We start from the raw sequence: 57671 nt of genomic DNA, 5'->3' as shown, positions 1-57671 counted from the left end.
GTCCCCGAGTCCCTGAAGGGCAAGACGCTCATCAGCCTGGACCTCGGCTCCATGGTCGCCGGCGCCAAGTTCCGCGGCGAGTTCGAAGAGCGCCTTAAGGCTGTGCTGGATGAAATCAAGCAATCTGAGGGCGAAATCATCACCTTCATCGATGAGTTGCACACCATCGTCGGCGCCGGCGCTACCGGCGAAGGCTCCATGGATGCTGGCAACATGATTAAGCCCATGCTGGCCCGCGGTGAGTTGCGCCTCGTCGGTGCAACCACGTTGGATGAGTACCGCAAGTACATCGAAAAGGACGCCGCCCTCGAGCGCCGTTTCCAGCAGGTCTACGCCGCAGAGCCGTCCGTGGAAGACACCATCGGTATCCTGCGCGGGCTCAAGGAGCGCTACGAGGTGCACCACGGCGTGCGCATCATGGACTCCGCCTTGGTGTCTGCAGCGGAGCTATCGAACCGCTACATCACCAACCGCTTCCTGCCGGACAAGGCCATCGACCTAGTCGATGAGGCTGGCTCCCGTCTGCGCATGGAAATCGACTCCTCGCCGCAGGAAATCGATGAGCTCGAGCGCATCGTTCGCCGCATGGAGATCGAGGAGCTCGCGCTGAAGAAGGAATCCGACGCCGCCTCCAAGGACCGCCTGGCCGCCCTGCAGGGCGAGCTCGCGGACCAGCGCGAAAAACTCGGCGAGCTCAAGGCGCGCTGGGCCAACGAGAAGAAGGCCATCGATGACGTGCAGGATATTAAGGAGGAGCTCGACGATCTTCGCCGCCAAGCAGAAATTGCCGAGCGCGACGGCGACCTCGCCCTAGCCTCCGAGATCAACTACGGCAAGATACCGCCGCTGGAAAAGGACCTGGCAGCAGCCGAGGAAAAGGCTGCCGCCCAGCGCAATACCATGCTGGATGAGGAGGTTAGCCCGGACACTATCGCGGAGGTCGTTTCCGCGTGGACCGGCATTCCCGCCGGCAAGATGCTGCAGGGTGAGACCGAGAAGCTGTTGAATATGGAATCGGTATTGGGCGAGCGGGTCGTCGGCCAGCGCGAGGCCGTGACTGCCGTCTCCGATGCCGTGCGTCGCTCCCGCGCGGGCGTGGCTGACCCCAACCGCCCGACCGGTTCCTTCCTCTTCCTCGGCCCCACCGGCGTGGGTAAGACGGAGCTGGCCAAGGCGCTGGCGGACTTCCTCTTCGACGATGAATCCGCCATGGTGCGCATCGATATGTCCGAATACGGCGAGAAGCACTCCGTCTCCCGGCTCGTCGGTGCCCCTCCGGGATACGTCGGCCACGAGGCCGGCGGCCAGCTCACCGAGGCCGTGCGGCGTCGGCCTTATACGCTCGTGCTTTTCGACGAAGTGGAAAAGGCCCACCCCGACGTCTTCGACGTCCTCCTCCAGGTCCTGGATGAGGGGCGGCTTACCGATGGCCAGGGGCGCACCGTTGACTTCCGCAATACCGTCATCATCCTAACGTCCAACCTGGGCGCCGGCGGTACGAAGGACGAGACCATGGAGGCCGTGAAGCGTGCCTTCAAGCCGGAGTTCATCAACCGCCTCGATGATGTGGTGATGTTCGAGCCGTTGTCGGAGGAGCTGCTGCGCGGCATCGTGGACATCCAGCTGCGCGGTCTTACCGAGCGCCTGGAGGCCCGCCGCCTGACGCTGCAGGTATCCGATTCCGCCAAGTCCTGGTTGGCCGACCGCGGCTATGACCCCGCCTACGGTGCCCGCCCGCTGCGCCGGACCATTCAGCAAGCTATCGGTGACAAGCTGGCGAAGAAGCTATTGGCTGGCGAAATTGCCGATGGCGATACCGTCCACGTCGACGTCGCCGATGGCGGCGCGGAGCTAGACATCTCCGCTCGCTAAAATATCGGGGCGAAAAATAATGCTCATGCCTTTAGACTGGAAGGCATGAGCATTTTAGTTTCCCCGCAGGAACTCAAAGAATCCATCTACCACGGCGATCGTTTCACCCTCCTCGGCACCCACTGGCAGCCCAAGACGGGCCAAAGCTTCATCGACTTTGCATCCCAGCACATCCCCACCGCGCTTTTCGGCGATACCGGCGCGGCCTTCGTCGGCCTTCCCGGCTCGCGCAATGGCCGCAACCCGCTTCCCGATGAAGACAAGCTGCAAGCCTGGATCCGTTCTTGGGGCCTGCAGGAAGACCGCCCCGTGGTGGTCTATGACGAGGGCCGCGGGCTGTTCGCCGGCCGCGCGTGGTGGACGCTGCGCTGGGCAGGCCTGACGGATGTGCGCATCCTCGATGGTGGCCTGGAAAATTGGCTCGAGCACGGTTACCAAACCTTGACCGGCCCGGGCAATATTGCGGTCGGCTCGACGTTCGAGGTCACTCCCGGCCAGCTACCTACCGCCACGATTGATGACGTCCGCAAGCATGATGGCGTGCTTATCGATACGCGCTCCAGCAACCGCTTTGCCGGTCGCCGCGAAAACCTAGATTTGAAGGCAGGCCACATCCCCGGTGCGGTCAATATTCCCGAGCGCCTCTTCCACAACGATGGGGTGCGCACGTTGAAGTCTCCGGATGAAATCCGTGAGGTGCTGGCCGCGGCTGGGCTGACCCAGGAAAACACCAAGGACGCAATCATCTACTCCGGTTCGGGCAACCACTCCGCGCTGGCCCTCGCGGCGATGGAAGACGCCGGATTCACCGGCCTGCGCCACTACATCGGCGGCTGGTCGCAGTGGTCTGCAGACCCGACCAACCCGGTGGAACGCGGGGATAGGACTTCGGTTAACGATTAATCCCAATTAATCGCTCCGACTCCGACTGGTACCGGCACCGTGGGGTGCCGGTACCTATTATTATCGGGAGATGATGGCTTCTTTATTCCTGATTTTCGCGCTCGTACTCGGCATCGCCGGTGGCTTTTTGCTGTACTACGACCGCACGCAGCGCGCCACCGATGCCCAGCGAGACACCGCATCCCAGCAGGACACCGATTTCCACCACGACACGGATACACAGCGGCAGGACACCGCTGCAGACGATTCCGATAATTCGGCGGCGGAACAATCTCAAGGCGAGAAGCCCCAACACAACGGGAAAGACCGGGACGCCCAAGGAGACCAGGACACCTGGGCAGAATTGGGCACTCGGGAAGACCAGGGCGCGCCCTTCCGCGCAGCTACCAACACGGACGACACTGACCATGCTGACGGCAGTGACCAGGATGCCGAAGGCACCCCAGACACCGAAGGCACTGCGGACACCGAAGGCGCCCCAGACACCGATGCGGTCGCAGAACCTGAAGATGAAGCCGGTGCTGAATCCTCCTCCAGTTTCGCGGCAAAGTACTCGCCGTCCCCCGATATTGAATCCGATTCTTCCTCCGCTACCTCTTCAGGGCGTCACCATCGCACTGCAGACGATGCGCACCGCAGCGCCAGCGACACCCGCCGTGCCAGCGAGTCCGAAGCTCTTTCGGAAAATGATGTCGTAAAGGGCAACACAACCGACGCCACAACCGCAGGCCCTGCATCCGGTGCAGACGGTGCCGGCAGGGCCAGCAGCAACGGCAGTATCGACAGCAACGACAGCAACGACACTGACGGCACTAACGAGAGCGTCGACAGTGCTCACACCGCAGGCAACACTGAAAAGGTGTCGGAAACTGATCCGGATTTTGCCCCAGCTTCTGGCGCAGGCTCTGGCATTCATCCTGCTGCGGGCTCAGCTGAAGATACGGAATCGGATGCGGATGCCTCCTCCGACGAGGCGGGCCAGAAGGGAACTGAAGAGCAACCGGAAGCTCACGCGAAGCCTAAACCTGTGGGAAGGCCGCGGCCGCTTATCCCTGGCACCATTCGCCGGGAGCGCAAGAATTGGGCGGAAACCCGGGGCTTTGAGTACATGAAGTCGGACCAGTACCTTGTCGATGAATGGACGAGGGGAGTCGCCTCCTCTGGCGCCGCGCCGAAAGACATCGTCGCCGGCAACGTGTACGGCCACGAAATGCTGCTGATGGATATCGACGGCGTCAATGTGATGGCGATGAGGACGGGGGCGGCATCGGATGTGGTCATTGATTTCCAGCGCTTCGACAGCCAAGAGCCCGAGATGTCGGAGGACCTGCTTTTGGCCATGAACATCGAGGGGTTTGAGGTATATTCCTCCGATCGCGGCGTGACGGAGCGGATGGTGGACGAGCGCGTGCGCATCGCGCTGCAGCGCATGCCGCAGGTGGTGTCGGCGCTGTGGCTGGAGACCGAGTGGGTTTTGGCACAAACCACCAAGCATTCGCGTACCGCGGATTGGGAAGCAATGCTCCCGCCGCTAGCTTTGCTTGCCGATGCCGCCCGCGTCCTCCCACCCCGCTCCTCCTCCGTGCACACCATTCACCTCGAGGACCTAGACCCAGCCAGGGAAATCCCCGCCGCGCCTGTGGTTGAAGCAGTGGGAGGCACAACGTCGGTGGGACAGCCGGAGTTTTCCCGGCCGGTCATCCAAAGGCCGGAGGAACCATTGGATATGCCGTCGCGCACGTACTCCGAGACCCGCGGCCCGGTTGAGCACACGGCGATCGGGGCGGACGAGGTCGATGCCATTGCCGATGGCAATGAGCGCCCCACCCCCGATTCAGGCGCCGCCCGCCTGCCGCGCCGGCAATTCGGGGAGGCTTCCATCTTCGGTGACACTTTTGGCAGCGCTTTTGGCGGCTCTTTCAGCGGCGGCCTCGGCGATGCCTCCCCAGGCCCGGGCAAAGACGCGGCGAAAGATATGACCAAAGACGCGGCCAAGAACGCGGCCAAAGACGCGGCCGAAGGTTCAGCCGAAGGCTCGTCCACGGGCCCATCCAGAGATTCTTCTCGAGGTAGTTCCAGAAACGCCAGTGGCCCAGCCGCTGCACGCGATAAAGACTGCCAGGACGAGTCGGGGCCGCGGCAGGGGGAGTAGCCTAGAATGTTGCGTTGGCCCACATAGCCAGGACTTTCCTCATATGCCGAAGAAAACTCTAAAGAAGGAGCAATGCGATGACTGAAGTGCACCTGCAAGAAGACAAGAAGAAGCGTCTCGCGGAACTGGTCAAGGAGCTTGCCGTTGTGCACGGCAAGGTGACTTTGTCCTCGGGCAAAGAGGCCGATTACTACGTTGATTTGCGCCGCGCGACCTTGCACCACGAAGCCTCCCGCCTCATCGGTTCCTTGCTCCGCGAGCTCACCGCTGATTGGGATTTTGCGGCCGTGGGAGGGCTCACCCTCGGCGCGGATCCGGTTGCCACCTCCATCATGCATGCCGATGGCCGCGATATCGACGCCTTCGTCGTGCGCAAGGAAGCCAAAAAGCACGGCATGCAGCGCCGTATCGAGGGCGCGGATGTGGCTGGAAAGAAGGTGCTGGTCGTCGAGGACACCACCACGACCGGCAACTCGCCGCTCACGGCAGTCGCCGCATTGCGCGAGGCCGGGGCAGAAGTAGTAGGCGTGGCTACCGTCGTTGACCGCGCTACCGGCGCCGAGGATGTCATCTCGGCCGAGGGCCTTGAGTACCGTTCCCTGCTTGGCTTGGGTGACCTTGGACTCGCGTAACGAGATGGAGCAGGACGCACAGACTGGGCACGACGCGCAGACTGGGCAGGGTGTGCGCGGCGAGAGTACTGCTCAACCAGAGCAGCAGGAGCAGCAGGAGCAGCGAGAACAGCGAGAGCAGCCCGAGGAGGCGAAGGGTCCGACCGAATGGAATGAGGGCCGGCACGGCGTGGGGCCCTGGGAAGGGCCCTGGCCGGAAGGGCCGGAGGCGGACAAATACGATCCGGAGCTGCTGCGTGAGGGCGACCGTCGCAATGTCGTCGACGCGTATCGGTATTGGCGGAGGGAGGCGATTAAGGGGGACATCGATAAGCGGCGGCACAGCCTGCATATCGCCATTGAGAACTTTGAAAATGACGCCAATATCGGCACCGTCGTGCGCACCGCCAACGCCTTTGCCGTCGATACCGTCCACATTGTGGGGCGGCGCCGGTGGAACCGCCGCGGCGCCATGGTGACGGATAGGTATCAGCATCTGCGGCATCATGAGAGCGTCGATAAACTTATTGCCTGGGCGTCTGAGGAAGACCTCACGGTCGTGGCCATTGATAACACCCCCGGTTGCGTGCCCCTCGAAACGGCCGAGCTACCGGAACGCGCCCTGCTGCTATTCGGACAAGAAGGCCCCGGAGTAAGCGCCGCTGCGCAAGACGCCGCCCTGATGACCTGCTCCATCGCGCAATTTGGCTCCACGCGGTCCATCAACGCTGGCGTGGCCGCGGGCATCGCCATGCATGCCTGGATCCGGCAGCACGCCGATCTGAACAATTCCTGGTAAGAGATCGTTACACTAACTGTAATAAACCTTGCTACTGGAGTGATAAAGAAAACGTGGAAGAAAAGTGGGCCCACCGCGCCGAACTCGCGGAAACCGCCATCGATGAGCGCCATGCGCATTCCGTATGGGGCCTGCCGCGAACCAACCTCGCCATCGTCAGCTGGCCGCCCACCACGAAAGAAAAGCTCCTCGTGCACTGGCATTACTGGTGGCAAGCGCACTACCTCGACTGCCTCGTCGATGCCGCGGAGCGGAAGAACACCAAGGTCCTCCGCCAGCGCATCCTTGATACCACGCGCGGGATTCGCGTCCGGAACCTGACGCAGCTGACCAAGAATAAGTACTTCGATGACAAGGCCTGGCTCGCGCTTGCTTTCGGGCGTGTGGGCGAGGTGAAGAAGATGAAACCGCCCAAGGCGTTGGCATCTTTGCAGCGCAATATCACCGAGGGGCTCGATGATTCGCTGGGGATATTGCCGTGGCGCGATGGCGAGAACTTCATGAATGTGCCTGCCAACGGTCCTGGTGCCATCATGCTGGCGCGGATGGGAGAAATCACCGCGGCTCGCCGCATCGTTGACTGGGTCTACGACAATTTGGTCAATGAAGATGGCTTCATCATGGACGGCGTGCGCATGCGCATGGACGGCCCCGAGATCGTCAAACAAGTCCACCCGTACTGCCAGGGCGTGATGCTCGGGGCATGCCTGGAGATTGTGTTGGCGATGCGGGAGGAGTCGAGCATCGGCAAGCTGGAGCAGATCGACAGCGTTTACGAGGCCGAACTGGCTTCCGAGATGATGAGCTACATCATCAAGATCCGTGGCCTGGTGCAGGCTATTGCCTCCGGGATGGCGACTCCCTCCGGCGTCGTGGATTGGGAGACCGGTGATGGTGACGGCGGCCTGTTTAAGGGCATCCTGATGCGCTATCTTGCCGATGTCGCCGTGCGCCTGCCCGGGGATTCGCCCGCCAACCGGGCTACCAAGAAGCTGGCGACCCGGATGGTCGTGGCGTCTGCCGAATCCGTGTGGGAGCACCGGCTCGAGGTTGATGGCCTGCCAATTTTTGGCTCTGACTGGACTGCCGATGCCCGGCTTCCCCACAACTACGGCTTCGGGCACACGACCGTGAGTGAAAAGATGGGCATCATTCGCGTGGATGAGCGCGACCTATCCGTGCAGCTGTCTGGCTGGATGCTCTTGGAGGCGTGCGCCCGGGTGGCGCGGGACCTGCACGAAAATTCAGGCCGCGATTAACCGCGCTATTGCTCCTCTCTGTGGGTGATCTTCTCTGTGAGGTTTGCCGAGTGGAACGCCGCAGTGTTGAGAGGCGGATTGTAAACACAGGAAATGTCACAGAAATTTTACGGCGGGATTCCGGAAATGTGGGCATAATTGGCTGTTGGAACGTGTTTGACCGCAATCCCAGTTAAGGATGGAATTTCATGCCAATTGCAACCCCCGAGGCGTATAACCAGATGCTGGACACCGCGAAGCAGAACGGCTTCGCGTTCCCGGCCATCAACTGCACCTCATCTGAAACGATCAACGCAGCACTGAAGGGCTTTGCCGAGGCAGAGTCTGACGGCATCATCCAATTCTCCACCGGTGGCGCAGAGTTCGGCTCTGGCCTCGCGGTCAAGAACAAGGTTAACGGTGCTCTGGCGCTAGCCGCTTTCGCACACGAGGCTGCGAAGCACTACGGCGTTAATATCGCCTTGCACACCGACCACTGCCAGAAGGAAGTTCTGGACGATTACGTTCGTCCGCTGATGGCTATTTCTCAGGAGCGCGTTGACCGCGGTGAGAACCCGCTCTTCCAGTCCCACATGTGGGACGGCTCTGCTATTCCGATCGATGAAAACTTGGTCATCGCCCAGGAGCTTCTGGAAAAGGCGAAGAAGGCACACATCATTCTCGAGGCAGAGATTGGTGTCGTTGGCGGCGAAGAAGACGGTGTCGAGGCTAAGGCCGGCGATAACCTGTACACGACTCCGGAAGACTTTGAAAAGACCATCGATGCCCTGGGCACCGGCGAGAAGGGCCGCTACTTGTTGGCCGCTACCTTCGGTAACGTGCACGGCGTCTACAAGCCGGGCAACGTGAAGCTGCGCCCCGAGGTCCTGCTGGAGGGCCAGAAGGTTGCGCAGAAGAAGCTCGGCCTGAGCGAGGGCGAGCACGCCTTTGACTTCGTCTTCCACGGCGGCTCCGGCTCCGAGAAGGAGAAGATTGAAGAGGCGCTGCGCTACGGCGTCATCAAGATGAACGTGGACACCGATACCCAGTACGCGTTTACCAACCCAGTGGCCCGCCACATGATGGAAAACTACGACGGCGTGTTCAAGATTGACGGCGAGGTAGGAAACAAGAAGGTCTACGACCCACGCTCTTACCTGAAGAAGGCAGAGCAGGGTATGTCCGAGCGAGTCATCGAGGCATGCCAGGACCTCCACTCCGTGGGCAAGACCACCGCCAAGTAGGCCCGACCCTAAACTAGGCCCATACTGAGCCGACGCCGAACGCGTGATTGCAGTGCGATTGCCGTGCGATCGCGCAGCAGGCACGACGAAGTAGCCGCTTCTCCCCTCTGTGGGAGGCGGCTTTTCCTATTTCTGGGCCTATCCCTGGACCTATCTCTTAGTCTGACTGTGGGGCGCGAGCATGTGGCGGGGCCTTTGCCGGAGATGAGCCAGTCAAGCTATGCCAGCCAGGGCAGTCAGGTAAGCCAGATCAGTCAGATAAGCCAGATTGGGAAGAGTAGGCAGAAAGGGAGGCTGGCCAGGCCGCGTGGAGACGACAGGCTCAGCGATCCCGGTGGACTAGGCGGACCAGATGGACTGGATGGACTGGATGGGTGAGGGCTAGGCGGAACTCCTCGTTGGGCGTGGTGAATGGGCGGGCGAGGGGATAAACCGCGGGTTACCGCTCCACGGCGGGATCCAGGCGATGCGGCCCTCGATGCGGACCATGCGCCCGCGGGCGGTGGGGCGGGAATCATCATCTTGATTCACCGCATTGTGATGGGCACAGAGCGTTACGAGGTTTTCTTGGTTCGTGGGACCGCCGGCGGCCCAGGCGGTGAGGTGGTGGACTTGGGCGTCATCGGCAGGCGTGGAGCAGCCGGGCCACGCGCAGATGGGATGCTCCGCGCGGGCTAGCATGCGTTGCTTCCAGCTGGCCATGCGCTCGGTGCGATACAGGTTTACCGCGCCGTGCTCGGGGTGGACCAAGCTGACGTAACCGCGCTGGGCGAGGGTGCGGGCCACGAGCTGGGCGCCGGACATGCGTGCGCCGTTGGAAAGCTGAAGCATGATGTCATCACCCTGGCTAGCAGTGATGCGATCTAGTTGGTCAAGGGTGATGATCACGTTGGTGTGCACCGCGGGGAGTGCGCCGGGATTGCCCTCGAGGATTACCTGCTTGGCTGCGGCGAGCGGGTTTTCCTTATCCACGGAGGCGAGAACGCCTTTGATATCTGCGATATCGGTGGGATCTGCGGTGATGGAGATGGTGTGGGGACCATCGGGGCGTCGGGTATAGCGCACGCCGTGGGAGGGACGCTTGGCGGGGTTGAGCTGTTTGAGGCGCTTCTTTGCGATCGCCGGAATCAGGTGGGCTTCTGCGCGGCAGAGCTCCAGGCGGAGATCCCAACTGCGGTTGGTGTCTTTAACGCGGTGGGCGAAAGACTCGATGCTTTCAAGCACTGCGAGGTCGTGGCCGCGGGAACGGGCGGCCTCGCAGGCGAGGCGTTGCTTGCGGCTATTGGAGGTGCGGCCGAAATACGTGTGTTGGAGGCGGGCGAGTTGCGCGGCGAGGAGCTGGCTGGCGCCGGCCTCGATGAGCTCTTGTTCGGAGCATCCCTGAAACTCGGCGACGAGGTCCACACCGCGACGGCAAAGTTGTAAAAATTCTGTGTTCACGGCTCCTGACCGTAAAAGCGGCACGGGTACACAGCAATGGATGTGCAAGGCGAAACGGCAAATCTGTGGAATTCTCGCGCTGCGGGGGTCGCTGGGGCGCGCAATTAGCGCGTTATCCACAACCTGGCGCGGGCCGGGATGCGGACGCACGGGGGCGGTGGTAGAGGGAGGTCTTCTATGCTGGAGGTCATGTCGGAAGCGAAACAAAGAGTCTCAACGAGGCAAATGCTGCGGGTGGTGGACCGCTCAGTAGTATCGCGCCTGCAACGCATCCGTTCGCGCTTCGTTTATATAATCCAGGCCACCGTGGGTGCCGCATTGGCGTATTGGGTGGCAAGCTCCGTCGTTGGGCATCCGCAGCCGTTCTTCGCGCCCATCTCGGCCGTCATCATCCTGGGGCTTTCGGGCGGGGACAGGATGAAAAGGGCGGTGGAGATGTCGCTGGGCGGCATCGTCGGCGTGGCCTTGGGTGATCTGCTCTTCCAAGTGGTGGGGCAGGGCCCGTTCCAGATCCTGTTCATCGTGGGAGCGGGCCTGGTGGTGGGGTCCTTTATTACGAAATCGCCGCTGGTATCCAACCAGATTGTCTTTGGATCCATCCTTATTGCCACGATTTTTCCGCCCACCGAGGGGCCGGGTGGCCTGCACCGGGCCATCGACGCGATGATTGGTTCCGGCATTGGGCTTATCACGATCGCGCTTATCCCTAATTCGCCGTTGAAGGAGGCTCGGCGCGAGGTGTCGAAGGTGCTGAGGATTGCCTCGAGCATTCTTAACGACGTCACGCATGGCATCCGCGATACCAATCCCGAGATCATTCGCGACGCCCGCGATGCGGTGCGCGGCACGCAAAATGACGTGAATACGCTGTTGAGCGCGGCGCAATCGGGCAGGGAGGCATCGGAAGTATCGCCGCTTTTGTGGACCTCGCGCAGGAATATTCGGTCCCTGGAGCGCATCCTCTTGCCGGTAGATAACGCGGTGCGCGGGGTGCGGGTGCTTTCGCGCCGCGCGCTTGTGCTTACCGAAGACGGCGATACCGTGTCCGATAAGCAGCTAGAGCTCCTAGAAGAACTATCAGAAATTATCCTCGCGGTGGGAGAACTCTACGGCCGCCAAAAGCGGGATCACGATGAGGCGATAGAGATACCCGAGCTGGTGCAGCGGCTGCGCTACGTGGGCGGCCAAGCGGGCATGGATCTTATCGAAGAAGATGCGACGCTTTCCGCATATACGATCCTCGCGCAGACGAGGTCCATCGTGGTGGACATGCTCATGGTGTGCGGGCTTTCGCGCGAGTCTGCCGTCGCGCACCTGGTTCCTACCTCTTCGCATCCGGCATTCCCGCCGGAGGTGTGGGGGCGCGATGATAAACCGAGTGATAAGCAGAAGGGGCAGGACTAGCAGGACCCCTCCCCGCATATCCGCCGAGCGGGGCGCTTGCCGAGTTGCGCGAGCTGAGTCAACCGAGGGCCGAGTCAGCGGAGACGGGGTGAGCTGGCTGAACCGGCGTGAGCTGCGAAGGAGGCTAGGGGCGCACGACTTGGAGGTCGCGCAGGTGGCGGTAGAAGGTGACGCGGGTGAGGGGGCGTTTGTGGGGGATGGCATCGACAAGCACGCGCAGCTGGGGGCCGCCCGCCTGGACGGCGCGGCCGGTGTGGACGGAGTCTGGGTCGAGGCGGCCGGGCTTGCGCAGCAGGGAGCGCAGGCGACCTTCGGGCTCGACTGGAGAGGTTGCGCGGGCCGCCAGGATGCCCGGGGCGTCGGTCATGGGGACCAGCCGCGCGCCGAAAGTGCGGCGGCCGGAGGCAGCGAGGGTAGCGTCATCGATGATGATTTCACCGGTAAGCGGGCCATTGGACCAATCCGAGATGGTTGCCGAGCCGGCGACGGCCTGTCCAGAATCGTTGCGGATGAGCGGCACCGGGCGAACCGGGGCGGTGCGGGCGAGCTCGAGGGCCTCCTGCGGCGCGGCGGGCAGGCCCCAATTGGCGGCGGCGGCCGACTCGCCCGTGGGGATGAACGCGACCTCGGCCCACAGGTTATCGGCGCGCATAAGCCGAGTGATGACGGCGTTCAGCGCCGAATCCGAGCCCGCGACGACGACGCGCAGGCGGTCCTCTAAGTAAGGCTCCTGCGGGGCGGCGGCAGGGGCGCCGAGGTGGCGGACATCGGGCTGCGCGGCGATATCGTCAAGCGAAGGCGTGGGGTCGTGGGGGAGGAGGTTGGTGGCGGCGGCATCGACAAGCGCGAGCTCCTTGCGGGAAGGAACGGCCGAAAGATCATAGGCCTCTGCGGGCAAATCAACGTCGGGGGCGCCGCAGCGGAGGAACAAAAAACGCATGCACAACATGCTACGTGGGCTATTGCGGCCAGAAAAGTGTAAGGTAAATGCGTATTTTGGCTTCAATAATGAGGAAGTGACTTAAAAGATGGCAGCGATCGTCATTGTCGGCGCCCAATGGGGCGACGAAGGCAAGGGCAAGGCTACCGATATCCTCGGCGGGAAAGTTGACTACGTAGTCAAGCCGAACGGCGGCAATAACGCCGGGCACACCGTCGTGGTCGGCGGTGAAAAATACGAGCTAAAGCTCTTGCCCGCTGGGATTCTTTCTGAAAATGCCATTCCCGTGCTGGGCAATGGTGTGGTGATTAACCTCGAGGCGCTCTTTGATGAGATTGATGGCCTGGAAGCGCGTGGGGCGAATGCCTCCCGCCTGAAGATTTCCGCGAACGCGCACCTCGTGGCTCCGTACCACCAGACTCTCGACCGCGTGCAGGAGCGTTTCCTGGGCAAGCGCGCCATCGGTACCACCGGCCGCGGCATCGGGCCGACCTATGCCGATAAGGTCGCGCGCATTGGCATCCGCGTGCAGGATGTTTTCGACGAGTCCATCCTGCGCCAGAAGGTCGAGTCCGCGCTGGAGATTAAGAACCAGATGCTGGTGAAGATGTACAACCGCAAGGCCATCGAGGCCGAGCAGATTGTGGAGTACTTCCTGAGCTACCGCGAGCGCCTGCGCCCCATGGTCATCGACGCCGAGCTCGAGCTGAACCAAGCGCTTGCTGATGGCCACAATGTACTCATGGAGGGCGGCCAGGCCACCATGTTGGACGTTGACCACGGCACCTACCCGTTCGTAACTTCCTCGAACCCGACTGCGGGTGGGGCATCGGTTGGCTCTGGCATTGGGCCGACGCGGATTAAGACCTCGTTGGGTATTATCAAGGCCTATACCACCCGCGTGGGTGCCGGCCCGTTCCCCACCGAGCTGTTTGATAAGTGGGGCGAGTACCTGCAGACCACCGGCGGTGAGGTCGGCGTGAACACCGGCCGCACACGCCGCTGCGGTTGGTACGATTCCGTGATTGCTCGCTACGCCACGCGAGTAAACGGGTTTACGGATTACTTCTTGACCAAGCTCGATGTGCTGACCGGCATCGGGGAGATTCCTATCTGCGTGGCTTATGACGTCGATGGCAAGCGTTACGACGAGATGCCCATTACCCAGTCTGAGTTCCACCACGCCGAGCCCATCTTTGAGACCATGCCCGCGTGGGAAGAAGACATTACGGGCTGCTCGACCTTTGAAGAGCTCCCCCAAAAGGCGCAAGACTACGTGCTGCGCTTGGAAGAGCTATCCGGCTGCCGCATCTCCTACATCGGCGTCGGTCCCGGCCGCGACCAGACCATTGTGCGCCACGATGTCATGGAGGATCAGTAGGCAGAGGCGTTACGTCGCTGCCGTGAGCGCGTGCCTGGCTAGGCCCGCGCCGGGCCACGACAAAGTAAAGGGCGAAGTACCAGGTTGAGGTACTTCGCCCTTTTTTGATCCTCGGCAGGTGTCGAGCTTGCTCGTGGTTTTTAGTACGAGGCGGTCAGATTGTCGTAGCCGTTGATCTTGAGCGCGTTGAGCACGCGGTCTACGGCTGCCTGATCGGTATCCGGGTTATAGGTTTCCAGGAAAATTAGGTGCGCGGTGTGGTTGTCCTGGAAATTGATGTTCAGAAACTCGTGACCAAGCTCCTGCGTAGCAAGTGCGAGCTCGCGCTGCACAGCCAATTTGCCGCTCTGCAGATTCGGCGTGGATTGCTCCTCGTCGGCGCCGTTGATGATGTCTTCTTTGTCGCCGGTGATGCGGCCCTTATCGGCGTGGGCGCCCGGCTCGGGGGACTGGTCCGTGGTGGATTGTTCCGCTTCGGCCGTGTGGTGCACGTCCGGCTCAGCGAGCTGGTCCTGAGCATCGACCGGGCCGATGCTGCCTGCTAGGGGCAGCACTGCAGCCACGGCGCTTGCAATAAATGAAGTAATAGACATTTTCGGTCCTTTCTAAAAGGTAAATTTTATTGAACCGATGGAAATATTAGCACCGTGTAAGAAGGTTAACTACACGTAAAAATCGTTGTTGACATTTCCATTAAATAGATAATTAGCTGTTGCTAAATTGATTAAATGGCAGGAAGTTCCTATGGTTATCTGGCCTGCGTTGGTCTTAGCGAAAACGTGATTTCAGACATTTCCGGATTATTAAGTGAAATGTAATATATCTCGAGCATGGGTGTCGCCTCGGCCCTATTGGTGTGGAGAAAGTGAACATTCAGGGTTTTGTTCATAGAGCTGCCGAGTTTCCCGAAGGGGAATGGAGGGCGGAGTTTTTATCGCGCGCTAGAAAAGGACTAGAAAAGATGCACGACGCCTTCACAGGGTGCAAATTTAAGTGGTGTTGTCCACGTTTAACTGTGATCTGAAGAACTTTTTTGAACTTTTCTTAATTGAGTACAGTTTTCTTGACTGGACATTAGAAGAAAAACATATGCAACTGCGCGTTAGCCGGAGCCATAAGGACGCGAACATATGGTCGCACTTGAAGAACTGGCCAAACTTGAGTCTTGGGGCCGCTTTTAAGTGGCGGGTTTCACAAAATGGGGGGGTGTTCCTATATAGTTTGTCAATTCCGTGGGTGAGTTTGTTGGGGGTGTGAAGGGTTTCTGCTTTTCCTTGTGGATGTTGTTTTCGGGCACGGTGAGGAGCCGATTGGGCTTGCTGTGCAATCGGCTTGAGGTGAGGGTCTGTTGGTTCTAGGCTGCTGCGGCCTCCTGGACTGTGGAGATGTCTCGGTAGAGCTCGCCGTTTCGCATCATGGCGAAGAGAACGTTGAGGCGCCGGCGTGCGAGTGCGACGACTGCGGCGTTGTGTCTTTTGCCTTCTTTGCGTTTTCGTTCATAGAATTGCCGGGAACGCTCGTGGAATCTGATCGATGCAAAAGACGATTGCCATAGGGCGTTCTTTAATTTTTTGTTGCCAGCCCGGTTAGGCGAATTCGACATGATAGACGTTCCTGACTGATTCGTCCGCGGTGATAGCCCTGCATAGGATGCTAGGTGCGCTGCATCGGGGAAGTCGGACATATCGCCAACAGTCATGAGGATCTGCGCTGCACTACGCGGGCCGATACCAGGCATGGATAAAAGAATCTCGGTCTGCGGAATGTCCTGAATCAGCTTGAGTACCTGCGCTTCGATTTCTTTACGATGCTCGAGTTTGGCTAGTGCATCTGTGGCGGACATTGCTACGCCAAGTTCGGCGTATTCTGCGCCGGCAATGGATACGGTCTGTTCGTGGATGGCAGCAAGCATGGCATCGATGACAGGCTCAGGATTGCGTGCCCTGTGTTTGCGTGCAAAGGCTTTCAGGCGTGTTCTACCGATGCGTCGAATCTTGGTGGGGCCACCGTATTTTGCAAGTAGGTGGAGGATCCACTTTCGGTGAATCATCTGTCCGCGCAGGACATGTTCGAATGCAGGATAGGTTCCTACGAGCGCGGATCGCATCTGGTTAATCAGGCGTGTGTAGGCCCGGGCGAGGTCTTCGTCGATACCGTTGAGAACTTTCAGCTGGATAAAGACGTCCTCAACGCGGTCGACACTGCGCAAGGAATCTGGAAGGTTAAGACCGGCATGGGCGATAACGTAGGCGTCGCGTACATCGGTCTTGGAGTTGCCGACGTGGATGCGAGAAAGCTGTCGCATCGCAAGTCCTGGTAGATAGCGAACGTCGACGCCCATGTCTTGGGCGACTGCGACGGTTAACCGGCCGATGTTGTTGGGTTGATCGACAATGACAAGGACCGAGGCGTCGTCAGCGAGGAATTGGCCAAAGAGCTTGCGTAGCGAGCCTTCATGCTGGTTGATGCGTTTGGACAGGACTTGCCTGCCTTGGGGATCGAGGGCGCAGGCGTGGTGGAAGTATTTGCCGACGTCCACGCCAATGACGAAGTCATAGGCCATGGGTGTATGCCTCCTAGCGATGAATTAGAAGTTGGATTATTTGAGCTTCATCGCTGGGTTGGTCGGACATACTTCACGCTGGCATCCACATTACTGTGAGACCTCATACCACCTGGGCTGGGTCAGGTTCCTATTAGCAGTCTGGAGTATGTCACTGTCTTCGGCGGCATCACCCCCCGGATCATTGTCAGACAGGGACGAAAATAAGCCATACCGAAGCCAGCGACTAGTTCCACTGTCCTTTCAGACGGAGGGAACGGAAATAAACATAACCCGCCCAATCGGGTGGACAGGCTATGAATCTTCGGCGCCCTGAGGTGGAACTGCTAACAACGTAATGGGCAATCGGGGATGTCCCCTGGTGTTTCGGGTCATTTTATTCCGGAGAGTGATGAACTGGCACCCAGGGTTAACGGTGTAAATAGGGTTTTTAAATGTTCTCCAAGCCTACATTTATCTATCAGATAATAATAATTAACCCGCCAACTTCATTTTCGAACAAAGGTCTATTTGGGCCGGGTTGTCTTTTTTGTTAAGCCTCTTATTGGAAGGCATCTATTGACCGCAAAGTTGTTGATTTGCCATGCTAATAAGACTTGTCTTATGCGCTATCGGTGCCCTTATTGGTACTCTGCCAAAGGAGCAATTAAAGGCTCCTCACTGATTTTATGAACCAGTGTTGCCTACTTTGTGTTCAAGATTTCATGAGTGATGTCTGTACAGCTGAAAGGCAAGCTGTCCAGATAAAAGTTGTAAGAATACGTCCTTTTTAAGGGGAAAAGATGAGCGGAGTGTTAGGTCTATCTCGGAAGAGATGGTCCGTCTTAACCGCGGTGCTTGCTGCAATTGCGGTTATTGCGGCAATGGTCACCGTTCCGGGAGTGAAGGCGGAGGCTGCTGAGCCTACCGATTTTACGCCCAATAGTACATTGGGCAACGAACTTAAGAAGGAGGAAAAGGATCCACAGCATTTCGCCGCGGACTACTCCTGGGGTTTGCTTGTTTGGGCGGGAGAGCCAGCAGGGCCCGGCTTTAACAATGGTGGAAACAAAAATAATGATGTGGGCTGGGCGTGGTGTATTGAACCGCACGCTAAAACCCCTCTCAATACGTTCGAAGCGTATAAGAAGAAGAACGCTACGAAACTTGAGTTCGATGAGAGGTATCACGACGCCGTCATTAATCTCGGACGGAAGATGGAAGCTGCAGCTGTCCGAGGGGATAAAAAATCGGCTGCTAACTATTACGTCTACCTGTTGATGTTCCTCAATTCGTCTCAGAACCCAAAGTATCTACCTTTTAAAACGATTGTAGGGAATAGCAAAGACTATTTCCCAGGGTTTACTGGATCGCACGAAGATTTTACGGCGCTTACGGGTTATAAAATTGAGGGAACCGAAGCTATGCCGCAGCTTGTAAAAGACTCGACGGTGGAGATAGCAAAGCAGCCTGCAGATGCATTTATTACTGTTGTGCATCCGAACAACAAGCGCAATTCAAAGGCACAGTCTGTCATTCCGGTAGACCAGCCTGGTCTGCCTGATGAGCCTGACAATGGTGGTAGCTCCGAAGAGCCCACGACCTCTTCTGAGGAGAATCCTTCGGACGAGACCACTCCGGAAAACCCTGGCGGGGAGACTTCTCCGAACGAAACGACTGAGAATCCTGAGCCGTCTGATTCTGAAGAGACCACTCCGAAGGACACCACCTCCGAGACGACTCCGGATAAGACGACTGATGTAGTACCTAATCCAGAACCGACTCCTACTACTAGCGAGCAGCAGAAGGATCTTGAGCCCAAGATTGAAACGGAAGCTTCCATCAAGGACGGCAACCGTGTGGAAAAGGGTGCCACGGTTATTGACACTGTGACGTATGAGGATCTTGTTCCGGGTAAGCACTACACCCTGAAGGCGAAACTGATCTCCAAGGCCGATGGCAAGACCGTACTGGGTGAAAGCTCTACGGAGCTTGTTCCGGATGAGTCTGCTGGCAAGAAGGACGTTGAGATTGTCGTTAACGACAAGGCAGATCCTGCTGTGGACTCAGCGGTTGCCTTCGAGAAGCTCGTATCTACCGAGGTAGATAAGGACGGTAAGGACACCTCTAACTCAACTGATGAGAACACGATCGCTACTCACGAAAATATCAACGATGAGAAGCAGACCGTCAACACTGAGTGGAAGCCGGAGATTCATACCAATGCTGACTTTGACAACGCTACTCAGGTAAAGGCTGGCGTTACTGTCAAGGACACCGTCGAGTACACCGACCTGGTGCCGGGTAAGGAATACACCCTGAAGGCAGAGCTGCGAAACAAGGCAGTGAATGACAAGGGTGAGCACGAGGTCGTTGGCAAGGGCGAAGCTACCTTCACCCCGGATAAGTCTGCTGGTGAGCAGGTAGTTGACATCAAGGTCAAGGACGATGTTGAGGGAGTCATTAAGGCTGCCGTCGCATTCGAGGATCTGTACTCCAAGCAGGTCGATGAGAACGGTAAGGAAACTCCGAGCTCTGATGAGGAGAAGATTGCCGAGCACCGCGACATCGAGGATGAAGCTCAGACCGTAACCTCTAAAATGAAGCCATCCATCGGCACCAAGGCTGAGAAGGCTGAGGGCGATGAGATTAAGTCTGGCACTGTCATCACCGATAAGGTCGAGTACCAGGACCTGGTCCCTGGCAAGGAATACACTCTGAATGCTGAGCTGCGTTCCAAGGTGAAGGATGAGAACGGCGACTACGCGGTAATTGGCCACGGTGAGAAGACTTTCGTACCTTCCGCTTCCAAGGGCAGCGAGGAAGTCGAGATCACTGTTGATGAAGGTGTTACCGAGACTGTTGATGAGGCAGTTGCTTTTGAGTACCTGACCTCTACCGCAGTGAACAAGGACGGCGAGGATTCCAACACTGGTAAGAAGAATGACATCGCCGACCACACCGACATCAACGATAAGGATCAGACTGTAAAGTCTGAGAAGCCTTCTGAGACTACTACCTCGCAGACCACCACCACTACCGAGGAGGTTCCGGGTAAGCCTGGTGATGGTGGCGAGGGTGAGACCTCTGCACCTTCTTCTGAGGATTCTTCTACCCCGAAGACCAGTGAGACCTGTGAGTCTGAGGAGCCGGGCGACTCGGAGAGCGAGAAGCCTTCCGAGTCTGAGGAACCGTCTTCGTCTGAGTCCAGCGAGCCTTCTGAGTCCGAGTCTGTAGAGACCACGTCCTCTGAAGCTTCCGAGACCTCTGAGTCTGATAAGCCTTCGGATTGCGAGTCGACGACTCCGAGCAAGCCGGATGAGCCAGGCGAGCCTACTGATGGCAACGACGAGAAGACCCCGAAGGTTTCCACTAATGCTGACTTCGAGGGCGACCTGCGCGAGGTTGTTGCTGGTGCCAAGGTTGTCGACCAGGTTTCCTACGAGGGTCTGGTTCCGAACAAGGAATACACTTTGGATGCCCAGCTGATTTCCAAGGAAGACCGTAAGACCGTTCTGGGCGAGACCAAGGGCCACAAGTTCACTCCGAAGAGCGCTAATGGCACTGAGGCTGTCACTATCGTTGTCAATGAGGATGTAACTGAGCCGGTTGAGGCTGCGGTTGCTTTCGAGACGTTGACTTCCACCGAGGTGGATAAGCACGGTGAGAATAAGCCGACCGATGAGGACAACCCGAACCACGTTGGTGAGCACAAGGACATCAATGATGATGACCAGACTGTGACCTCCGAGGGCTCTGAGAAGACTCCGAAGATCATCACTAACGCTGACTTCGAAGAGGGCTCCCACGCTGTTATTGCTGGTGCCAAGATTGTCGATGAGATTACCTATGAGGGCTTGGTTCCGGGTAAGGAATACACCTTGAATGCTGAGCTAATTAACAAGCAGGACGGTATGACTGTTCTGGGTACTGGGCACAAGACCTTTACTCCGGAGAAGTCAGCAGGCAGTGTCGAGGTGGAGATCACTGTTGATGACGATGTGACGGAGCCGGTTGAGGCTGCGGTTGCCTTTGAGGAGCTTACTTCCACTGAGGTCAATGACATGGGCGAAGAGACTCCGGATGTTGAGCAGCCGAATGAGATTGCTGAGCACAAGGACATCGACGATGCAGACCAGACTGTGATTTCCCACGGGGACGAGGACACGACTTCGCCTGAGGACGAGCCGTGGATTTCCACCAACGCTGATTTTGCTCACGGTTCGCATGAGGTTGTTGCCGGTGCTGAGGTTGTTGATGAGGTTACCTATGAGGGTTTGGTTCCGGGTAAGGAATACACCTTGAACGCTGAGTTGATTAGCAAGGCTGATGGCGCAACTGTTCTGGGCGCTGGTGCCAAGACCTTTACTCCGGAGAAGTCTGCAGGCAGCGTTGAGGTGGAGATCACCGTTAACGATGATGTGACGGAGCCGGTTGAGGCTGCGGTTGCTTTTGAGACGTTGACCTCCATCCAGGTTGATAAGAACGGTGAGGAGACTCCGAGTGTTGAGCAGCCGAATGAGATTGCTGAGCATAAGGACATCACTGACGAGGATCAGACGGTAACGTCCAAGGATTCTGAGACCCCAGGCAAGCCGTCTAAGGGCAAGATTCCATGGTGGGCAATCCTGATTCCGGGCATCGGCTTGGGCAAGATCATCCATGACCGTCACCACAACCATGACCATTCCACGGAGCAATCAAAGGAGCAGCCGAAGGAGCACCCGAAGGATCAGTCGGAAGAGCACTCCAAGAAGCAGGACTCCGAGGGACAGGGTGAGCACAATGCTCCGGAAAGCAATGGTGAGGATAAGCCCGGTGATACTGGTCAGCACGCTGGTAAAGAGCACCACGGCTCCGAAGCTAACGGCCACGTGCCAGGTCAGACCGGTAACCCGCTGCCATCCGATGCCGGACGTGCAGAAATTAAGTCCGTGCCATCTGGTGCTACCCAGCTCGAGGCGGGCATGCAGAGCTACATTCAGTAGCCTGCGCACACTGGACAGCTAATGGGCAATAGCGCCTAGACGTAACACGATAAGTCCCCTTCAGGGTGTAACTGAACACACTGGAGGGGACTTTCTATCTGATGTGAACAACAAAAGTGACAATTAAAAGGAGTCGGGGCAATGTCTGAGGAGACCGGCCGCAAAGAACCCATGAGCTGGGGCAAGATTATCGGATTTATCGTCTTGGTAGTAGCCGTAATTCTGGTGCTAATCCAGTTGGCGCTGTATTTAACCAGCGATAAGGAGGGGGATGAGGGTGATGTGGGGGCATCGGCAAGCGCGTCTGTGAGCGCACCGGCAGACAAAGATGCAGGTGCTGCGGACAAGCCCGATGCCTTCGTCGATGATTCGGGCGCGCAGGAGCACGAATTCGAGCCGGCCCCGGGCGAATTCCACGGCTTCGAAGGTATGTCTGTGGGCATCGACGGCGATTTCGCCGCCGTGGACCCGGTGCAGGTGACGGACCAGGGCGTGCTGCTGCCGCCGCACGATGTCTCCCGCCTGGGTTGGTACTCCGCCTCGGCGGTGCCTGGCGATGCCGGCAACATCGGCTCCAGTGTCATCACCGGCCACGTGAACTACCAGGGCCAAGGCACAGGCTATGCGGAGAAATTCACCCGGCTGCAGGAAAACCAGGAATTTACCGTGGTCATCGATGGTGAGGAGCGCACCTTTCGCGTGACGGAAAAGCCGTACCGCCTGCCTAAGGGCGCGGATTTCCCGGACGTGGTCAATGACGCGGACGGGGCGAACCGCCTGGTGCTTATCACCTGCGGCGGCCAGTTCGTCGGTGGTGCGTTGGGCTATGAGGACAACATTATTACCGTGGCAGAGCCTGTCGATGCCCCGGTCCCACCGGAACAGGCGCAGGCATAGCTTGTAGCCCTGTGGCTTAGAAGCGCCCGGCTCGAGGAAGATTTTCCCGGGCCGGGCGCTTGCGTTTGTGCACTTCACGCATGTGCGTCCAGGCTGCGGCGGGCATCTATGAAATAATTTGGGGAAGTATCTGCTGCTAGGAGCGGAATCAAAGGAGCAAAGTCATGGATATTCCAGGCAAAATCGCCGGTCATATCGGCACGCCGCTGACGGGCAATGCCACGAAGGTATTGCTGCTCGGCGCGGGCGAGTTGGGAAAGCAGCTGGCTATTTCCTTCCAGTCCCTGGGCCTTGAGGTGCACGCGGTGGATAAGTACCAGGGGGCGCCGGCGCACCAGGTCGCGCACTATAGCTATGTCGCGGATATTACTGACGCCGCGCAGGTATCGGAATTGGTGCAGCAGATTCAGCCGCACTACGTGGTGCCGGAGGTGGAAATCGTCGCGGTGGAGGCCCTGGAGCAGGTCGAGCAGTCTAGCGACGCCGTCGTCGTGCCCACGGCGCGCGCATGCGCCCTTACCCAGGACCGCGAGCGGGTGCGCGCGGTGGCAGAAGATATTGGCCTGCCGACCTCGGCCTACCGCTTTGCCACCTCGGTAGAGGAGCTGGAAGAGGCGGCAACGGAGCTGGGGTTTCCGTGCATCGTTAAGCCGGACGTATCTACCTCTGGCAAGGGCCACATGCTGGCGCGGGATGTGGAAGACGTGCGCGAGGCGTGGGAGACGGTGCGCCGCGTGTCCTCGGATTCGCAGCGCGTGGTGGCGGAGCGCTTCGTGGATTTCGACCTCGAGGTCACGCTGCTGGCCATCCGGTCCATCGATCCGGCCACGGGCAAGCTGGCCACGTGGTTTAGCGAGCCCATTGGCCACCGCCACGAGAAGGGCGATTTGATTGAGGAGTGGCAGCCCACCGGCATGAGCGAGATTGCGCTGGAGAACGCGCGCTCGGTTGCGGCGCGCATTTCCAATGAGCTGGGCGGGCGCGGCGTGTACGGCGTGGAGCTTTTCGTCGCCGGCGATGATGTTTACTTTTCTTCGGTCTCCCCGCGGCCTTCGGACACGGCGATGCTTACCGCCTATACGCAGCGTTTTCCCAGTTCGACCTGCACGCCCGCGCCATTTTGGGCTATCCCATCGATGCCACGTTGATAACCCCGGGCGCCAGCATGTTCTTGCACGCGCAGGAGCCGCTTGCCGATGTCGCCTTTACCGGCATTGCCTCCGCCCTCCACTACGCCGAGACGGACGTGAAGCTCTTTGGCAAGCCCGATGCCTATAAGGGCCGGCGCATGGGGCTTGTGACCACGACGGCGGAAACGGTGGAAGAGGCACGCGACCGCGCCGCGTTGGCGGCGCACAAGGTGAGCGTGACCTCCACGCCTGGCCTGCTCGCGCAGGGCGGTGCGCGCGGCATCGACCCGCAGGCGGAAAACGTGCCCGATATCGAGGTCGTTGAATACGAGGGCGGGGTCGAGCTCGACCCCAAGCTGACCTCAGGCGTAGACGATACCGACTAGCCCCGCGCCGCGCGGTGCCCGTCCGCCCCGCGCCGCGCGGTGCCCGTCCGCCCCGCGCGGCAGCGTCGGCCAGCCCCGAGCGCCGACCAGCCTTGCACGGCAGCGCCGGCCGGCCCCCGCTCGGCGCGGCGCTGGTTAGCGCTGCGGGCCGGCGTGCTTGACCATCTCGTCCCACTCGACGATCTTGATGCGCTCGCGGCCGTGGGGCTCGCCGGCGGCCTGCTCGGCGGAGTTGAGGCGGTGCCAGCCGGCCCAAGTGGTCACGGCGATATCGCGGGATTCTAGAAGATCCAGGATGTCTTGCGGATCGCGCTTGGTCGCCGGCTCTAAGTCGCCGGACTTGTAGTCCGCCAGCAGCATGGTGGTGGTGTCCTTGGCATCGGATTTGGTATTGCCAATAAGCCCCACCGGGCCGCGCTTGATCCAGCCGGTGGTGTAGAGGCCGGGCAGCTTTTCGCCGTCGACATTGGCAAGCACGTGGCCGCCGTCATTGGGCATGGTTGCGGTGGTTTCGTTGAAGGGGATGCCGTCAACGGACTGCGGGTGGTAGCCCACCGCGCGGTAAACCGCCTGCACGGGCCACTCGGTGAACTTGCCGGTACCGCTCACGGAGCCATCGCCATTGAGCTGGGTGCGTTCGGTTTTGATGGCGGTGACGTGGCCGGCATCGCCAAGCACCTCTACTGGGGACTCGAAGAAGTGGATGTAGAGCTTGTGCGGGGCATCGCCAGGCTCGCGCATGGCGTAGGACTCCAGGGTCTGGCAGACCAGGTCGGTGGACTTGGCGGCGCGGCGGGCCTCCTCGGAAGCCTCGTCGTACTCGATGTCCTCCGGGCTGACGATGACCTCGATGGTGGGGGACTCATCGAGCTCCTTGAGCTCCTTCGGCGTGTACTTGGCCTGCGCCGGGCCGCGGCGGCCAAAGACGTGGACCTCCTTGGCGCGGTTTTCCTTCAGGGAAGAGTAGACGTTGTCTGGGATCTCCGTCACCAGCAGCTCGTCGGCAGTCTTGGCTAGAATGCGGGACACGTCGAGCGAGACATTGCCCACGCCCACGACGGCGACGGACTCCGCGGACAGGTCCCAGTCGCGCTCGAAGTTGGGGTTGCCGTCATAAAAGCCCACGAATTCGCCGGCACCGTAGTTGCCCTCGAGATCCTCGCCGGGGATGCCCATTTCCTTATCGGCGGTGGCGCCGGTGGCGAAGATGATGGCGTCGTAGTAATCGCGCATCTCCGTGACGGTGATGTCCTTGCCCACTTCGATATTGCCCAGGAAGCGGATTTCTTCCTTCTCCATGATGTTGTGCAGCGACTGCACGATGCCCTTAATGCGCGGGTGATCCGGGGCAACGCCGTAGCGAATCAAACCAAAGGGCGCGGGCATCTTTTCAAAGAGATCGATCTGCACGTCCACATCGGATTTTACGAGGAGGTCAGAGGCGTAAATGCCGGCCGGTCCGGAGCCGACGACGGCGACACGCACTGGGCTAGTCATCTGTTTAGGGTGTCCTTTCTTTAGGTTTTCTCACATTCTACGCGGTGGCAATGTATTAATTGTCACGGTGCTCACAACCCCTAGTTTAGGAGGGCGCCGGGGCGCGGAAAAGCGGCTGATTCACGTACAGTGGAGACGTCACCACGTGCTAGTAACTGTGATGTACGGCATAATGTTACGGCGCGTGTTCCCAGAGTTCCCCGTGACGGCAAAGGAAAGGTAATCCGCATGTCTGCATCCCAGTCCACAGTGTTAAGCTCCATCGGCCGCGGCTTCGATGGCCTCGATATTCCCGCCTTGGCGGATAGCCTTGGCGCTGAATTGCTCCGCTTAGAAGATTTCGACCCCACCGTGGCGGATGTTTTGGCCAACGCGCCCACCGCCACTGCCGATGCCCTCCTGGTCCAAGGCACCGGTGAGATCTCCTTCGATGCGGAGGTCGCCGCCGCGTTGGGCTTACCGCTGGTCATTATCTCCGGCGCCCCTGAGCGCGCGGCGGAGCTGGCGCAGCGCAAGGCCGAGTCCCTTGGAGCCACAGTGGCCGGCGTTTTCACCGATCTGGAGGCCGTGCCAGGTGCGTTGAAGGCCGCCGAGGAGACCGCGCCCGTCATGTCCGCGGACCTCTTCCAGAAGCAGCTCATCGACCAGGCCCGTTCCACCGGCTCCCACATCGTCCTGCCTGAGGGCGATGATGATCGCATCCTTGAAGCCGCTGATGCGCTGCTGCGCGATGAGGTTGCCCGGCTGACCATCTTGGGTAAGGAATCCGATATCCAGGCCCGCGCCAAGGAGCTGGGGCTGGATATTTCGGGCGCCGATATCATTGACCACCTGGAATCGCCGCTTGCAGAGGAATTCGCCGCGGACTTCGCGGAGCTGCGCAAGAAGAAGGGCGTGACCCTGGAGCAGGCCCGCGACACCATGCAGGACATCTCCTACTTTGGCACCATGATGGTGCACAAGGGGCTTGCCGATGGCATGGTATCCGGCGCCGCCCACACCACCGCCCACACCATTAAGCCGTCCTTCCAGATCATTAAGACCAAGCCGAATGCCTCGGTGGTCTCTTCCATCTTCCTGATGGTCATGCGCGGGCGCCTGTGGGCCTTCGGCGACTGCGCCGTGAACCCGAACCCAACCGCGGAACAGCTGGGCGAAATCGCCGTGGTGTCCGCGCAGACCGCGTCCCAGTTCGGCATCGACCCGCGTGTGGCCATGCTGTCCTACTCCACCGGCGCTTCCGGCACCGGCCCGGATGTCGAGCGCGCCATCGCGGCCGTCGAGGCCGCCAAGAAGCTGGACTCCTCGGTGAAGGTCGATGGCCCGTTGCAGTTCGACGCTGCGTGCGATCCTGGCGTTGCCGCAAAGAAGATGCCGGATTCCGATGTCGCCGGTAAGGCCAATGTCTTCGTCTTCCCCGATCTGGATGCCGGCAATATTGGCTACAAGACCGCGCAGCGCACCGGTGGCGCCTTGGCCGTCGGCCCCATCCTGCAGGGCCTGAACAAGCCGGTCAACGATCTATCCCGCGGCGCCACTGTTCCGGACATCATCAATACCGTTGCCATTACCGCTATCCAGGCTGGAGAGAAATAAATGTCATACGTACTGGTCCTTAACTCGGGATCCTCGTCCATCAAGTTTCAGCTGGTGGACCCAACCGCTACTGCCACCGATGATCCACTCGTCTCTGGCCTGGTGGAACAGGTTGGCGAGCCGAGCGGCGCCATTACCATCAAGGTCGGCGGGGAAAAGGTCACCGAGGAACTGGAAGTTCCCGATCACTCCTTTGGCCTAAAGCGCGCCTTTGACCTGATGGATGATCATCAGGTGGGAACGAAGGACGTCGATATCATCGCCGTGGGACACCGCGTCGTGCACGGCGGCCGCCTCTTCTCGGAACCGCAGCTCATCGAGGATCAAATTGAATCGATGATCGAGGATCTCATCCCGCTGGCCCCGCTGCACAACCCGGCCAACCTGGACGGCATCCGCGTGGCGCGCAAGATCCTGCCGGATATCCCGCACGTGGCGGTCTTCGATACCGCCTTCTTCAATACCCTGCCGCCGGCCGCAGCGCTGTATGCCATCAATAGCGAGGTTGCCTCCAAGTACGATATCCGCCGCTACGGTTTCCACGGCACCTCCCACGAGTTCGTCTCCCAGCAGGTGCCGAAGATTTTGGACCGCGATCCGGAACATACCCACCAGATCACGCTGCACCTGGGCAATGGCGCCTCTGCGGCGGCCATCCGCAATGGCCGTGCCATCGATACCTCGATGGGCCTTACCCCGCTGGCTGGTCTCGCCATGGGTACGCGTACCGGTGATATCGACCCAGGCATCATCTTCCACCTGGTGCGCCAGGCGGGCATGAGCATCGATGACATCGATAAGCTGCTCAATAAGCAATCCGGTGTCAAGGGCATCGCGGGCGTTAATGATTTCCGTACGTTGCGCGAGCACATCGATAAGGGCGATGAAGACGCATGGCTGGCGTATAACATCTACATCCACCAGCTGCGCCGCTTCATCGGTTCTTACATGATTGCCCTAGGCCGCGTGGACGCCATTACCTTCACTGCCGGCGTGGGCGAGAACGACACCGAGGTGCGCCAGGACGCGCTGTACAACCTGGATATGTACGGCATCGACTTTGATAAGGAGCGCAACCTCGTCCGTTCCGATGAGCCGCGGGTCATCTCCACCGATGATTCGCCCGTCAAGGTCTTGGTGGTTCCCACCAACGAGGAGCTGGCCATTGCGCAGAAGTCTGCGGAGGTCGCCGCCCAGGCGCGCGAGGCAGGCCTATTCAAGTAGGCCCTAGAAGGTAGTAATAGGCCGGACCTGGTTGGCCAAGTCCACCAGCGCATAGCGGTGGCGGCTAAACGGGGCCTGGCGGGCAAGGGCCCGCAGGGTCTCGGCCAGGCCGGTGCGCAGGCCGCGCTGGGTAAAGGCGTACTCGAAGAGATCATTCGGCGAGGACGCCCGCGCGAGATCGGCGTTGCGCAGGAAGTTCAGTCCCGCGGAGATGACGGCGATCTTGATTTGGAGGAAGCGCGGCTCGTTGGTGGGGACTTCTTCGAGGCGTCGGGCAGCGCGGCGAATGCGCGATTCCGATAGATTGTGCACGATAAGCTGCAGCACGGTGGTCAGCAGCGCCATGCGGAAGTGGCGCGAGGCATTGGGCACCTTATCCAAGGTGGCTACGGAAAGTTCCACCTGCCCCTCCGCGCGCAATTGGCGGGCAAGCCCAAAGGCGGAGGACACGGTCGTGGGGTTGGTGGCCCAGACGATGCCGTATAGGCGCATGGAATTAAACCGCAGTGCGCTTGGGTCTTGGGTGACGTGCGACCAGATTTCCGGCTGCCCCTCAAAAGCGGAAGAGGGGAGATCCGCCAGGGTGGTGTAGAGGTTGGAGCAGGCGCGGGCTACGGTGGCATCGATAAGCGATGTTTCACTGTAATCAATCTGCTGCAGGATGAGCTCATTGATGGCCGCGATGGCGAGCTTGGGGGCGGCCTCGCCGGGCAATAAATCGAGGACGGTGGCGAAGTACTCCTGGGCATCGATGTAATCATCGTGCAAAAGCTCGGTGATGCCGGCGTACCACTGGTAGCGCCAATCTTGGCCCAGGCGGTCCTCGATGGAGCCTAGCCACTGGCGCGCCTCGTCGGTATAGCCCAGGTCGATCATGGAACGCACCACGCCGAGGGGAATCTCGGCGGAATGCTCGTATTCCGGGGTGCGCATGGCCTGGCGCAGGGTCTCGAGGGCTTCCTGCGGCTCGGCATAAGACGTACCTTGCAGCAGGCTGGCGCCGACATCGTCGCGGTCTACTAGGGGCGTCGGCAAGGCGGAGACGACCTCGGGGGCGGTGATTTGGATGGTGCGGTCGATGCCATCGATAAGCTGATCCGTGCGAAAGACCAAGTGCTTGGTGCCGAAGGTGGTACGTTGCGGCGAGAAAAGCGAGTGCTGGGAGGGGTACTGGCGGCCGTCGCGGATGGCGAGGACCTCGCGCAGCACGCCGTAGAGCTGGGTGCGCAGCTCCTTGATGGAGCTAAACCGGCGCTGCGGGTCGCGGTGCGTCGCGCGCAGCAGCAGGCGGTAGAGGGAGAGGAAGCGGCGCAGCTCCGGTTCCTTGGACGGGTTGGGGATGCCTGGGAGGAAGACGCCGTCCTCGCTGGGCAGCTTGAGGCACAGCGCGGCCAGGGTGCGGCCGATGGTATAGATATCGCTGGCGATGGACGGCCCCTTGGACGCGACCTCCGGGGCCTGGAAGCCCTGGGTGCCGTAGATAAACCCGAACGCCCCGATGCCGGAGACCGCACCCAGGTCAATGAGCTTGACCTGGTCCTCGGTGACGATGATGTTATCCGGCTTCAGGTCGTTATAGACCACGCCGCGCGAGTGCAGGTACTCCAGCGCCGGCAGGATTTCCAGGATATAGCCAATGGCAATGTCAACGGGTAGCAGCTCGTTAGGCTGCTTATTGCGCCTGCTTCTTAGCGATGGCCCGCCCACGTACTCCATGACTATGAATCCACCTGGCACGCGGTCATCGTCGATGAAGTTAAAAATCTTGACGATGCCCGGGTGGGTAATGTCTGCCAGAAACTCGCGCTCCGCCTCGGCAGCGGCCGTCTCATCGGCGGACTTTTGGGCCTGCATGCCCTTGAGCACCACCACGCGCCCGGAGACGTAGTGGTCATTGGCCAGGTAAATCCAGCCCATGCCGCCGAGGATTTCGTATTGCTCCGCGACCATATCGCCCGGTTCCAGCTGCGGCGGCGGAACCTTTTTGCCCTTGATCTTCTCTTTGGGGTCGATGAGGGCGGCGGTGGGATCGGCCGGGGTGATAAACGGCAGGCGCACCATGCCATCAGCAACCGGCCGCTCGGTGCGCTGCGTGCCGCGGCGCTCGCGGAAGGTATCGATCGCCTGCCGGCGCGAGCGTTCCGAGGACTTTTCCTGGGCCGTTTTCTCATCGCGTTCGCTCTCGCGCTGAGCACGGATATTCTCTAAGTCCGCGAGCAGGCTGGAGAGGTGATCCGGGTCGATGGAACCGTCGTCGTCTTCATCGTCATCGGCGAAAGGATCAAAGGCCACCGCCGAAGTCCCCGGATCCCCGCGGTGCTCGATGGGTTCGCTCGCGAATGGGTCATACGCCACGGCCGCCGTGCCCACTCCGCCGGTATCGCCGGCGTTGCCGCTCTCGTCGGCGGTGTTTCCGTTTCGCGCACCCTGGGCCGCGGTATCCTGACCAGCCGTGCTTTGGCCCGCCGTCCTTTGGCCTGCCGTCCTTTGTCCAGCTGTGCTTTGACCCGCCGTGCCCTGGGCAGCAGTGCTAGGGCCAGTCGTGCTGCCGTCCGTTGTTTGCCTGCTCGTTGCCTCCGTATCCGGGAAGGCAGCGGCGGGGGCTGTGCCAGGGACCTGCGCTGCGGCGGTATCGACATCAGCTTCGCTAGTGCCATTGTCGCTAGCACCAGCGTTGTGAGCGGTGGCCGAGGTGTCGGCCCCGACGTCGCGGTTGGCAGGCCTGCGGTTGGCAGCGTTGGTGCTCGCGGTGGGGGAGTCCGCGCCGGCGTTGGTAGCGGCGGTATCCGAGCCAGCGGCGGCGTTGGCGGCGTTGGCGGCGTTGGTGTCAGCGTCATCGGCTGTGCTGGCTGTGTTGGGGGAATCGGCGGCGTCGCGATCGCGGTCCTGGCTGCGGTCTGGGTTGGAGTCTTGGTCGCGGTCCCGGTCGGGGTCAGCGTCGCGGTAGGAGGCCTTGGTGGGCTGCCGGAATTGGCGCTGGGTATCGAGGTTTTCGGGCTCGAGGTATTCGAGCTCGTCTTCGCTGAAATTCGGGTTATGGTTCATGACTTATCTTCCTCGATGTATGTCCCCGACGGCAGGGTGGGCTCGTCTAGGTAAGCGCCTAGCCACCTGTCAAAGATGTCGGACCACGTCCCGTCGCGGCGGATGCGCTCTAAGGTGGAATTGACCTGGCGCAGCAGCGGGCGGGTGTCATGATCCTTGTTGGGAAGGCGCGCGGCAACGCCGTAGTTCTCGGTCTTTAAGGGTTCGCCCACGATGGAGGTGTAGGAATCCTGCGCGGCCATGCCGGACAGCAGGGCATCATCAACCACCACGCCATCGGCTTGGTTGAGCTGCAGCGCCATGAGGCAATCGCCCCAGGAGCGGGTGATGAGGATATCGGACCGGGGGGCGCGCTCGCGGATGGTATCCAGCGCGGTGGACCCGCGCACCCCGCACAGCCTCTTGCCATCGGCATCATCGATGGAATTCATCCCGGAGCTGGTCAGCACCAGCATGCGGGTTTGCGTGGTCATGTAGGGGATGGAAAAGGCCACTTCCTTCTCGCGCTCGGGGCTAATGGTCATGGTGCGCACGATGATATCGACGGTGCCATTATCCAGCGCGGCGGTGCGGTCGGAGGATTCGACGAAGCGGAAATCCACCTTATTGGGATCGCCGAAGATATCGCGGGCAATCTCGTGTGCGATATCGACCTCGAAGCCGCGGACATCGCCGGAGGCGGCATCGCGGTAGCTCAGCAGGTTATTGGAGCGGTCCACGCCCACGATAAGGCGCCCGCGCTTGACGATGTCCGGCACCCGCTCCTTCGCCGTTTTATCATCCGGCCGGTAGGTGCCTTTGAGCTTGGTATCGTCTTCTTGGTTGGGAGCGTTGGTGCCGGCCTCTTCTATGGCGGAGCCTTCCGGCAGCGGCGGGCCGGGGCTGGCATCGAGTGCCTGCTGTTCGGGCGATTCCAGCGGTGGGACGGAGCGAATATCGCAGCCGGCCAGCGCGAGGATGCTGCAGGCAGCAACGATGGCGGTCAGGGGTGCTCGGTAGCGCATTAGAGGTACTCCTGCAGTCGGGGACGAATGCCCAGCCACACCGCGAAGATGGCGCACAGGGTGAGCAGGAAGACAGCGGAGGAGACCGCGGTCATGGCGGTCAGCCCGCGCTCTAGGTAGGTGCGCATGGCGATGCGCGCCTGGCCGATGAGCTCTGAAAGCTCGCTATCGAGCTCATTAAAGGACTGCGCGGCGGTGGTCTCGCCATTCTCGGGATCGGTGATGGTGGCTTGGTAGACGGCTTCGTCATAGTCGCCTTCGCTCAGCGCAGCCATGAGCTTTTCGTGCGAGTCTTGCCACTTTTCGGTGGCGGCGCGGGCGCTGTGGATGAGCTCGGGATCGTTGACCTCGACGTCATCGTCGTGCAGCGCGCTTTCATAATCACCCAGCGCCTTTTCGATGGACTCGACGGATCCAGAAAAGCGCTCGAGCGTATCTTCCTCAGAGGAGCGCAGCACCAGCGCGAGGGTTTCTGAGGTGCGCGCCTGCTGGGCCTCGATGCGCGAGGCCGTCAGCGAATCCCAGGGGCGCGAGGCGGTTTCGAAGCCCTGGTGGCCGGTGGACCAGGTGGCCAAGTTAGACAGCGCCACCCAGAAAATGGCCAAGAAGAGCAGCACCGTTGCGGTTAAAAAGCCGCGGTTAAAGCGGCGGCGGGTCTGGCGCCACAGCCACCACTGCGCCACGATGAGGAAGAAGACCGCAGCCAAAAGGCCAGAGAGCGGCACCCACTGCGGCGAGGTGAGCTTTTGCTGCTGCTGGTTGACCTTCGCAGTGGTTAGCTGGAATAGCTCGGATGCCGCCGGCAGAATGTGCTCGCGCATGAGCGAGGAGGCATTGGACATATAGGAGTTAGCCACGGCATTGCCGGCACGGTGGTTCGAGCGCGCCTTTTCAATCATCGCGGTATAAATGGGCAGCTCGCGCTGGATGAAGGTAACGAGATCGCGCACGCGGGCATCGTCAGGCGTGGTGCCCAGCACGGATTCGGTCGCAGCAATGGAGGCGGCATCGATGGCATCGTTATAGCGCTCGCGGTTGCCCTCTGATTCCACGCCGGCCTGCACGAATCCGGTGGTCGCGATGGTATCTGCCACCGAAAGGGAGCTATAGAGGTGGTGTGCCGCATTGGACATCGGCTCGGTGGTATTGAGCAGCTCGTCGAGGTCGGAGTGGCGGGCGGCGGAAGATTGGGACATCGATAAGCCGGCGGCTCCCAATGCCACCGTGAGGATCAGGGTGACGGTAAAAAGCTTGCCTGGGGTGGTGGAGGCGAAGTAATAAAACCGCCGCAGCAGGCGCGCCGGGCCCGCAAACCATTCCATGGCGCGGTGGGTGAGCCCGCTGAGGGCCGGGCGAGAGGGCGCGGTAACCTCATCCAGCCAGTGATCGCTGGGGTGAGCGTCCTCATCGCGCTCTGACTCTACCCGCACTGCCTGCTCAGTCATTCACTTAGAATAACGCCCCCAGTGTGCTGGGCGCCACCATTTACCCGCGTGTGTGGCTAGGATAGGAAATATGCATAACCCTCACAGTGGAGACGGCTGGGCGGCGGGCCCCAGTGGCATTCGCGTATGGGGAAAATTCGGTGCCGCCGGCCTCTTCCTCGTCGCCGGGCGCGAGGTGCTGCTGCAACACCGCGCCGCGTGGACCAATCATGGCAATACCTGGGGGATTCCCGGCGGGGCGCGGGACTTACAAGAAAGCCCCACCCAGGCCGCGTTGCGGGAAACGCACGAGGAATGCGCCATCGCGCCTGCCGATGTCGAGGTGCTCGAGACCCAAGTTACGGCCGGGCCCTATCCACCGGCGGGGGATTTGCCGGGGGAGTGGACCTATACCACCGTGCTGGCGCGCACCCGCAGCGGCCTGCGCCTGCCCACCACCGCCAACGAGGAATCCCACGAGCTGCGCTGGGTGGGCCTAGATGAGGTGGAAAAATTACCGCTTATCGCGCCATTTCGCCACGCCTTTCCCGCCCTGCGGCGGCGGGTGGAAAAATTGAACCGGTAAGGTATCCAAAAATATGGCATTCTAGTGCTCATGATTGAAGTACAAGGACTGACTAAGGATTACGGGTCTGTCCGCGCCGTTGAGGATCTCACCTTCCAAGTAAAGCCCGGTGTGGTCACCGGCTTCTTGGGTCCCAATGGTGCCGGCAAATCCACCACCATGCGGATGATCGTGGGCTTGGACGAGCCCACGGCCGGTGAGGTCCGCGTCAACGGCAAGCACTACCACGATCTCGCGCACCCGCTGCGTGAGGTGGGCGCGCTTTTGGATGCGAAGGCGGTGCATCCCAACCGCACGGCCGCGAATCATCTGAAGTGGATGGCGGCGGCTAACGGCATTCCCACCTCCCGCGTGGATGAGGTGCTGGGGCTGGTGGGGCTTTCCGATGTCGCCGGTAAGAAAGCCGGCGGCTTTTCCCTCGGCATGGGCCAGCGCTTGGGCCTTGCGGGTGCCCTATTGGGCGATCCCGGAATCCTCATCCTGGATGAGCCGGTCAACGGCCTAGATCCAGAAGGCATCCGCTGGGTGCGCCAGCTCGTGCGCGCGCTGGCCGCAGAAGGCCGCACCATTTTGATTTCCTCCCACCTCTTGTCCGAGATGGCCCAGACGGCTGACCACCTCGTGGTCATTGGCAAGGGGAAGATGGTTGCGGATAAGCCCACCCACGAGTTCGTCCGCGGCCACTCGCAGTCCTTGGTGTATGTGCGCTCGAACCACCTTCCGGAATTCGGGGAGGCATTAAAGAAGGAGGGCGTTTCCTTTACCGACTCCAAGGACGAGGAGGGCCGCCCGCGGCTCGAGGTCATCAACCAGACCACCGAGTTCGTGGGCGAGCTGGCCTATTCCACCGGGGTGCCGCTGCACGAGCTCACCCTGAAAAGCGCGTCGCTGGAGGATGCCTTCATGGATCTCACCGGCGATGCCGTGCAGTATCACGCCGGCACGCCTGGCGCGCAGCCAGGCCAGCCAGGCCAGTCCGGTGGGTTCGCCCGCCCCAACGAGCAGGAGGTTTAATCCGCCATGTTGAATATCTTGAAATCCGAGTGGATTAAGCTGCGCACCACCCGCTCCTTTTGGTGGACCACCGCGCTATTCCTCCTGTTCTCGTGGGGCTGGGCCGGCGTTAGCGCCGCGTTTATGGAGCCGCTCGAGCCGGAGGCCGTTGACATGGGCTTCCAGCTTATTGGGCCCGAGTTCACCGTCGTATTCCTGGTAACCCTGGGCCTGCCTGTGCTGATGATTCAGGCCATCATGCTGGTGACCACGGAATATCGCTTCGGCACCCAAGCGATTACCTTCATGGCCTCCCCGCGGCGCGGGAGCGTGGCCGTGGCCAAGCTGGTCTTATACGCGGTCATCGCGGCCGTACTGACCTTCATCGGTGTGGTGGGCGCGTACCTGCTTACGGATCTGCTTGCTGATAGTTCCATTTCCGCCACCTTCGACCCCTGGAACGATGAAGTCGGCCGCGAGCAGCTGTGGAAGTACCCGCTGGCCGCAGCCCTCGTGGTGGCCTTTGCCCAAGGCGTTGGCATGCTCATTCGCCAGACCGCGGGTTCTGTGGCGCTATGCCTCATTCTGTACCTGGGCGTGGACCAGATGGTCAGCATGATTCCCGTCGTCGGCGATAAGATCGGCAGCTACATGCCCTTTACCGCCTTCCAGAACTGGCTGTTCAATACCCCAGTGGATAACGCGCTGTGGACGGAGGCCGCAGGCAGCGGCGTCGTATTCTTCATCTGGGCCGTGGTGCTGTGGGCCCTCGGCGTGCTGGTTCTGCACAAGCGCGATGCTTAATCGCTGCTCCCCAGGGTTAGTCCCTGGGGAGGGAGCAACGGATGCCTTGGGCGAGGCGGTCTTAGCCTTGCGAAGGATTCGGGGGTTGGGAGGGGCATCGGCAAGCAAAGCTTATTGCAGGGCCGAGGTCAGCCGCATGACGTTATCGATATAACGGCGCACGAACCCGCGCTGGTTCCACTCCTCAAGGGTGAGCTCGTGGCAGACCGCGCGGTAATTGGCGGCGAGCTGGTTGAACTGGGCGAGGAGATCACCCTTGGCCACGAGCATGGTGGTCTCATAGTTGAGGCCGAAGGAGCGCGGATCCATATTGGACGAGCCGAACATGCACAGCGGATTGAACTCCTGGTCATCTGGATCCGTGATGATGAACTTGGAGTGCAAAACATAAGGGTAGGGGAATTGGTAGATATGCACCCCGGCCTCAAGCAGCGCCTGGTAATACGAGGACTGGGCGTGGTTGACCATGAATTGGTCCGCGGTATCGGAGACATAAAGCTCCACATCCACCCCGCGGTAGCAGGCGGTGGTCACGGCCTCTAAGAGGGATTCATCCGGCACGAAATACGGCGAGCACAGCACTAGGCGCTGCTTGGCGTGGTGTACCAGGGAATTAAACATGCGCAGGTTGGGCTCGGTGGTATAGCCGGGGCCGGAGGGAATCATCTGCAGGTAGTTGGCGTCGACTGTTTGGGCATCGTCATAGGGCAGCTCATCTAGCGGGAGGTTCTCGCCGGATTCGGTGTACCAATCCACCGCGAAGACCGCGGTCATGGCGGTGACGATGGGGCCAGATAGCTCCACCATGTAATCGATCCAAAAGCGGTCAGTGGTTTTATATTGGCGCTTGATCAGGTTGATGGAACCGATAAAGCCGACCTCGCCATCGATGATGACGAGCTTGCGGTGGTTGCGCAGATCCGGGCGGCGGAAGCGGCCCTTGTGCAGCTGGATGGGCAGCATGAGGCGCCAGTCCACGCCGATGTCTGTCAGTTTGTCCCCCAGCGAGGAATAACCCTTGTACTTAAAACTGCCAATCTGATCCAGTAGCAGGCGGACCTTGACGCCGCGGGCGGTGGCGCGGGCGAGGGCCTGGAAAAACACATCCGTGACCTCGTCCCAGGACTGGATATAGACCTCGATGGAGACGTACTTTTCGGCGCGGTCCACGGCCGCGGCGATGGAGCGAATGCATTCATCGTAATCCGCATGCAGGCCTAGGTTGTGGCCAATGAGCGCTGGAAAGCCGGTCAGTTCGCGGTTGAGCTTGATGACGGATTCCACCTCGGCTGACAGGATGCCCTTGGGGTGGTCCGGGGTGCGGGCGGAAATATCCTCGAGGCGCTCATTGGCCTCTTGCTGGATGCGGTGGCGGCGCCGGTTGATATACGGCGAGCCCATGAGCAAAAACAGCGGCAGGCCGATGACGGGCAGCACCAGAATAGCCAGCAGCCACGCGGTGGAATTGGAGGGCCGGCGGCCTTCTGGCACGAAGCCGACGGCGATGATCTTGATGGAATAATCGACGATGAGGAAGGCCAGCTGCCAGAAGCTGAGATCGAGCGACCAGGTCATTTAACGCACGGAATCGAAATCGGGCAGATCGAAATCTGCATAAAGTGGGCAGTGATCGGAGGTCTTTTCGCCGGCGCGTTCTTCCATGTCTACGCGCGCGCCGGTGACGTGCTTGGCCAGCGGCGGCGAGGCCAGCTGGAAATCGATGCGCATGCCTTCATTCTTGTGAAAGCGCATCCCCTTGTAATCAAAGTAGGTATAGCGCTGTTCCTCGGTAAACCGGCGCGTGACCTCCTCGAGGCCGGCCTCCTCAAGCATCTGGAAGGCGGCGCGCTCGGGCTCGGTAACGTGCGTCTTGCCGCGGAAGGCCTCGATATCCCATACGTCTTCATCGCGCGGGGCGATATTGAAATCGCCGGTGAGAAGCAGCTTGGATTGGGCGCGGCCGGCGGCGTAGCGGGCGAGCTGGTAGAGAAAGTCCAGCTTGTAGTCATAGTGGCGGTCGGTGATCTCGCGTCCGTTGGGAATATACAGCGACCAGATTTCTACCCCGCGGATGCGCGCACCAAGGGCCCGGGCCTCGCGGTCCTGGGGCTTTTCTGGGTCCTTGGCAAAGCCAGGCTGGTGGGGGAAGCCGGTAAAGACTTCTTCCGGTTCTTCTTTGGAAATGATGGCCACGCCATTCCATTGGTTGAGGCCATGGCAGGTGACATGGTAGCCGGCATCCTCGAAGGCCTCGCGGGGGAATTTATCGTCCTTGACCTTGGTCTCTTGTAAGCACAGCACGTCGATGTCGTGCGTGTGGAGAAGGTCCAGCGCCCGCTGGGCGCGGGTGCGAACGGAGTTGATATTCCACGTGGTGATGCGCATGGATAATACAGTACCGCGCGGGCAATGGCCCGGACTAGTCCAGGCCGCGGACGGCGGGCTCGTCGCGCAGCAGGGCGTAGATCTGGCGGTGCTGCTCGATGAAGCCTAGCTTTTCGTACAGGTGAATGCCGGCGGTATTAGACGCCAAGACATCGAGGTAGGCGTGCTTCGCGCCCTGGTCGCGCCCCCAGCGCAGCATGTGCTGGCCCAAAAGCGCTCCTAAGCCCTGGCGGCGGTGCGCGGGCGATACCTCCACGGCGGAGTATCCCAGCCAGGCGGTGCCGTCGCCGGATTCGGTGATGGTGCCGCGGGTGATGGCGACGGTCTCTCCGTCAATAACTAGCCGCCCAAAGCCCATTGTGCCCTCGATGCGGGCGCGCAGGTACTCCAGGGCCTGGACGGGCAGCGCCTGGCCGCGGAAGTGGTACATCTGCAACCACGCGTCATCGGGTTGGGCATCGATGCGAAACTCCGCGCCGGTGGGGTGAGAACCCGGGGCCTCGGCGGGAAGGTTCGCGAGATCGCGCAGGACCATGACGAGGATTTCGGGTTCGGTGTGCCAGGTGGCATCGGCAAGCAGGCGCTCTGCAGGCTTGCCAATGCGCTCCGGGATAAGCAGGCGCACCGGGAGATCGTGGCGGCGGTAGAACTCCGTGATTTCCGCGAGCGGCACCGGGTTAAAGCCCGCAGAAGGCCCGAGCGGGACGGCGGAATTGGACCGGCCCGTTACGCCATCGCCGGCGCGCATGAGCCAGGAACCGTCCGCGGTCCACGTGTGCTCCTTGCCGGGAAAGGCCTGGGCGGTGGCGTATTCGACGGCGCGGATATCGGAATTGCGCACCATGCGCGGTGAAAGGCGCTTGATAATCTTCAGCTGCTCGGGGGCGATTTCCACGGCCTCGAGATCGGACGGGTAGCCGCCGACCTGCTGCGGGCGGATGACCAGCGGCTCGAGGCTGAGGACGTGGCCGATGACATCGCTATGCACCCCGCCGAAATCGCGCCGGGCCACGACGCGATCGCCTACCTGCACGTTATCGGAGCGAAAGATGCGGGACATGATTAATCGTCGTGTCCGAAGGGGTCTTCGTCCTCGCCCGGCATCCAGGAATAGCCCGGCTCGGTCCAGCCATTGCGCTTAATGGCCTTCTTTGCCTGGCGCTTGTAGCGGCCGATGAGGGTATCGGTGTACACGTAGCCATCGAGGTGGCCGGTTTCGTGCTGCAGGCAGCGGGCGAAAAAGCCGTAGCCTTCCACGGTGATGTCATTGCCGTGCTCGTCCTTGCCGGTCACGCGCGCCCAGTCGGCGCGGCCGGTGGGAAAGCCCTCGCCCGGCACGGAGAGGCAGCCTTCGTCATCGGAGCCGTCATCGGCAGGCATGGTCTCTGGAATCTCGGAGGTCTCCAGCACTGGGTTGATAACACACCCCTTGCGCATGCCGGCCTTATCGGCGGGCAGTTCGGTGCCATCCGGGCCTTCGGTATCGGGGCAGTGGTACACGAAGAGCCGCTTGCCTATGCCCACCTGGTTCGCAGCCAAGCCCACGCCGTGGGCGACCTCCATGGTCTCGTACATGTCCGCGATGAGCTGTTGCATCTCGGGGCTGGAAATCTCGGATTCTTCCACCGGCGTGGTGGGCTGATGAAGCACGGGCTCGCCGTGGATAACGATGGGACGAATAGTCATGTTCTACAGTTTAAGCATGAACCCCTTGTCTGACCTAGACGCCGCCATTTTGGACTTTGAGGAAACCGCCCCGCGCAGCATTGGCCGCAAGGAAGAGGCCATTCGCGCGCAGCTGGACATCTCGCCGGTGCGCTATCACCAACGGCTGAACCTGCTTCTCGATGCCCCCGCCGCCGCCGAATCCCATCCCCTCTTGGTGGCCCGGCTAAAGCGCCTGCGGGAGGAGCGCGAAAATACGCGGCGCGCCGCGCGGGGAAATACCCCACCGCGTTAGAACCTGCTACTAGTGTTACTGAAGTGACTAAAGAGAATCCGGATAATCTATACGACCAGCAATTCGACGACGCCGCCGGCGATGACGCCGCGGCCGATTATGGCGATGCTTATTATGACGACGCCTACGAAGGTGCTTACGACGGCGCTTATGACGATGAGGTAGACGGCGAGGACGTTGCTGCTGGCGCTGCCGGGGCTGGGGCCGGGGCCGCCGCGGCCAGGACCGGCGGCGGTGGGGGAGGCGCCCACGCCAAAAAGAGCGGTTTACCACTGCGCGGGCTCGCCATGGTGCTTATCGCCGTGGCCGTGATGCTTGGCCTGTGGGGCCTTTATGCCATGACCTCGGAGGACGATGATTCGACCGTCGCTTCCGATTCCGAGCAGTCGAAGTCAGACGGCTCCGCCAATGGCGGCCAAGAGGGCAACGGCGCCGACGGCCCTGCCGCGGATGGCGCGCGCGGCGATGGTTCCCGTGCCGATGGCGCCAATAACCAGCCGCCTCGCGAGGGTGAGAACGCGCACCCGAACGGCGGCGCCGAGGGCGAGGCTAACCGCGACGCCAACCGCGATACCGGCGCGCGCGATCAGCACGGTGAAGGCCGCGCCGGGGATGAAGCCCGGGCCGGCGGCAATGATGCGCCGTCTGCCGCGCGTGACCGCAATGACATTAAGGTCAGCGTGCTTAATAACTCCGGTGAATCCGATAAGGCCAAGAACGAAGCCGATGTGTTGAAGGACGGCGGCTTCAAGGTGGGCTATGTGGGCAACCTGCCAGGCGATGTCCTGACCGTGCCCAAGACCACCGTCTTCTACCCTGAGGGCGATGCCTCCGCGGAGTCGCTGGCTAAGGAAGTTGCCGCGCGCTACCAGGCAGAAGTAAAGCCCATGAATAAGGACCTGCCCAAGGAAGCCACCGAAGACGGCGCCGTTGTGGTCGCCCTCGCTGTCCCCCAGGCCTAAATAAAATTCATGGAATATTACCCCCTACCCGTTAAGCTAGACCGGTGAAGATTCCGGCAGAAGTATTCGCCCGTTCCCCCGAGCCCACGCTCGGGGTGGAATGGGAAGTCGCGCTCGTGGACCGCGACTCGCGCGATCTCGTCCCGCGCGGGGCTGAGTTGATCGATCTCGCCACTGCCGCCCACCCCGATATTCACGTGGAAAAGGAATTCCTGCAGAATACGGTGGAACTAGTCACGGGCATTTGTACCACGGTGCCGGAAGCCATGGCGGAGCTAGAAACTTCGCTGGCCGCCGTGGAGGAAGCCGCGGATAAGCTCGGCATCGATGTGTGGGCCTCAGGCGGGCACCCGTTTACGGATTTCCGGGAAAACCCGCTGTCAGATAAACCCAGCTATCAAGAGATCATCGCCCGCACCCAATACTGGGGAAAGCAGATGCTGCTGTGGGGCACCCATGTTCACGTGGGTATCAGCCACGAGGATCGCGTCTGGCCCATCATCAATGCGCTGATGACAAAGTACCCCCACCTCTTGGCTATCTCTGCCTGCTCGCCGGGGTGGGAAGGCTTGGATACGGGCTACGCCTCCAATCGCACGATGCTCTATCAACAGCTGCCCACCGCCGGCATGCCTTACCAATTTTTCACGTGGGGCGAGTGGCAGTCCTATATGCGGGATCAGGCCATCTCCGGGGTCATCAACCACACCGGCTCGATGCACTTCGATATCCGCCCAGCCTCGAAGTGGGGCACCGTAGAGGTCCGCGTATCCGATGCCACCTCGAATCTGCGGGAGCTCTCCGCCGTCGTCGCGCTCACGCACTGCTTGGTCGTGCACTATGACCGCATGATCGACGCGGGCGAGGAGTTGCCCGTCTTGCAGCCGTGGCACGTGGCGGAAAACAAATGGCGCGGGGCGCGCTACGGCATGGATGCCCTCGTTATTACCTCGCGCGACACGGACGAGGCCTGGGTCAAAGATGAACTGACCCAGATGGTCGAAGAACTAACTCCCTTGGCCCGTGAGCTGGGCTGCGCGGAAGAACTGGCCGTAGTGCACGAAATCATCGACGGCGGCGCCGGATACGAACGCCAACGCCGCCTCTTCCAAGAAACCGGCAGCTGGCGCGATGTCGTCGAAGAAACCTGCCGCGAACTGCACACCTTCCGGCCGGTGCGCTAAGCAGCTGACCACTAACTAGCTAACCGATGACCGGCTCTAAGCGTGCGCGCTCAGTGACCGCACGCCTAGTGCCACACAGCAGGTAGCTGGCCGCGGTGCAGGGGTTCGCAGGTGGTTACCGCACGCCCTAGCTGCGTGCGCGGTCGCGCGCCGCTTAGCCGTTGTCTCGGGCGTGGCGGCCGCCGTAGGACGGGGGAGCCGGGATATCGGTATAGCCCTCGGTGGAAGGAAACTCGCGGGTCTCGGGGTTAAATACCGGGAACTCTGCGGTTTCATCGGGGGCAGAAGCACCCTGCGAGGTAGCGCCAGACTCAGGTGCGCCAGACGCAGGTGCACCAGCTGCGGGTACACCGGAAGCCTGGGTGCGCTGCGCCTGGGAGTGCTGCGGCTGACCCTGCTGCAGCGGGGCATGGTGCTGCGGTTGGGCAGCGGGCTGTGCCGCGTGCTGGCCGGCGTGGGGCTCGTCCTCGCTGGGCTGGGTGCCGGGGATGAATCCCCAGAGGGCATAAAAGGCGATGTAGAGGATGCCGGAGCCGGTGAAAAAGAGCATGGCCCACGGCTGGAAATCCCAGTGGTTGAGCGAGCGGTTGGCGGCTTCGAGCCAGAAGGCTGCGGAGACATAGGGCAGGAGCACGATGCACATGGCCGCGAAGGAGACCAGCGCTGCAACTTGCGCGCCGATGACACCGCGCAGGCGCTTGCCCAGTGCCTGGTTGACGGAGATGAGGACCACGATGGCCAGCGGGAAGACCCAGACCCAGTGGTGGTACCAGGAAAAGGGCGAGACCAAGCACGCGCTAATGCCGGCCAAGGCCATGGCGGCGGAGTTGTTCTTGTGCTTCATCGCGGTGCGCAGTGCCAGGCAGGTCAGGACGAAGACGACCGCGACGGCGGCGAGCCACATCCAGCCGCCGTCGATGCCCCACGCGCGCACCATGAGCGAGCGGATGGACTGCGCGCCCGGGTTGGTGTGTTCACCCACGCGGGAGGAATTGAAGATGGCATCGGTCCAGAACACCTCGGCGTCCGGGATGGTGACGAAACCAATCGCCACGGTCACCGCGAAGGTAAGGACGCTGATGACCGCCTGCCACCAGCGTTTTTGGAATAGGAGCACCAACCCCATGAAGGCCGGGGTGAGCTTCAAACCGGCAGCGAGGCCGATGCCAACGCCGGGCAGCGCCCACTTCTTAGGAATGAGGTCGAGGGCGACCAGGAACATCAAAAAGACGTTGATCTGGCCGTAGAACAAGGTGCCGTACATCGGCTCCACAGCCGGGGCGCAGAGCACCAGCAGGATGGCGACGACCCAGGTCAGCGGCGATAGTTTGAGGCCGCGCTCGTGGAAGACCATGAGGATGACGGCCAATAAGGCAAGGATGGTGCCGCCTTGCCAGAGGATGATAAGGGGGTCATCGGCAAGCGAGGAAATCCACTTGAATAGCGTGCCGGCAAAGGGAGGGTAGGTAAAAGGTAGGTTGCCAATGTAGGCGTTGTCGTAGAGGTTGGCGCCCTCGGCCACCTCGCCGCCGGCGAGCCAGTAAATCTTCAAATCCAGCGGCACGCGCCAGATGAAGGCATTGGGACCGTCGTATTTGCTATAGCGGGAGATGCTGAAGATGAAGAAGGCAACCAAAAGGGTAGCCAGAGTAGGCAGTCCGTATAGCTTTTTCACGGTTAAAGGTGCCTCCTATTTGCGGCGCAGCGAACGGCCGGCGGGGCGGTCATTGCGCGACATCGATTCCTCGGAACCGTACAGGCCTTCACGGCGTGCGATACGTGAGGTGCGCTGCGCGGTCACCGGGCTGGTAAACATCGCAAACAGTACCAGCAAAATAAGCATACCCAAATCACCACGCTCGGCCATACTGAATGATTCTGCCCCGGTGATGCGGATGAACGCACCCATGATGGTGAGGATGAGCCCGGTGGTCTGCGGCTTGCTCACGGCATGCACGCGGGACATCGTGTCCTTAAAGCGCGCCAGGCCAATGGCGGCGGCGAGGATGAGCAGGCTGCCGCTGATGACGAGGATGAGCGAGAGGATATCGGCGATTAAAGACCAACTCATTGGTTATCCCTCTTCCTAAACCTGGTAACGGAGACGGTGGAAATGAAGCCGAGCAGTGCGATAACCAGCATGGCTGAGACCACGGAGGTATCTAACGACCAGCACATATAGGTCGCCAGCGCGCATTGGAACATGGCGGTAAAACCGTCCATTCCCACCAGCCGGTCGAGGGAGTTGGGCCCGGTGATAATGCGCCAGACGGTAATTAATACGGAGACCCACAGCAGGAATGCGGGAACCAGCAGGATGGCGTGATAGATCTGCGGATCCATTATGGGTGGCTCCTTTCAAAGATCTCGATCATGGAAGATTCTAGGCGGGATACGGCATCGATTTCGCGCTGGATCTGCGCCTCATCCCGGGCATCCAGGATGTGGATGGTGATCATGCGATTGGCGATGTCAATATCCGTCACCGTTCCACCCGGCTGCAGGTTATATAGCGTCACGGCAAGGGAGAGGATGAACTCATTTTCTAGGCGCATCGGCAATTCCAGGATGGCGGTCTTGGGCAGCGGCTGCGGCCTTGAGGCGAGCCAGCCCACCTTGAGGGAGGCGTAAAACAGCTCCCAGAACCAGCGGAGCATGTAGCGGAAGAATTTGCCCCACGCGACCTCGACGCCGGCAATGGGCATCGCCGGCAGCGGCAGGGCAAAGACGATGACCAGGGCGACGAGGAGGCCGCCGACCACATTGCCTACCGTGATTTCGCCCATGAGCATGCACCACATGACCGTGATCCAGACGGTAAACCACGGCCGGAAACGGTAGCGCACACCGGCAAAGCGGCTCTTAGTCATCGCGGGCCTCCTTCTTTACTGGCGTAGGGCTTTCCGATGCCCCTGATTTCCCCGGCGCATCCTCGCTCGGCGTCTTCGAAGTCGGTGTCTCCGGCGTGGTGGATTTCGGCTCGTGGGCCGGGTCTGGATCCGGCAGCAGGTGGCTGCGCTCTTTGTAGGAGTCCGCGCCGCCTTCGTAGCGCTCCTTCTGATCAAGGTGCCGAGTGGGGTTATCGGCGTTTTCGCCCAATACGGCGTACTGATAAATGGAGGTATCCTGCGCGGATTCGGCCGCGCGGGAAGTAATGCCGGAAATCGGGCCGGCTAGGAAGGTAATCGAGGTCGAGGCGATGACTAGCAGCGCTGTGGCGCCCACCATGCCGAACGGCACCCGGCCGACGTCCTGGCGGGAGGAGAACTCGACCTCATCGGTGATATCGGAAAGCGGGGCGGGGCGAGCCAGGGCGACGTTACCCTCGGGGGCATCGGCGCGGTCGCGCTGGAAGCCCTTGGCCCAGACCAGCATCATGACATAAAGAGTCAGCAGCGAGGTCACCAGTGCGCCACCGATAAGCACCCATGCCAGCCAGGAGCCTTCATTGGCGCCTGCCTGAATGAGGATGATCTTGCCCAAGAAACCAGAGAACGGCGGTACGCCGCCCAGGTTGATGGCCGGGATGAAATACAGCACGGCGATAAGCGGGGCGGAATACATCAGCGAGCCCAGGCGCCGCAGCGAGGACGTACCGGCCTGGCGCTCGATGAGGCCGACGACCAAGAAGAGCGCGGTCTGCACCAGAATGTGGTGGATGGCGTAGAAAATGGCGCCGGATAGCCCCTGGGCGGTGCCCAAGGAGACGCCGAAAATCATATAACCGATGTGGCTGACCAGGGTAAAGGACAGCAGACGCTTAATATCGGTCTGCGCGATGGCACCCAGGATGCCCACCAGCATGGTGGCCAGCGCCACCCACATCAGCACGGTATCGAGGCCACCATTGGTAAAGATGGACGTGCGCGCGCGGATGATCGCGTATACACCGACCTTGGTGAGCAGGCCGGCGAAGACGGCCGTCACCAGCGAGGGCGCGGTGGGGTAGGAGTCCGGCAGCCAGGCGGCCAGCGGCACCACCGCGGCCTTAATGCCAAAGGCCACGAGCAAGGTGGCGAAGATGGCTGTGCGGGTGCCCTCCGGGATGTCCTGCATGCGCTGGCCAATCTGCGCCATGTTCATGGTGCCGACGGAGGCATAGACATATGCCAGCGCCAGCAGGAAGATCATGGATGAGGCCATCGAGACCATCACATAACCCACGCCGGCGCGCACGCGGCCTGCCGATGCCCCCAAGGTCAACAGCACGTACGAGGCGACGAGGAAGACCTCAAAGCCGACGTACAGGTTAAACAAGTCGCCGGCCAAGAACGAGATATTCACACCCATGGTCAGCAACATGTAGGTGGGCAAGAAGACCGCGACCGGTTCGTCCTTGGTGCCATCGCGCACACCCTGGGAAATGGCGTACCAAATGACGGAGAACAGCACCACGGAGGAGGTAAAGAGGATCATCGTGGAGAGCCGGTCCGCTACCAATGTAATACCCACTGGGGCGTCCCAGCCGCCAATTTGCAGGGTCTGTATGCCATGGAAATCCACTATTATGATCAGGCTCGCGTTCACCGCGGCTGTAATCAGCAGGGAGAAAAAGGCGATCTGGCGCTGCACATTAGGCATGCGGGCAAAAAGCAGCGAGAGCGCTGCGGCCACCGCCGGGATGATAACCGGCAGCGGGATAAGCGCACCGACGTACGGGTACATCGCCTCGGCCGCCTGGTGGAATGGCTCAGTCATCTTCGGCTCCCTTCACTGGCTCCTCGAAGGACTCGGGGCCGAAATTATCGCCTTCCTTGGTGGCGCGCCCAGTGGCGGGGTCATTGGAGGCATCATGATCCGCGCTCGCCGCGGCATTACCGGGCTTGGAGGCCTTGGCGGCAATCGCGGTGTCTTCGGCGTCATCTTCAATGACGTCGGCGGTGCGGTAGCGGTACTGGCGGTAGGCCAAGGTGAGGATGAAGGCCGTCAGCGCCATGGAAATGACGATGGCGGTAAGAATCATCGCTTGGGTAAGTGGATCCGCAATATCGCTGCCATAAGGCTGGGCCTCGCGGCCATCGATGGGCGGTGAGCCCGCCGGGCCACCGGCCTGCAGCATGAAGAGGTTGGCGCCATTGCCCAGCAAGAGCAGCCCGAGCAGCATCTTGGTCATGGCGCGGTCGAGCAAGAGGTAGATGCCCGCAGAAACCATCACTCCGGCGGCGAGCAGGAGGAAGAGGTTGGCTTGCATTTATTTCTCCTTTCCTGCGTTGTCCCCGGAATCTGTGCCGGAGGGGCTCGTTGCGGCTGGTACCTTTTCTTGTTTCTTCTCTTGTTTTTGCGCTCGTTGGGCCTTCTGCTTGGTGCTGCGCTCCCGGTTCTTCCGCGCAAGGGAACGGGCGCGGTCGCGGGCGCGCTGCTTACGCATTTCTTCTTCCTCATCCAGCTTGGCGCCGAGCGAGCTGAGCACGTAGAGCGTGAGCCCCACGACGATGAGGTAGACGCCCAAGTCAAAGACCAGCGCCGAAGGCAGCGAGACCGCGCCGATAAGCGGGATCTCGGGCGAGGTATATCCGCTGGTAAGCGGCGGGTGGCCAAAGAACATCGGCACCACCACCGCCAGGGCGGAGAAGGAGAGACCAGCGCCCATGGTGCGCCCGGCATCGATGGGCAGGGCCTCGTCGAGCTCTGCGCGGCCACCGGCCAGGTAGCGCAGGATGAGCGCGAGCGCGGCCACAAGGCCACCGGCGAAGCCGCCGCCTGGCGCATTGTGCCCGGCAAAGAAGAAGTAGAACGACAGCGCCATCATGGAGGGGAAGAGCACGCGGGTGGAGACATCGATCATCAGCGAGCGGTTGAGCGCCTGCTCCGATTCCGCGCCCGCGGCCAGCCAGCGCCGGCCGGTGACCTGCAGGGTGGGCCGGCGGCTATCCCTAGAGAAGGATTGGGTGCGATAAATCAGGGAGGCCACGCCGAGCGCGGCGATGATGATCACCGTGATCTCACCAAAGGTATCCCAGGCGCGCAGGTCCACCAGCAAGACGTTGACGGCATTGGCGCCGTGGCCAATCTCCTTTGCCAGCTCCGGCATGTACTGCGAGATGGGCTCGGCCGAGCGCGCGTTGATGGCGAACATCGCCACGATGGTGACGGTCAGGCCGGTGCCGACGGAGAGCCAGGCGCGAAGGCGGCCCATCTTCGGGTCCTGCTTCCATTCGGTGGAGGCCGGGATGCGGCGCAGCACCAGCATGAAGAGCACCATGATGATGGTTTCTGTGAGCAGCTGGGTCAGCGCCAAGTCCGGGGCACCGTGGATGGCAAAGACGAAGGACAAGGAATAACCGGTAATGCCGACGATGATGACGGCAGAGAGACGATTATCGGTCACCGTGGCGGCGATGGCGGCCACCATCATGAGGATGGCGGCGATGACCTGCCAGGGGTTTTCTGCAACCACCATGCGGATATCCGTGAGATCACCGGTAATCAACATGGTCAGCGGCAGCACCATGAGGGTGGCGAAGATGACGGTCAGGTTGAGCTGCAGCGAACCGCGCTGGGTAACGGCCGTGGTGCGCAGGGAGAGCTTGCGCAGGGTGGAAATGACCTTGTCGTAGACGGCGTCGGCATCGCCAAGCGCGGGGTACGCAAACTGCCATTGCTCCAGCACCTGGCGGCGCCAGTGGACGATGATGCCGGCCATGATGATGATGGCGGATACGCCCAAGGTCACCGACCACCCGTGCCAGAGTGCCAGGCCGTGGTGCTCGCCTGCCCCGAAAGTGGAATCGAGGTGCTGATCGATGGCCGTCGAGAGCGCCTGCGGCGCGAGGCCGAGCGCGATGGTCAGCGCGGTGAGCACGGCTGGGGCCAGCCACAGGCCCACGTTGACCTTGTGCATCGTGGCTACGGCCTTAGAGACGCCGTCTCTATCGTCTGGGAGGTTCTTGGAGGCAAAGGCACCCCACAAAAAGCGCAGGGCATAGGCCATGGTGAGGATGGAACCTGCCACATAGGCCACCAGGATCATATTGCGTGGCATGCCAATGAGCAGCTCTTCGTGCATGGTGGATTCCAGCACGGCCTCCTTGGACACAAAACCAAAGAGCGGGGGAACGCCCGCCATGGATAGGGCGGAGATTAGGGCGATGCCGTAAAGGAAGGGCTGCCTGCGGCCGAGGCCGGATAGCTTCGTAATATCGCGCGTGCCTGAGCAGTGATCGATGGCGCCGACCACCATGAACAGTGCGGCCTTAAAGAGCGAGTGGGCAAAGGTCAGCGCCAGGCCCGCCTGCATGGCCTCCCGGGAGCCAACCGCCACGATGGAGGTAATAAAGCCCAGCTGGGAGACCGTGCCATAGGCCAAAATGAGCTTGAGGTCCTTTTGCTTCAGCGCCATCCAACCGCCGAGGAGCATGGTAAAGACGCCTAAGGAAATGACCACGAGGTGCCAGGTGGCCACCTCGTACATATCCGGTGCCAGGCGCGCGACCAGGTAGATTCCGGCCTTGACCATGGCGGCGGAGTGCAGGTACGCCGAGACCGGCGTCGGTGCTGCCATGGCACCAGGAAGCCAGAAGTGCGCCGGCACGATGGCGGATTTGGTCAGCGCACCGACCAGGATGAGCACGATGGCGACGGTGACGTATGGGGTTTGGGGGAAGTGATCGTAGGCGTGGATTTCACTAAACGTCCACGCCCCAGTCTGCCGTCCGAGCAGGCAGATGCCCATCAGCATGGATAACCCGCCCAAGACGGTGACCATCAGGGCTTGCTGCGCGGCGCGGCGCGAAGAGGCGCGCTCGGCATAGTAGCTGACCAACAGGTACGACAAGAGGGAGGTGATCTCCCAGAAGACGTACATGAGCAGCAGGCTATCGGAGGCCACAAGCCCAAACATGGCGGTGGCAAAGCCCACCATTTGGCCGGCGAACATGGCAAGGCGGCGGCGCGTGGAATCGAAATAGCCCCAGCAATACAGCAGGACCAGAGCGCCCATGCCCAAAATAATGAGGCTAAAGAGCCCGCCTAGGGCATCCATGCGCAGATCCACGGCGAGGTGCGCGGCCGGCATCCACTCGATGGTGTAATTCAGCGTGCCGCCATCGCGGAAGGTGCCCCGGGCAAAGTGCGCGAGGGTCCACACGAAACCGACACCGGGAACTATTGCCAATAAACCAAAGGCTGGGCGGCCCACATTCATGATGAGCAGCGGTGCAACCACGGTGGCAACGATGAGGGCACCCAGAAGTATTAGCACGTTGGAATCTGCGCTCCTTAGGTTGTGTCAAGTTCTCAGACCCTCGGTGCCGCGGTGCGTGGGGCATATGCGCCGGGAGCATATACACACCAAGACAGTTCGCACTCGGCCGAGTACGAACTGTCCCACTTGTGCAAGTAGCGTGGCCGGAAACGGGGTCAACTCGTCAAAAGTTTACCGGTTTTTCCACAACTTCGAAAGATTACTTTTCGTGCACAGTATTATATGCCGCCGTTGCGCGCTTTTTTAAGCGTAGCGCTGCAAGAAAAGAGCCTCCGCGGCGGCGACGTGTTCGATCTCGGTGGGATCGACGGACTCATTGGCGGAGTGGATGGTGCACTTGGGCTCCTCCACGCCGTAGAGGGCGATTTCCGCGTTGGGGTGTGCCTCTTGCAGCTCGGTGGTCAGCGGGATGGAACCGCCCATGCCTTGGGCTGCGGTGTCCTTGCCGTAAGCCTCGGAGAGGCAGTGGCCCAATAGTGCGACGGCGGGCTTTTTCGGGTCGGTAGAGAAACCGGCATTGGCCTCCACGACCTCAGCCTTGACGTGCGCGCCCCACGGGGCGTGGTTCTTCACGTGCTCGCAGACGGCCTCGCCGATGGCGCGGGCATCGGTGCCTGCTGGAACGCGCAGATTCAGCTTGGCCGCCGCGGTAGCGGGAACGGCGTTGACGGCCTCAGCCACCGGGGTAGAGGTAAAGCCGGTTACGGAAATGGCCGGGCGGGACCACACCATATCCGCCACCGGGGTAGCGCCCTCTGGGTCCTTGGACCCCATGATCTCGGTGCCCTCGAGCAGCTGCGCATCGCCGCGGAAGGCCTCGGCCGGGTATTCCTGGCCCTGCCAGTGGGCGCTGGTATCCACGCCATCGATGGTGGTGCGGCCGTACTCATCCGTGAGCGAATCCAGCGTGCGCATCAGCGCCTTCACCGCATCCGGGGCCGCGCCGCCGAATTGGCCGGAGTGCACGGGCGCGGCCAGGGTATTGACCTCGACCTCAATCTGCGCGCCGCCGCGCAGGGAGGTGGTCAAGGTGGGCTGGCCCACCGCGGCATTGCCGGCATCCGCGATCAGGATGGCATCGGCAGCGAAAAGCTCCGGGCGGTCCTTGATGAGCTGGGACAGGCCCTCGCCGCCGCGCTCTTCAGAGCCTTCGATGAGGTACTTGAGGTTCACCTTGGTGCCGCCATTGGCCTCGAGGGCGCGCAAGGCCGCCAAGTGCATGGCCACATTGCCCTTGCAATCTGCCGCGCCGCGGCCGTACCAGCGGGTGCTACCATCGGCGGACTCGCGCTCGGTCAAGGTGAAGGGATCAGCCTCCCACGCCGCGCGGTCACCGGCGGGGACCACGTCGTAGTGCGAGTAGAGCAGTACGGTCTTGGCGCCTTCTTCGCCCTTGCGCTCGCCCAAAATGGCGGTGGAGCCATCGGTGGTCTCGATGGTTTCTACCGTTGCCCCGGCTTCTTCCAGCGCGGCCTTCACCCACTGGCTCGCGTCCTGGGCCTGGTCTTCCAAGCCCGGCTCATTGTGCACGGAGTTGAATGCAACGAGCTCGCTGAGCTGGCGGAAGATGGTGTCGCGGTCACTGCGTACGCTGTCAATGATATTTGTCATGCACTCCACGGTACCCTGCCGTGCGCGGGCCATAAAGTAAGCCATAAAATAAACGGAATAGGTACACGGGGCGGCGGTGGCCTAGAATTTTCCCCATCTTCCCGCCAGGTACCTTCCGGTGGCCGACGCGAAGATGGTTGAGATTAAAAAACAGTAAAGCAATACTAGAAAGGACCTGGCATGGCGTCTACGCAAGCTCCCGCCGCCGGTTCGCAGGCCAGTCTGCCCGAGTTGACCCTGCGTGGAGTCATCATCGGCGGCCTGATTACCCTCATTTTTACCGCCGCCAACGTCTACCTGGGCCTGAAGGTGGGCCTGACGTTTGCCACCTCCATCCCCGCCGCCGTGATTTCCATGGCGGTGCTGCGCCGGTTTGCCGGGCACAACATCAAAGAAAACAACATTGTGCAGACCATTGCCTCGGCTGCAGGCACGTTGTCCGCCATCATCTTCGTTCTGCCCGGCCTGGTCATGGTGGGCTATTGGCAAGGCTTTGGATTCTTCAAAACCGCAGGCGTGTGCATCATCGGCGGTGTGCTGGGCGTGATGTATTCCATCCCGCTGCGCCGCGCGCTGGTCACCGGTTCCGATCTCCCTTATCCGGAAGGTGTTGCCGCCGCGGAGGTCCTCCGCGTGGGCGATGAGACTGGCGACGACTCCAGCCACGGGGAGAATGCCAAGGGCCTGCGCGTCATCGTCGTCGGTGGCCTGGTCTCCGCCGCGATGGCGTTATTGACCTCGATGAAGGCCGCGGCCGCCGAGGTGTCTACCTATTTCAAGCTCGGCTCCGGCGCCACCACGCTGGGCGCGAGCCTGTCCACCGCGCTCATTGGCGTGGGCCACCTGGTGGGCCTGCCGGTGGGCATTGCAATGCTGGTCGGCGTGGTCATCTCCTACTTCGTCCTGCTGCCCATCCGCACCACGGGTGATGTGGGGCCTGCTGCCGCGCTTGCCGATGTCGTCGATCCCACCTTCGCCGATGACATCCGGTTCATCGGCGTGGGCACCATGGCCATTGCCGCCATCTGGACGCTGATCAAGATCGCCGGGCCGATTACCGTGGGCATTCGCCAGTCCTTGGCCTCTTCGCGCACCCGCAAATCCGGTGGCACGGTCGACGTCACCGAGCGCGATATTCCCTTCCCTTATGTGGTAACCACCATCGTGGTGCTGATGGTTCCCATCGCGCTCTTGCTCTGGGACTTCGTGCAGGGTACCGATATCCATGACCACATGGTGGTGCTCATTACCGTCTCTGTGGTCTTTACCCTGCTGGTTGGCCTAATCATTGCCTCCGTGTGCGGTTATATGGCTGGTTTGATCGGTGCCTCCAACTCGCCGATTTCCTCCATTGGCGTGATCGCGGTGCTTACTGCATCGTTAGTCATCGCGGCCGTGACCCGCGGCAGCAGCGCGGAGCCGCTCTCCCTGGTGGCCTATACGCTCTTTACCGCGGCCATCGTCTTTGGCATCGCCACCATTTCCAATGACAACCTGCAGGATTTAAAGACCGGCCAGCTGGTTGGCGCTACCCCGTGGAAACAGCAGGTGGCGCTGATCATCGGTGTGGTCTTCGGCTCCCTGGTGATCCCGCCCATCCTGCAGCTCATGCTCACCGGATTCGGTTTCCAGGGTATGGAAGGCGCCGGCGAGGATGCCCTTGCTGCCCCGCAGGCCGCCCTGATGTCCTCGGTGGCCTCCGGCATTTTTGAAAATTCGCTGAACTGGAGCCTCATCTTTACCGGCATGGGCATCGGTGCCGTTCTCATCATCGTGGACGAGTGCCTGCACAAGTTCACTTCCAAGGGCTCGCTGTCTCCGCTTGCCGTCGGCATGGGCATGTACTTGCCCGCAGCACTGACCATCGTCATTCCCATCGGCGCCATCCTGGGTACCTTTTATAATAAGTGGGCCGCACGCCAATCCCGCCCGGAGTTTGCCAAGCGCATGGGCACGCTGTTGGCCACCGGCCTCATCGTGGGCGAGTCCCTCTTCGGTGTGGTCAATGCCGCCATCATCGCCGGCTCCGGCGGGGATAGCCCGCTGGAGGTCTTTTCCGGCGGTACCTCCGCGACGGTGCTTGGCATCGTCCTGTTTATCGCTGCGCTGAGCTTCATCTACCGCTGGACCGCGCGCAAGGTGCAAGCCCCTGAGCAGACCGACAACTAGGACAAGGCTGCGGCGGCCGCGCAGTAGGACGCTTCCTTATATATACGGATATGTACGTCTACATCTGGCGCCTCTGCGGGAGGCGCAAGATCGCTAGAGGCAAGCGCGTTGCACCTTGCAGTCGGGGTAGGAGAGTGCCAGAATAGTCGTTAGCACTCGCACAGAATGAGTGCTAGATAAATCTCCATCGTTGTGGTTGAGGTTGGTCCACACTCACCAGCCATGCCGTCGCGGGCGTCCGCAGCGAGAAAGACGTGAGTGTCGTCCTCAATAAATCCAAGGAGCACAAACACTATGGCAAAGATTATCGCTTTTGATGAAGAGGCCCGCCGCGGCCTTGAGCGCGGCCTGAATACTCTGGCTGACGCAGTCAAGGTCACCCTCGGCCCCAAGGGCCGCAACGTCGTCTTAGAAAAGTCCTGGGGCGCGCCGACCATTACCAATGACGGCGTTTCCATCGCTCGCGAAATCGAGCTCGAGGATGCTTACGAGAAGATCGGCGCCGAGCTGGTCAAGGAAGTTGCCAAGAAGACCGATGACGTCGCCGGCGACGGCACCACCACCGCAACCGTTCTGGCACAGGCACTCGTGCGTGAGGGTCTGCGCAACGTAGCTGCAGGCTCCAACCCCATGGGCATCAAGCGTGGCATCGAGACCGCTACCAAGAAGGTTGTGGACTCCCTGCTGTCTTCCGCAAAGGAAGTAGAAACCCAGGAGCAGATCGCTACCACCGCTGGTATTTCCGCTGCGGATCCAGCAATTGGTGAGAAGATCGCTGAGGCAATGTACACCGTGGGCAACGGTTCCGTAAACAAGGATTCCGTTATCACCGTGGAAGAGTCCAACACCTTCGGCGTTGACCTCGAGGTTACCGAGGGCATGCGCTTTGATAAGGGCTACATTTCCGGCTACTTCGCTACCGATATGGAGCGCCAGGAGGCAGTCCTTGAGGATCCCTACATCCTGCTGGTGTCCTCCAAGATCTCCAATATCAAGGACCTCGTCCCGCTGCTGGAGAAGGTCATGCAGTCCGGCAAGCCGCTGCTGATCATCGCCGAGGACGTTGAGGGCGAAGCCCTGTCCACCCTCGTGGTTAACAAGATCCGCGGCACCTTCAAGTCCGTTGCCGTGAAGGCTCCGGGCTTCGGTGACCGCCGCAAGGCCACCCTGCAGGACATGGCCATCCTGACCGGCGGCCAGGTCATCTCCGAAGAAGTTGGCCTCTCCCTCGAGACCGCCGAGCTCGAGTACCTGGGCCAGGCACGCAAGGTCGTTGTCACCAAGGATGAGACCACCATCGTCCAGGGTGCTGGCACCCAGGAGCAGATCGATGGCCGCATCAAGCAGATCCGCGCCGAGATCGAGAACTCCGATTCCGATTACGACCGCGAGAAGCTGCAGGAGCGTCTGGCTAAGCTCTCCGGCGGGGTGGCCGTGCTCAAGGTCGGTGCCGCCACCGAGGTTGAGCTTAAGGAACGCAAGCACCGCATCGAGGATGCCGTGCGCAACGCCAAGGCAGCCGTGGAAGAAGGCATCGTTGCCGGCGGTGGCGTTGCCCTGCTGCAGGCCGCTTCCGTTCTTGACTCCATTGAGGCCGAAGGCGACGAGGCAACCGGTGTAAAGATCGTCCGCGAGGCACTGTCCGCACCGCTGAAGCAGATCGCTCACAACGCTGGCCTCGAGCCTGGCGTGGTGGCCGACAAGGTCTCCGGCCTGTCTGCCGGCGAGGGCCTCAACGCCGCCACCGGTGAGTACGTCAACCTCATGGAATCCGGCATCAATGACCCGGTTAAGGTCACCCGCTCCGCACTGCAGAACGCTGCGTCCATTGCAGCACTGTTCCTGACCACCGAGGCCGTTGTAGCCGATAAGCCAGAGCCTGCCGGCTCCAACAACGCTATGCCTGACGCTGACGCTATGGGCGGCATGGGCTTCTAAACCAAGAGAGCCTAGAAAGCCTGCCGTATAGCCCTTATATAGGCCTCTCAGGCGATATAAGAGATTTACGCGTCAACGCCTCAGTGGGGCACGTTAAGTGTCAATGCGCCCCTCCAATGTGCATATACCGCACAATGGAGGGGCGCTTCGGCGTGTCTAAGGCATTTTGTAAGTTTGCCGTGTTAGGGGACGATGAAAATGCATCGAAATCGCGACATAAACGACGAAAACGCTAGTCATTGACGTCTTTCTTAAGGGGTGACGGCTTTGTCATGGGGCGCTGAAAACTAGGACATTGAGGCTAAGTAAGCGTTCCCTTACCTAATAACACCAGCCACATGCGTCACACTACCCCTTGATGTGGGTGCTTGGGTGGGTGATAGGTGGAAGAAAGTTCTGACTAGCTTAGCGTCTCGGGGAGGCGATATTTATCGCCATTTGCACCCTTGAGCGTTACAGTGTTCACCCGAATTTAACTAAACCGCTGTGTGGAGATTTTAAAACTGCAGCTCAGAGCTTTGGATGGATGTCATAAATTCCATTATGTGCTTATATAAAAGACAGCACCATCTCAGCGTAAATTGAAAAAGTCAAAAATTTTCCGCGAAGTGGACTTGCTTTCAATCGAAGTTGTGCCAAAATATCTCTTGTGACGCCCACTGAGGGTGTCTGCAAACTGCAAACCCCCTCCGGGGCAAAAAGCTTCGGAACATACTTTAGGAGTTCAAATATGGACCTCTCCACCATTCAGATGCACCTGGACAACTTTGTTAACACCTGGGAAGGCTGGAACAATGTCGTTAAGGGCCTGGATTCCCTCGTCGGCATTAAAGAGGGCTTCGCTACCGTCCGTGACTTGATTGTTGACGGTGCTGAGAACTTCCACGCCGCATCTTCCCTGTCTTCCAAGTAATTCACTAAAATCCCTATAATCTGAGGAGAAAAACATGCAGACTCTTTCCAGCGACATCTCTAACATCTACTCTGCAGCTGCCCATGTGTTCGAGGGCTTCTACAACTTCGTCGAGCCTTACATCGACATCGCTAAGGGCGTTTCCCAGCTGCTCGGCATGTTCCAGTAAGAACAGCCTTCTAAAGTGAGCTTATAAAGCTCCTGAAGTAGAATGGCCTACTCCGGTTGGAGTAGGCCATTTTTCGT

43 protein-coding genes and 1 pseudogene (1 of these 44 running past the window's edge) are annotated in these 57671 nt (G+C 60.8%); 24 read left to right on the top strand and 20 right to left on the bottom strand.

Features of this window, described 5'->3' with window-relative positions:
- The 7 genes from clpB to fbaA form a co-directional block, all read left to right on the top strand.
- A protein-coding gene (gene clpB, locus EL217_RS10105) for an ATP-dependent chaperone ClpB (RefSeq protein WP_126319886.1) crosses the window boundary here: on the top strand, positions 1-1872 show its 3' portion. 684 nt of this gene lie to the left of the window's left edge; 1872 of the gene's 2556 nt are visible here — the last part of the coding sequence; its start codon lies off the left edge, out of view; it ends in the stop codon at positions 1870-1872.
- Between the two features lie 45 nt (positions 1873-1917).
- Entirely contained in the window at positions 1918-2775 is an 858-nt protein-coding gene (locus EL217_RS10100) for a sulfurtransferase (protein WP_126319884.1), read from the top strand.
- Between the two features lie 70 nt (positions 2776-2845).
- Positions 2846-4927 carry a hypothetical protein gene (locus EL217_RS10095; protein WP_126319882.1) on the top strand — a complete coding sequence of 694 codons (2082 nt, stop codon included), beginning with the start codon at positions 2846-2848 and terminating at the stop codon, positions 4925-4927.
- 77 nt (positions 4928-5004) lie between these two features.
- On the top strand, positions 5005-5559 hold the full coding sequence (gene pyrE / locus EL217_RS10090) for an orotate phosphoribosyltransferase (RefSeq protein WP_126319880.1): 555 nt from the start codon (positions 5005-5007) through the stop codon (positions 5557-5559).
- Between the two features lie 4 nt (positions 5560-5563).
- Positions 5564-6337, top strand: a complete 774-nt coding sequence (locus EL217_RS10085; RefSeq protein ID WP_232018413.1) for a TrmH family RNA methyltransferase — start codon at positions 5564-5566, stop codon at positions 6335-6337.
- Between the two features lie 53 nt (positions 6338-6390).
- On the top strand, positions 6391-7596 hold the full coding sequence (locus tag EL217_RS10080) for a glycoside hydrolase family 76 protein (protein WP_126319878.1): 1206 nt from the start codon (positions 6391-6393) through the stop codon (positions 7594-7596).
- 188 nt (positions 7597-7784) lie between these two features.
- Positions 7785-8819 carry a class II fructose-bisphosphate aldolase gene (gene fbaA / locus EL217_RS10075; RefSeq protein ID WP_005279414.1) on the top strand — a complete coding sequence of 345 codons (1035 nt, stop codon included), beginning with the start codon at positions 7785-7787 and terminating at the stop codon, positions 8817-8819.
- Positions 8820-9200: 381 nt separating this feature from the next.
- On the opposite strand, the gene EL217_RS10065 is transcribed toward fbaA, so the two are convergent.
- The gene (locus tag EL217_RS10065) at positions 9201-10259 is read right to left on the bottom strand and encodes an HNH endonuclease signature motif containing protein (RefSeq protein WP_232018293.1); all 1059 of its coding nucleotides are present in this window, start codon (positions 10257-10259) and stop codon (positions 9201-9203) included.
- Between the two features lie 177 nt (positions 10260-10436).
- Here EL217_RS10065 and EL217_RS10060 point away from each other — a divergent pair, with 177 nt between their 5' ends.
- A complete protein-coding gene (locus tag EL217_RS10060) occupies positions 10437-11663 on the top strand; it encodes an FUSC family protein (protein WP_126319876.1) in 1227 nt (408 codons plus the stop codon).
- Between the two features lie 124 nt (positions 11664-11787).
- On the opposite strand, the gene EL217_RS10055 is transcribed toward EL217_RS10060, so the two are convergent.
- Complete coding sequence (locus EL217_RS10055; protein ID WP_126319873.1) at positions 11788-12603, bottom strand: hypothetical protein; 816 nt, start codon at positions 12601-12603, stop codon at positions 11788-11790.
- Between the two features lie 88 nt (positions 12604-12691).
- Here EL217_RS10055 and EL217_RS10050 point away from each other — a divergent pair, with 88 nt between their 5' ends.
- Complete coding sequence (locus EL217_RS10050; RefSeq protein ID WP_005284989.1) at positions 12692-13984, top strand: adenylosuccinate synthase; 1293 nt, start codon at positions 12692-12694, stop codon at positions 13982-13984.
- A 140-nt stretch (positions 13985-14124) separates the two neighbouring features.
- Here EL217_RS10050 and EL217_RS10045 read toward each other — a convergent pair whose 3' ends face one another.
- Both EL217_RS10045 and EL217_RS10040 read right to left on the bottom strand, forming a co-directional pair.
- Positions 14125-14577 (bottom strand): hypothetical protein, encoded by a 453-nt coding sequence (locus EL217_RS10045; protein WP_005284987.1) that lies wholly within the window; start codon positions 14575-14577, stop codon positions 14125-14127.
- 761 nt (positions 14578-15338) lie between these two features.
- The gene (locus tag EL217_RS10040) at positions 15339-16547 is read right to left on the bottom strand and encodes an IS110 family transposase (protein ID WP_126318860.1); all 1209 of its coding nucleotides are present in this window, start codon (positions 16545-16547) and stop codon (positions 15339-15341) included.
- Positions 16548-17950: 1403 nt separating this feature from the next.
- Here EL217_RS10040 and EL217_RS10035 point away from each other — a divergent pair.
- The 3 genes and pseudogenes from EL217_RS10035 (at position 17951) to purT (ending at position 23927) form a co-directional block, all read left to right on the top strand.
- Entirely contained in the window at positions 17951-21514 is a 3564-nt protein-coding gene (locus tag EL217_RS10035) for a VaFE repeat-containing surface-anchored protein (protein ID WP_232018291.1), read from the top strand.
- Positions 21515-21655: 141 nt separating this feature from the next.
- The gene (locus tag EL217_RS10030; RefSeq protein WP_126319869.1) at positions 21656-22411 is read left to right on the top strand and encodes a class F sortase; all 756 of its coding nucleotides are present in this window, start codon (positions 21656-21658) and stop codon (positions 22409-22411) included.
- 164 nt (positions 22412-22575) lie between these two features.
- A pseudogene (gene purT / locus EL217_RS10020) lies at positions 22576-23927 on the top strand (formate-dependent phosphoribosylglycinamide formyltransferase).
- Between the two features lie 135 nt (positions 23928-24062).
- On the opposite strand, the gene EL217_RS10015 reads toward purT, so the two are convergent.
- On the bottom strand, positions 24063-25424 hold the full coding sequence (locus tag EL217_RS10015) for an FAD-dependent oxidoreductase (protein WP_035108528.1): 1362 nt from the start codon (positions 25422-25424) through the stop codon (positions 24063-24065).
- A 228-nt stretch (positions 25425-25652) separates the two neighbouring features.
- Here EL217_RS10015 and pta point away from each other — a divergent pair, with 228 nt between their 5' ends.
- Both pta and EL217_RS10005 read left to right on the top strand, forming a co-directional pair.
- Entirely contained in the window at positions 25653-27020 is a 1368-nt protein-coding gene (gene pta / locus EL217_RS10010) for a phosphate acetyltransferase (protein WP_126319867.1), read from the top strand.
- Positions 27021-28244, top strand: coding sequence for an acetate kinase (locus tag EL217_RS10005; RefSeq protein WP_126319865.1), 1224 nt, complete (start codon positions 27021-27023; stop codon positions 28242-28244).
- A 3-nt stretch (positions 28245-28247) separates the two neighbouring features.
- On the opposite strand, the gene EL217_RS10000 is transcribed toward EL217_RS10005, so the two are convergent.
- Genes EL217_RS10000 through EL217_RS09990 form a run of 3 tightly spaced genes read right to left on the bottom strand, consistent with a single transcriptional unit; the run spans position 28248 to position 33738 of the window.
- The gene (locus EL217_RS10000; RefSeq protein WP_126319863.1) at positions 28248-31289 is read right to left on the bottom strand and encodes a serine/threonine protein kinase; all 3042 of its coding nucleotides are present in this window, start codon (positions 31287-31289) and stop codon (positions 28248-28250) included.
- Complete coding sequence (locus EL217_RS09995; protein ID WP_126319861.1) at positions 31286-32293, bottom strand: glutamate ABC transporter substrate-binding protein; 1008 nt, start codon at positions 32291-32293, stop codon at positions 31286-31288. Before EL217_RS09995 ends, EL217_RS10000 begins: the two co-directional genes overlap by 4 nt.
- Complete coding sequence (locus EL217_RS09990) at positions 32293-33738, bottom strand: hypothetical protein (protein ID WP_126319859.1); 1446 nt, start codon at positions 33736-33738, stop codon at positions 32293-32295. The genes EL217_RS09995 and EL217_RS09990 overlap by 1 nt, the downstream gene beginning before the upstream one ends.
- Before the next feature lie 70 nt (positions 33739-33808).
- On the opposite strand from EL217_RS09990, the gene EL217_RS09985 reads away from it, so the two are divergent.
- The 3 genes from EL217_RS09985 to EL217_RS09975 are packed head-to-tail and all read left to right on the top strand — an operon-like array spanning position 33809 to position 36100.
- Positions 33809-34303 (top strand): NUDIX domain-containing protein, encoded by a 495-nt coding sequence (locus EL217_RS09985; RefSeq protein WP_023029277.1) that lies wholly within the window; start codon positions 33809-33811, stop codon positions 34301-34303.
- A gap of 30 nt (positions 34304-34333) precedes the next feature.
- A complete protein-coding gene (locus EL217_RS09980; protein WP_126319857.1) occupies positions 34334-35317 on the top strand; it encodes an ABC transporter ATP-binding protein in 984 nt (327 codons plus the stop codon).
- Positions 35318-35323: 6 nt separating this feature from the next.
- A complete protein-coding gene (locus EL217_RS09975) occupies positions 35324-36100 on the top strand; it encodes an ABC transporter permease (RefSeq protein ID WP_126319856.1) in 777 nt (258 codons plus the stop codon).
- Between the two features lie 111 nt (positions 36101-36211).
- Here EL217_RS09975 and EL217_RS09970 read toward each other — a convergent pair whose 3' ends face one another.
- The 4 genes from EL217_RS09970 to EL217_RS09955 are packed head-to-tail and all read right to left on the bottom strand — an operon-like array spanning position 36212 to position 40171.
- Positions 36212-37675: a phospholipase D-like domain-containing protein gene (locus tag EL217_RS09970; RefSeq protein WP_126319854.1), complete on the bottom strand. Its 1464-nt coding sequence runs from the start codon at positions 37673-37675 to the stop codon at positions 36212-36214.
- Positions 37676-38485: an exodeoxyribonuclease III gene (locus EL217_RS09965; protein WP_126319852.1), complete on the bottom strand. Its 810-nt coding sequence runs from the start codon at positions 38483-38485 to the stop codon at positions 37676-37678. It abuts the gene before it with no gap.
- Positions 38486-38519: 34 nt separating this feature from the next.
- A complete protein-coding gene (locus tag EL217_RS09960; RefSeq protein WP_126319850.1) occupies positions 38520-39545 on the bottom strand; it encodes a GNAT family N-acetyltransferase in 1026 nt (341 codons plus the stop codon).
- A 2-nt stretch (positions 39546-39547) separates the two neighbouring features.
- Complete coding sequence (locus EL217_RS09955; protein WP_005284937.1) at positions 39548-40171, bottom strand: peptide deformylase; 624 nt, start codon at positions 40169-40171, stop codon at positions 39548-39550.
- Between EL217_RS09955 and EL217_RS09950 the strand changes: the two genes are divergently transcribed.
- From EL217_RS09950 to EL217_RS09940, 3 genes are read left to right on the top strand one after another with little or no spacing between them, the layout of a single operon-like run.
- Entirely contained in the window at positions 40170-40445 is a 276-nt protein-coding gene (locus tag EL217_RS09950; RefSeq protein WP_005279449.1) for a DUF3263 domain-containing protein, read from the top strand. The genes EL217_RS09955 and EL217_RS09950 overlap by 2 nt on opposite strands.
- Positions 40446-40468: 23 nt before the next feature.
- A complete protein-coding gene (locus EL217_RS09945) occupies positions 40469-41407 on the top strand; it encodes a LytR C-terminal domain-containing protein (RefSeq protein ID WP_126319848.1) in 939 nt (312 codons plus the stop codon).
- 44 nt (positions 41408-41451) lie between these two features.
- Positions 41452-42591, top strand: a complete 1140-nt coding sequence (locus EL217_RS09940) for a glutamate--cysteine ligase (protein WP_126319846.1) — start codon at positions 41452-41454, stop codon at positions 42589-42591.
- Between the two features lie 154 nt (positions 42592-42745).
- Here the strand turns inward: EL217_RS09940 and EL217_RS09935 are convergent, their stop codons facing one another.
- The 8 genes from EL217_RS09935 to EL217_RS09900 form a co-directional block, all read right to left on the bottom strand.
- On the bottom strand, positions 42746-44266 hold the full coding sequence (locus EL217_RS09935) for a glycosyltransferase 87 family protein (RefSeq protein ID WP_023018013.1): 1521 nt from the start codon (positions 44264-44266) through the stop codon (positions 42746-42748).
- A gap of 15 nt (positions 44267-44281) precedes the next feature.
- A complete protein-coding gene (locus EL217_RS09930; RefSeq protein WP_005279458.1) occupies positions 44282-44662 on the bottom strand; it encodes a monovalent cation/H(+) antiporter subunit G in 381 nt (126 codons plus the stop codon).
- Positions 44659-44934 (bottom strand): monovalent cation/H+ antiporter complex subunit F, encoded by a 276-nt coding sequence (locus EL217_RS09925; RefSeq protein ID WP_023018012.1) that lies wholly within the window; start codon positions 44932-44934, stop codon positions 44659-44661. Before EL217_RS09925 ends, EL217_RS09930 begins: the two co-directional genes overlap by 4 nt.
- Positions 44934-45461: a Na+/H+ antiporter subunit E gene (locus tag EL217_RS09920; protein WP_005279462.1), complete on the bottom strand. Its 528-nt coding sequence runs from the start codon at positions 45459-45461 to the stop codon at positions 44934-44936. Before EL217_RS09920 ends, EL217_RS09925 begins: the two co-directional genes overlap by 1 nt.
- The gene (locus EL217_RS09915; protein WP_126319844.1) at positions 45454-47289 is read right to left on the bottom strand and encodes a Na+/H+ antiporter subunit D; all 1836 of its coding nucleotides are present in this window, start codon (positions 47287-47289) and stop codon (positions 45454-45456) included. Before EL217_RS09915 ends, EL217_RS09920 begins: the two co-directional genes overlap by 8 nt.
- On the bottom strand, positions 47282-47782 hold the full coding sequence (locus tag EL217_RS09910; RefSeq protein ID WP_005279466.1) for a Na(+)/H(+) antiporter subunit C: 501 nt from the start codon (positions 47780-47782) through the stop codon (positions 47282-47284). The genes EL217_RS09915 and EL217_RS09910 overlap by 8 nt, the downstream gene beginning before the upstream one ends.
- Positions 47783-50791 carry a Na+/H+ antiporter subunit A gene (locus EL217_RS09905; RefSeq protein WP_126319842.1) on the bottom strand — a complete coding sequence of 1003 codons (3009 nt, stop codon included), beginning with the start codon at positions 50789-50791 and terminating at the stop codon, positions 47783-47785. It lies immediately after the preceding gene.
- A gap of 246 nt (positions 50792-51037) precedes the next feature.
- Complete coding sequence (locus EL217_RS09900; RefSeq protein WP_126319840.1) at positions 51038-52405, bottom strand: dipeptidase; 1368 nt, start codon at positions 52403-52405, stop codon at positions 51038-51040.
- A 180-nt stretch (positions 52406-52585) separates the two neighbouring features.
- Here EL217_RS09900 and EL217_RS09895 point away from each other — a divergent pair, with 180 nt between their 5' ends.
- The 4 genes from EL217_RS09895 (at position 52586) to EL217_RS11405 (ending at position 57594) form a co-directional block, all read left to right on the top strand.
- A complete protein-coding gene (locus tag EL217_RS09895; RefSeq protein WP_126319838.1) occupies positions 52586-54574 on the top strand; it encodes an OPT family oligopeptide transporter in 1989 nt (662 codons plus the stop codon).
- A gap of 294 nt (positions 54575-54868) precedes the next feature.
- A complete protein-coding gene (gene groL, locus EL217_RS09890) occupies positions 54869-56512 on the top strand; it encodes a chaperonin GroEL (protein ID WP_126319836.1) in 1644 nt (547 codons plus the stop codon).
- 730 nt (positions 56513-57242) lie between these two features.
- Positions 57243-57425 (top strand): hypothetical protein, encoded by a 183-nt coding sequence (locus tag EL217_RS09885; RefSeq protein ID WP_005284904.1) that lies wholly within the window; start codon positions 57243-57245, stop codon positions 57423-57425.
- Positions 57426-57459: 34 nt separating this feature from the next.
- Positions 57460-57594 carry a hypothetical protein gene (locus EL217_RS11405; RefSeq protein ID WP_005284901.1) on the top strand — a complete coding sequence of 45 codons (135 nt, stop codon included), beginning with the start codon at positions 57460-57462 and terminating at the stop codon, positions 57592-57594.
- The last annotated feature ends 77 nt before the right edge of the window (positions 57595-57671 follow it).

The organism is Corynebacterium segmentosum (assembly GCF_900637825.1).
Taxonomy (GTDB): Bacteria; Actinomycetota; Actinomycetes; order Mycobacteriales; family Mycobacteriaceae; genus Corynebacterium; species Corynebacterium accolens.
The sequence above is the reverse complement of the archived record's forward strand: the minus strand, read 5'-3'. Positions and strand labels throughout refer to the sequence as shown.

Bases quoted from the DNA above. Each gene is read 5' to 3' on its own strand.
- EL217_RS09930 (WP_005279458.1), bottom strand. From the start codon at position 44,662: ATGAGTTGGTCTTTAATCGCCGATATCCTCTCGCTCATCCTCGTCATC.
- EL217_RS10095 (WP_126319882.1), top strand. From the start codon at position 2,846: ATGATGGCTTCTTTATTCCTGATTTTCGCGCTCGTACTCGGCATCGCC.
- EL217_RS11405 (WP_005284901.1), top strand. From the start codon at position 57,460: ATGCAGACTCTTTCCAGCGACATCTCTAACATCTACTCTGCAGCTGCC.
- fbaA (WP_005279414.1), top strand. From the start codon at position 7,785: ATGCCAATTGCAACCCCCGAGGCGTATAACCAGATGCTGGACACCGCG.
- EL217_RS09960 (WP_126319850.1), bottom strand. From the start codon at position 39,545: ATGTCCCGCATCTTTCGCTCCGATAACGTGCAGGTAGGCGATCGCGTC.
- EL217_RS09970 (WP_126319854.1), bottom strand. From the start codon at position 37,675: ATGACCTGGTCGCTCGATCTCAGCTTCTGGCAGCTGGCCTTCCTCATC.
- EL217_RS10030 (WP_126319869.1), top strand. From the start codon at position 21,656: ATGTCTGAGGAGACCGGCCGCAAAGAACCCATGAGCTGGGGCAAGATT.
- EL217_RS10040 (WP_126318860.1), bottom strand. From the start codon at position 16,547: ATGGCCTATGACTTCGTCATTGGCGTGGACGTCGGCAAATACTTCCAC.
- EL217_RS09910 (WP_005279466.1), bottom strand. From the start codon at position 47,782: ATGCAAGCCAACCTCTTCCTCCTGCTCGCCGCCGGAGTGATGGTTTCT.
- EL217_RS10100 (WP_126319884.1), top strand. From the start codon at position 1,918: ATGAGCATTTTAGTTTCCCCGCAGGAACTCAAAGAATCCATCTACCAC.
- EL217_RS10035 (WP_232018291.1), top strand. From the start codon at position 17,951: ATGCCGCAGCTTGTAAAAGACTCGACGGTGGAGATAGCAAAGCAGCCT.
- EL217_RS10085 (WP_232018413.1), top strand. From the start codon at position 5,564: ATGGAGCAGGACGCACAGACTGGGCACGACGCGCAGACTGGGCAGGGT.
- EL217_RS09965 (WP_126319852.1), bottom strand. From the start codon at position 38,485: ATGCGCATCACCACGTGGAATATCAACTCCGTTCGCACCCGCGCCCAG.
- EL217_RS09975 (WP_126319856.1), top strand. From the start codon at position 35,324: ATGTTGAATATCTTGAAATCCGAGTGGATTAAGCTGCGCACCACCCGC.
- EL217_RS09980 (WP_126319857.1), top strand. From the start codon at position 34,334: ATGATTGAAGTACAAGGACTGACTAAGGATTACGGGTCTGTCCGCGCC.
- EL217_RS10015 (WP_035108528.1), bottom strand. From the start codon at position 25,424: ATGACTAGCCCAGTGCGTGTCGCCGTCGTCGGCTCCGGACCGGCCGGC.
- EL217_RS09925 (WP_023018012.1), bottom strand. From the start codon at position 44,934: ATGGATCCGCAGATCTATCACGCCATCCTGCTGGTTCCCGCATTCCTG.
- EL217_RS09950 (WP_005279449.1), top strand. From the start codon at position 40,170: ATGTTCTACAGTTTAAGCATGAACCCCTTGTCTGACCTAGACGCCGCC.
- EL217_RS09885 (WP_005284904.1), top strand. From the start codon at position 57,243: ATGGACCTCTCCACCATTCAGATGCACCTGGACAACTTTGTTAACACC.
- EL217_RS09920 (WP_005279462.1), bottom strand. From the start codon at position 45,461: ATGACTAAGAGCCGCTTTGCCGGTGTGCGCTACCGTTTCCGGCCGTGG.
- EL217_RS09995 (WP_126319861.1), bottom strand. From the start codon at position 32,293: ATGCGCTACCGAGCACCCCTGACCGCCATCGTTGCTGCCTGCAGCATC.
- EL217_RS09915 (WP_126319844.1), bottom strand. From the start codon at position 47,289: ATGACTGAGCCATTCCACCAGGCGGCCGAGGCGATGTACCCGTACGTC.
- EL217_RS10045 (WP_005284987.1), bottom strand. From the start codon at position 14,577: ATGTCTATTACTTCATTTATTGCAAGCGCCGTGGCTGCAGTGCTGCCC.
- pta (WP_126319867.1), top strand. From the start codon at position 25,653: ATGTCTGCATCCCAGTCCACAGTGTTAAGCTCCATCGGCCGCGGCTTC.
- EL217_RS09900 (WP_126319840.1), bottom strand. From the start codon at position 52,405: ATGACAAATATCATTGACAGCGTACGCAGTGACCGCGACACCATCTTC.
- EL217_RS09955 (WP_005284937.1), bottom strand. From the start codon at position 40,171: ATGACTATTCGTCCCATCGTTATCCACGGCGAGCCCGTGCTTCATCAG.
- EL217_RS10055 (WP_126319873.1), bottom strand. From the start codon at position 12,603: ATGCGTTTTTTGTTCCTCCGCTGCGGCGCCCCCGACGTTGATTTGCCC.
- pyrE (WP_126319880.1), top strand. From the start codon at position 5,005: ATGACTGAAGTGCACCTGCAAGAAGACAAGAAGAAGCGTCTCGCGGAA.
- EL217_RS10050 (WP_005284989.1), top strand. From the start codon at position 12,692: ATGGCAGCGATCGTCATTGTCGGCGCCCAATGGGGCGACGAAGGCAAG.
- EL217_RS10005 (WP_126319865.1), top strand. From the start codon at position 27,021: ATGTCATACGTACTGGTCCTTAACTCGGGATCCTCGTCCATCAAGTTT.
- EL217_RS09895 (WP_126319838.1), top strand. From the start codon at position 52,586: ATGGCGTCTACGCAAGCTCCCGCCGCCGGTTCGCAGGCCAGTCTGCCC.
- EL217_RS10000 (WP_126319863.1), bottom strand. From the start codon at position 31,289: ATGAACCATAACCCGAATTTCAGCGAAGACGAGCTCGAATACCTCGAG.
- EL217_RS10060 (WP_126319876.1), top strand. From the start codon at position 10,437: ATGCTGGAGGTCATGTCGGAAGCGAAACAAAGAGTCTCAACGAGGCAA.
- groL (WP_126319836.1), top strand. From the start codon at position 54,869: ATGGCAAAGATTATCGCTTTTGATGAAGAGGCCCGCCGCGGCCTTGAG.
- EL217_RS09985 (WP_023029277.1), top strand. From the start codon at position 33,809: ATGCATAACCCTCACAGTGGAGACGGCTGGGCGGCGGGCCCCAGTGGC.
- EL217_RS09990 (WP_126319859.1), bottom strand. From the start codon at position 33,738: ATGACTGAGCAGGCAGTGCGGGTAGAGTCAGAGCGCGATGAGGACGCT.